A 57671-nucleotide genomic window follows, 5' to 3' on the forward strand; every position below is an offset into this window, starting at 1 on the left:
CCGGCACCGCCTTTGCCTTGTCCGCCATGCCGACCATATCCAGCAGATCCATGGCCCGCTTTTCGGCATCGGCACGTGTCGCACCCTGGGTGAGCATCGGCGCGAGCGTGACATTGTCGAGGACGCATTTGTGCGGAAACAGATTGAAGTGCTGGAAGACCATGCCGATCTTCTTGCGCATGCGGTGCAGATGGCGCTCGTCTGCAGCAACCAGATCGGCGCCCTTTTTCATGTGATAAAGCTGCTCGCCGTCGACCTCGATATGGCCGCCGCTGATCGATTCCAGCGTCATCAGAATACGCAGGATCGTCGTCTTGCCCGAGCCGGAAGGGCCGATCAGCGCCAGCTTCTCGCCCGGCATCACATTCATCGACAAACCATCGAGAACGGTCAGTGGGCCGTATCTCTTGACGATGCTGTCGATGCGGATGATGGGCGATGGCATTCATGTCTCTCCCTGTTGAGACAAGCAATGCGTCAACGATGACCGCCTCACGAAATCATGTCAATTCGGAAAATAATATCATGACAATATTTCTCCGCCTGCACAAACGGCAGGCGCTTGCATCAAATCGCAAGCAGCAGCTCTTCGGGGTTTCCCTGCGCCAGCGAGGCGACGATTGCGAGCCCGGTGCGCAACTCGCTTTCCGTTGTCGACCCCAGCGAGATGCGCAGGGCCGGCGTCCATCCCTGATCCGTCGTATGGAACGACTTGCCCGGTGCAATGCCTACGCCGCGTAGCCGCGCCTGCGCCACGAAGGCATCTTCGGTGTGACTGCCGGAAAGCGGCAGCCAAACGTGCAGGCTCTGTGGATGCGCTCGGTAGGACAGACCCGCCAGCGTCTCGGCGGCGATGGCATGACGACTGACGAGGGCGCGACGCTGCCAGTTGACGAGTTCCATGGCGGTGCCGTCGCTGACCCAGCGGGTGGCGATCTCGGCCATTGCGGGCGTTGCCATCCAGTTGGAGACCAGATGCCGGTTGGCAACCGCCGCGACATATCGGTCGGGCGCGACGAGATAACCGATCCGCAGGCCAGGAACGGTGATTTTCGTGAAGCTCGTCACGTAGAGCGTCCGTTCCGGAGCGAAGGCAGCCATCGGCGGCGCACGGCCCTCCACCATAGGCCCGAGGACGTCGTTTTCGATGATCGCTATGTCATGCTTGGCGGCCACGGCTGCAAGTGCCTCGCGGCGACCGGCGCTCATCAGAGCCGCCATGGGATTGATGACGGATGGCTGCAGGAAGATCGCCCGGATCGGACCTTTGCGGCAGGCCTCGTCGAGCGCCTCGGGGATCATGCCCTCCTCATCGATCGCCAGCCCTTCCAGATGCAGGCCGAGATAGGTGGAAAGCGGAACGAGGGTATGATGGCTGACCACTTCCGTGGCGACGGTCGAGCCGGGCGGTGCGACGCTCATCAGGGCCACCGTCATTCCCGATGTTGCGCCGTTGGTCACGCTGACATTCAGCGGTGAGACATCCAGACCGCAGCGTGCAAGCCATTCGGTCGCGATCGCCCGATGGCGGGGGAACACCATATTCGGCCGGAACGACAGGGCCGAACTCGCCGGCAGGTTTTCAGAAAGCCAGGCGAAGGCCTGCCGGAATTTATCAACATGGATCTGCTCGCAGACCGGCTTCAGGATCGAAAGGTCGATGACCTCACCCAGCCGTTCAGGCAGGTAAGGCGGTTCGGGCTCCCGCGCCTGCGTCTGCACGAAGCTGCCTCGCCCGATTTCGCCGGAAATCAGCCCCCGGCGGATAAGATCGTCATAGGCGCGACTGACCGTCTGGACCGACAGGCCGAGATCATCCGCCATGCGGCGGTGGGTCGGCAGCTTGGTCCCGTTGACGAGCTTTCCTTCCTGGACGGCGCGGGCGATCTGCTCGGCGAGCGAAAGATAGGCCGGTCGGCGGAGCTGAGAGGGATCGGGGCGCCAATTTGTCATGATTTTACTGTGCTTAAAATCAGTTCAATTGACAATGGCAAAACGAATTTTCATTGTCTTCCTCAACAACCGCACGACAGGAAACCATATGAAACTCGACGCCATCGATCTGCGCATTCTCGAGGCGGTCCAGGGTGATGGCCGGATCACCAAGCTCGCGCTCGCCGAAAAGGTCGGCCTTTCGCCGACGCCCTGCTGGATGCGTCTTCGGAAGCTGGAAAAAGCAGGCATCATCGCCGGCTATCATGCCCGGCTTGTGCCAAGGAAGATCGCGCCGATCGCCAGCGTCATGGTGGAGATCACGCTCGCCAACCATCGCCAGGGCGACTTCGATCGTTTCGAACGCGCCGTCGCAGCTATCCCTGAGATCACCGCCTGCTGGTCGGTCGGCGGCGGCGTCGATTATATCGCCAAGATCGTGGCCCTCGATATCGACGCCTATCAACGCCTGATCGACGGCCTGCTCGATCGCGAACTCGGTATCGAACGTTATTTCACCTATATCGTCACCAAGACGGTGAAGGAGGAAACGGGCGTGCCCGTTACCGCCCTGTTCGAGGCGGATATCGACCAACGGTCGTAGACAATCTCTCCGCAAGACCCGGCCGGTTTAGACCATCTCTCTCTTTTCCCCCTCGCGAATGGACAATCTCTCGCATCGGCAAGGCGATACTGGCGCCACGACCGAACGAGGATCTGGCCATGACTGCAATTTTTGCACGCCCCGCCTATCACGAGGCCCTGACACGGCTCGCCGACCGCCACCTGCTGCGCGACCTTGCCTATGTGGATGGGCGCTGGGTTGCCGGCGCCGACGGCCAAAGCTTCCAGGTCACCGACCCCGCTTCCTCCGCAACACTCGCGTGGGTCGCGAGTCTTAGCGCCGAGGAAACCGATGCAGCGATCGATGCTGCCGCGACCGCCTTTCCCGTCTGGCGGGCGAAGTTACCGCAAGAGCGGGCCGCAATCCTGAAGGAATGGCATCGGCTGATGCTCGAAGCCAGGGAGGATCTGGCTCTCTTGATGACGCTGGAGCAGGGCAAGCCGCTTGCCGAGTCCCGGGGGGAGATCGACTACGCTGCCTCCTTTGTCGAGTGGTATGCCGAGGAAGGCAAACGGGTTAACGCCGAGAGCGTCACCAGCCATCTTGCGGGCGCCGAAATGATCGTCCGGCGGGAGGCGCTCGGCGTTGCCGGCATCGTCACGCCCTGGAACTTTCCCTCCGCCATGGTCACCCGCAAGGCGGCTGCGGCACTCGCCGCCGGCTGCACGGTCGTCGCGCACCCGTCTTCCGAAACACCGCTTTCGGCGCTGGCGCTGGCCGAGCTCGCCGAACGCGCCGGAATGCCGGCGGGCGTGTTCAACGTCGTGACCGGCGATGCCGCCACCATCGTCGGCCGGCTCTGCGACGATGCGCGGGTGCGGGCGATGAGCTTTACCGGCTCCACCGAGATCGGCCGCCTGATCGCCGCACAATGTGCGCCGACGATGAAGCGGCTGGTGATGGAACTCGGTGGCCATGCGCCGCTGATCGTGTTCGACGACGCCGACATCGATCGCGCCGCCGAGATCGCGGTCACCGCCAAATTCGCGACCTCCGGCCAGGACTGCCTCGCAGCCAACCGGATTTTTGTCCAGCGATCCATATTCGAGGCCTTCAACGCGGCTTTTGCCAAACGGATCGCCGCCCTGACGGTCGGCAACGGATTGGCTGATGGCGTCGACATCGGACCGCTGATGCACGAACGAGCCGTAATGAAGGTCGAGGCACAGGTGAAGGATGCGCTCGACAAGGGCGCCAGGCTGCTTGCCGGCGGCAAGCGCCACAGGGCCGGTTCGCTTTTCTTCGAGCCGACACTCATCACCAACGTACCGGCCGATGCGGTCATCATGCGCGAGGAGACCTTCGGGCCGGTTGCCGCCGTCGCCGTCTTCGACACGGAAGACGAGGTCGTCGCCCGCGCCAACGACACCGAATACGGGCTTGTCGCCTATGTGGTCACTGAAAACGGCGCCCGGCAGATGCGCCTCGGGCGGGCGCTCGAATATGGAATGGTGGCGATCAACCGCGTGAAGATCACCGGCGGGCCTGTTCCTTTCGGCGGCTGGAAACAATCCGGCCTCGGACGCGAGGGCTCCCGCCACGGCGTCGAGGCCTTCACGGAACTCAAATACCTCTGCATCGACACCGCCGGCTGACCGATCCCACAACCTTGAAGGAAAAGCCAATGCTCGAAAGAAACAACGAACTCACCGCCTGGGACCGCGATCATTTCTTCCATCCGTCGACCCATATGGGCATGCATGCGCGCGGCGAAACGCCGACGCGCGTAATCGGCAGCGGCGAAGGCGTCTACATCACCGACCGCGACGGACGCACCAGCCTCGATGCCTTCGCCGGTCTCTACTGCGTCAATGTCGGCTACGGCCGACAGAAAATCGCCGATGCAATCGCCGAACAGGCCCGAAACCTGGCCTATTACCATGCCTATGTCGGGCACGGCACGGAAGCGTCGATCACGCTTTCCAAGATGATCATTGACCGAGCGCCGGAGGGCATGTCCAGGGTCTATTTCGGTCTTTCCGGCTCCGATGCCAACGAGACCAACATCAAGCTGATCTGGTATTACAACAATGTCCTCGGGAGGCCGGAAAAGAAGAAGATCATCTCGCGCTGGCGCGGCTATCACGGCTCTGGCGTCATGACCGGCAGTCTCACCGGCCTCGAGCTCTTCCACAAGGCCTTCGACCTGCCGCGCGTGCCGATCCTGCATACCGAAGCGCCGTATTATTTCCGCCGCCCGGACCGCTCGATGAGCGAGGAACAGTTCTCGCAATATTGTGCCGACAAGCTGGAGGAGATGATCCTTTCGGAAGGCCCGGAGACGATCGCAGCCTTCATCGGCGAGCCCATCCTCGGCACCGGCGGCATCGTACCGCCGCCCAGGGGCTATTGGGAAAAGATCCAGGCAGTACTCCAGAAATACGACATCCTGCTCGTCGCCGACGAGGTGGTGACCGGCTTCGGCCGCCTCGGCACGATGTTCGGCTCCGACCATTACGGCATGAAGCCGGATCTCATCACCATCGCCAAAGGCCTGACCTCCGCCTATGCACCGCTGTCCGGCACGATCGTCTCCGACCGGTTCTGGCAGGTCCTGGTGCAGGGTTCGGACCAGCTCGGCGCGATCGGCCATGGTTGGACCTATTCCTCGCACCCGATCTGCGCGGCGGCCGGCGTCGCCAACCTCGAACTGATCGACGAGATGGGATTGGTGCAGAATGCTGCCGAGACCGGAGCCTATTTCCGCTCCGAACTGGCCAAGGCCGTTGCCGGCCACGAGCATGTCGGCGACGTCCGCGGCGATGGCCTTATGGCAGCTGTGGAATTCGTGGAGGACAGGGACGATCGCAAGTTCTTCGATCCTTCCCGGAAGATCGGCCCACAAATCGCAGCAGCGCTTCTGGAACGCGGCGTCATCGGCCGCGCCATGCCCCAGGGCGACATTCTCGGTTTTGCGCCGCCGCTTTGCCTCACCCGCGAGGAAGCGGATATCGTCGTCAAGGCGACGGCCGAGGCGATCGACGGTGTCTTCGCCAACCGCTGACGGGAGAAGACACATGGCCTCTATCCCCGAAACGATGGCAGCCGTCCTGCTGACAGGCCATGGCGGGCTCGACAAGCTCGTCTACAGCCGGAATGTCCCCGTGCCCAGACCTGCCGCCGGCGAGGTCCTCATCCGCGTGGCGGCCTGCGGCATGAACAACACCGATGTCTGGGTGCGCCAGGGCGCCTACGGTACAGAGGAGGATCCCGGCGCCGTTTCCACATGGCGACGGCAGGGCAATACGCTCGTCTTTCCGCGCATCCAGGGCGCCGATACCGTCGGTCACGTGGTTGCCGTCGGAGAGGGTGTCGATCCGACACGGATAGGCGAGCGGGTGATGGTCGATTTCTCCATCTACAACCGCGAGGACGATAGCCTTGCCGACATCGACTACATGGGCCACGGACGCGACGGCGGTTATGCCGAATACATGGCGCTGCCGGCAGAAAACGCCCATGTGATCAACACCACCATGACTGATATCGAGCTTGCGACTTTCTGCTGCGCCTATCTGACCGGCGAGCGAATGCTGGAAAGAGCCAGGCTTTCTGTCGGGGAACGGGTACTCGTCACCGGCGCCTCGGGCGGCGTCGGCTCGGCGATCATTCAGCTTGCGCGGGCGCGCGGCGCGATCCCGATCGCCGTCGCAGGCCCAGGCAAGGAAAGCGCCGTACTCGAGATCGGCGCCCAGGCCGTGGTGACGCGCGGGAAAGGCGACCTTGTCGAGGCGGTGACCGAAGCAACGGGCGGGGCACCGATCGACGTGGTCGCCGATCTGGTGGCCGGCCCGATGTTCAACGATCTTCTGAAAATCCTTCGCCCCGAGGGCCGCTACACGACCGCGGGGGCCATTGCAGGCCCGGTCGTCCAGCTTGATCTCAGGACGATGTATCTGAAGCAGCTGGAGCTGCACGGTTCCAGCCAGGGGAGCCGCGCCGATTTTCGCCGCCTCGTCGGTTATATCGAAAGCGGAAAGGTCCGACCGCTCGTCGGCGGCGTTTATCCGTTGTCGGAATTCCACCGCGCCCAAACCGACTTCATGGCCAAGAATTTCGTCGGCAAACTGGTCGTGGTTCCCGATTGACGATAATTCGGAACCCGTGTTGGCGATGTCCGATTGGCTGGGCGACCGGGAGCGCGCGTCGGCTTCGGGATCCGCCACAGCCATCGGTCGACCTGCGCAGGGTTCGCCGGACAGGGTCCGACTTTTCAATCCGGCGATAAGCTGCCGAGCCGCTGAAGCACGTTCGTCAGGCGAGCATTCTCGGTCCGAAGTTTGTCGGCCAGCAGCTTTTTGAGCTGCCTGTTCTCGGCGTCGAGCGCCGCCAGATCGTCATCCGAAACCACGTCCGGCAGATGGACACTCCGCCGCTGAGGATGGTCCTTTTCGGACGGCGTGACAATTTCGATGGTCTGAATGTTTACGTGCGGTTTCTTAGCGCTCGACAACGGTACGTGATTTCTCACGACCGCTACCATTTCGGGGATGGCTGAGCATCAATTGCCGCCGGCAATTCGATTTGAGGTGGCAAAGATGAACCGGCTTTGCCATCCAATGAAGGGATTGTTCCTGGATCGTCGGCGCGACGGCCGTTTTCAATGCTCGGCTCCAGCTTCACTCCCTCGGACGTGACCACGGCGTTATCGGAGGCTCGCGGGCGCTCCTCGATCGGCTGAATGCGATGTGGCAGTGACGTGTCGCTTTCCACCGCCCGGGCCAGGGCCCTCAGATCCGTATCCCTAGATCGAGTTTGCTTGGGTCTTCGGCTGCCGTCGATTGGTTTTATACTCGACGACAAAGTTGCGCCGTGTGGTCTTCATCTGTTTCTCAGCGTGAGCTATGTCGATTGCCGAGCCCCTGCACTATCGAGCAGGTCTCACAAGCCTTTGGTGTTATCGGTTTTACCCAGTGAATCTCGGCGTCAACTCGAGCACGTGATGCGAGATCCTAGTGTCGGGTTCACTTAAGACCGAGTCGTCTGCGCAGTTCTGCATTCTCGGTGCGCAACTTTTCCGCCAACAGCTTGCGAAGCCGTTGGTTCTCCTCTTCGAGCTGGATGAACTCAGCAAGATCGTCGGTAAAGGGAACCGGAACAGGCGCTTTCCGAATGGTGTCCTCGGATTTTACGGCCTTCTTCCATTGATAATATGTTTGGTCAGAAATGCCGACGATCTTGACTGCGTCCTTGAGCGTCACCCCGTTTGCAAGCTGTGCGTCGATCTGTCCGAGCTTTTCAAGCTTGTCTTCGTCGCTATGCCTCTTGGACCTGGTTGGCGAAGCCGCCTTCGATGTGGCGCGAACAGGCTCGACCGAGGCTTTTTTTCGTCGAGAGGCCGCCTTCTTGGCAACGGACGGCGCCGGCGCGGATTCAGCCGTCGCAGACACGGTAGAAAGCTCGATGTTTTCTTCGTCGGCCATGAATATTCCCTCTCTTTATCGCAGCCTTTGTCAGCCGAGTTGATCAATTAGTCAACAGGAGCTCCCTCAAGGAGCAATGACCCGCTGAAAAGACGAAAGCCCATCTATCATTCGATCGCCCGAATGCTTTTGGCATTCCCGCAATCGAGCGTTTATATGTTTGCGAAAGCGAAGTCGTGGATAGCGGAAGGTCAGAAGGCTGGCAGCCGGAAAAATCCGCAAGACGAAACAAAGTACATCAGGAAGACGCAATGAGTGGATGCTGTTCAGGATCAAGGCGGGAACCGGAACAGGGAATATCTGGCGTACCGGCAAACACGGTCTCTGCCGGCATCAGAGGGGAAGCGATTGCCGTCAAGGGGGGCGAGACATTCGTTGGAACCCATGACCCGGTAATCTCCGCCGATGGCGAGGGGCCGGAGCGCAGGATTTCGTTGCAGGATTTTCACCTCGAGGTCGAGACGGTCACCATCCGTCGGTTTGCCCAGTTCGTCGAGACGACCGGTCATGTGACGGAATCGGAGAGGTTCGGCTCGTCAGCCGTGTTCGCATCGCTGCTCGGCGACAGCAGCCTTGCGACGGGCGGTGTCATAGGAACCCCTTGGTGGACGCGCGTGGACGGGGCCACCTGGCGGCAACCGGAAGGCCGCGACAGTTCGATCGACGATCGGCTCGACCATCCGGTCACCCACGTCTCCTGGAACGACGCGCTCGCATTCGCGCGATGGGTCGGCGGCCGCCTGCCGACGGAAGCGGAATGGGAGCATGCTGCGCGTGGCGGCAACCGCCGGCGGCGATATCCCTGGGGCGAGGAAGAACCGACCGACGAGACGATCTTCTGCAATATCTGGCAGGGCCGCTTTCCCGACACCAACACGCTGCAGGACGGATATTTCGGCACCGCGCCGGCGCGCAGCTTCGCCCCCAACGAGGCTGGTTTCTACAATCTCGCCGGCAATGTCTGGGAATGGACCGCCGACCCTTTCAAGGTGCGCTCACTGTCGAAACAGGCAAAGGCGCGGAATGAGCATGCCAAGCGCTTTTCCGACAAGGTGCTGAAGGGCGGTTCGTTCCTCTGCCACAAAAGCTACTGCTATCGCTACCGGATCGCGGCGCGGATGGGCCTTTCCCCGGATAGCGCCTCGAGCAATACAGGCTTCCGGATCGCTTATGACGCCGTAGCTGGAAAGGACGATGGTCCTTGATCGCAGGTAGCGCTTCGGTCTGGTCGATCGGTGAGCCCCATATGTCCTTCATCCGGCGTGCATGCCGGAGGCCATCAGTACCGCGCGTCAGGCGCTCCGGCGAAGGGATCGACAGGACTGCTGCGGTTCCACGGCCTCCGCCCCATCAGCGCCTCCACCACAGCGGTCTGCATCGCCTCGTGGGTGGAATAGGCATTGATATAGGTCGGCACCCGGGGGGCATCGTAGAGATAATAGGGAAAGCCGAAGGAGATCATCACCGTCGGCAGGCTCGTCCACGGCCGTTTCATGGCGGCCCTGAAATCCCCGTGAAGTGCCCGCCAATCCAGAAAAATACGCCCGCGGGTCAGAAGCGTCTCTTCGCCGAACAGATAGAGGACGAGGTCGTGCCCCTCCGTATCAAGCGGGGTGCCATAGGGATTAAGGGTCACCTCGAAGCCCTCGGCAGCCAGCATTTCCGGCAGCTTGAAATCCAGCCTCGCATTCTGCATCGGCTCGACGATCCCGCCGGAAACGACAAGGATGCGGCGATGCTTTTCAGGGTCGAGCGGCAGCGTACCGTTCCTGTCCTTCACCAGTGTGGGCGCGCGAGCAAAAGCCTCGTTGGACAATTTTTGGGAGGACGCCTCACCTACATGGACCGGCATTTCGACGTTGCGATGCAGGCCGAGCGACGCCTTGAGGGCGAGGACGCGTGTGACCGCATCGTAAAAACGTTCTGCCGGAATGCGCCCGGAATGGGCGGCGTCACGCACGGCAGCGATTTCCGCCTCCGGTTTGGAGGAGAAAAGGACCATGTCGCAGCCACTCGCGATAATCTCGATCTTCGCGTCATGTGCCGGCATCACGCCCGAAAGGCCTGCCATCTCGCTGGCGTCGGAGACGATCAGGCCGTTGAAGCCGAGCTCGCCCCGCAGGAGTGCGGTATTGAGCGGCGCAGAGACTGAAGCCGGCAGATAGGCCTCTTCGCCTGCATCAGGATCGCGTTCCAAGACATAGGCCGGCAGCGCGATATGCGCCGACATGACCGACTTCACCCCCTGATCGATGGCGGCCTTGTAGAGCACACCGAAGGTGGCCCGCCATTCTTCCATCGATAGCGGATTGATGGTGGTGACCAGGTGCTGGTCGCGTTCGTCATAGCCTTCGCCCGGCCAATGTTTCACGGTCGCGGCAAGGCCGAGCCGCTGGAAGACGCGCATCTGCGCCAGTGCGTGACGTTCGATCAGCGCCGGATCCGAGCCATATCCGCGGGTTGCGACGATCGGGCTACGAAAGGCCGCGTTGATATCCAGCACCGGTGTGAAGGACCAGTTGATCCCGACGGAACGGGCTTCGCGCGCCATCAGGTCGGAGATCGCCTCGGTCAGTTCGACATCATCAACGGCGGCCAGGGCCAGTGGATTGGGAACGGCCGTGCCGAAGGAGAGGCTCATGCGTGAGCCTTCGAGATCGGCGGAAACGAGCAGAGGGACCTTGGCCCCAGCCTGAACCGCTGCCATATGCTCGCGTTCCCTCGTGCCATCCGCGCCAAAATAACGGGTGATGCCACCCGGCTGCAGCTCGCCGAGGCGGACGATCTCCGCCTCGCGGTCGTCACCGCGCGAATTGAGATTAAAAAGCTGGGCGGCGCGCCCGGTATCGTCCAGGGCCTGGAACGTCCGGGTCACCCAGTCGAGGGCTTCGCGATCGAGGTTGAAGGGCGATTTCGTCAGATGATCCAGTGTCGATGGCATCGATCCCTCCGTTCAAACCTGCTCGGTGAGCGCGCGTTCAAGCGCCTCGAGCTTTCCCAGGTCCAGTTCCGGCCAGACTGTTGCCGCCTGCACCAGCGTCTTTGCGGCGAGTGGGGCGGGCAGCGGCTTGGCCGCAAGACGAGGAACTTCCGCAATCAGGATGCGGCGCGTCGTTTCGTCGGCCATGAGCTTCGCGATCGGGATATTCGCTACCCGAGCCCCTTGTGGGAAATCGCTTGCCCGCGCCACGCTGCGCTGGCCGGAAACGACCTGCGCCCATTGTTTTTCGATGAGCAGGTGTTCGCCGCGCACCGGTCCCGTCTCGGGAAGGCCGAGCCGTTCAAACTGATCGGAGGGCGCATCGGAGGCACGCATCAACTCGACGAGCAGCTCGGCCATCCGCAATTCAATTCTATCATCTCTGAGCGGATTTTTCTGCTCGGGATCCGTCTCAAGATCGTAGAGCAAGGTCCCGAAAACCCAGGGGCCCCGGATCGTCCATCCCGGTATGCGCAGGACGGGAGCCCCTTTGGTGAAGGAGAAAGGCGGCGCGAGCTCCGCCTTCGACAGTTCGTCCGGGGAGAAGCGGGCGCGCATGTGGGTCGGCATCAGCGTATATTCATGGAGCGGCGAATTGTCCTCGGTGGCGCAGCATCGCATGTAGACGTAACGGCCCTCGGTGACACACACGTGCCCCCCGAAATTCCCGAATAGTCCCGCTTTGCGGACCGGAGCATCGTTTCTGACCGTCTCGAGAAGCGGTTTTCCCTGCATATCAGGCGTCGGCTGGAGGCCGAACAGGTCAAGGAGCGTCGGCGCAATGTCTATGGTCTGAACGAGCGCGGAGCGCCGTTCGCCGGCAACCCTGGCCCGCGGATCCCAGACGAAGAAAGGCGTGTGGATCGTCTCGTCGTACCACGGCATAACGGATTTACCCCACCAGCCCTTTTCGCCGAGCATATAACCATGGTCCGTGCAGACGATCAGCATCGTATCGTCCCACATGTTCTTCTCGTCCATCATGTCAAGCAGCCGGCCGAGATTGCGGTCGCACATCGAAAGCAGCGCCAGATAGCGATGCCGCGCCTGGAGGACCCGTTCTTCCGCCTCGGTGACGCGATCATAGGGCGGCCAGTCGAAATCCTCGCCGGTATCGGGGTAGAGCGCGTGATATTCGGCATAGCTGAAAAACGGCTCGTGCGGATCGAAGGTCTCGAGCTGCAGCATCCAATCATCCTGGCCGGCATTGGTTTCGATGAATTGCAGGCCGGCATCGAATGTTCGCGTTTGCGGGTGGTCAAGCTCGTCCCTGAGATAGGTCCGGTTGATTGGATCCTGCCGCTTCATCTGGTAGAGGAAGTCGACGAGACGCGTGCGATCCACACCTTCGACAATGCCTTTCCAGAGGTCGCCTTCCTGGCCGCGAAAGAACTCATGCGAAGAAAAGCGCGTATGATAGGTCGCGCCCCCATCCTCCCAATAATGCTGATGGTCGGTAACCAGGTGGGTGTAGATACCGGCGTTTCTCAACAACTCCGGCACGCTGTCGTCGAACGGCTCGATCGGTGACCACGACCGGTGGAGAAAATTGTACCGGCCGGTGTGCATTTCGCGCCGCGCCGGCATGCAGGGCATGGAACCGGCATAACAGCGGTCGAACGTGGCCGTCCTTTCCGCAAGCCGCCCGAAATTTGGCGCATGGGCTGTCCTGTCGCCATAGGGCGGCAGAAGGCGGCGGTTGAGGCTGTCGAACATCAGGACGATGGCGCGCATGGTTTAAGCCGTCATTGCGAGGGCGCGGAACGCGGCGCGCCGTTCCGCCTGCCTTGCGGGATCGGCGACGGGCGCGGCGAGAAGCAGACGCTTCGTGTAGTCATGAGCGGGGCGAGCCGTCACCTGGTCGCATTCTCCGAATTCAACGATCTCGCCGAAGCGCATTACCGCAACACGATGCGAGATGTGACGCACCGCCGCCAGATCGTGGGAAACGAAGAGATAGGCGACGCCCGTCCGATCCTGGATCTCGATGAACAGATCCATGACCCGCGATTGGGTGGAAAGATCGAGGGCGGAGACCGGCTCATCGCAAACGATGAGGCGCGGGGACAGCGCCAGCGCACGGGCAATGGCGATCCGCTGGCGCTGGCCGCCAGAAAACTCGCGGGCAAACCGTTCCGCCGCGTCGCTTGGCAGGGCGACCTGATCGAGCAGCTTGCGGACCTGCCGGGAGGCATCGGCACGCGAGGCGAGCCCGCGCGCAACTATCGGTTCCGTCAGGATGTCTTCGATCATCATCGACGGGTTGAGCGAGCTGTAGGGATCCTGGAATACCGCCTGGATGGCCGCCTGGCCTTGGCGTGCGCGTGGCGGCACTCCGGCGATATTCTCGCCGTCGAACACTATCTCGCCCGAGCTGACGGGGCCGATGCCGAGAATGGCGCGCCCGAGCGTCGTCTTGCCCGATCCGCTCTCGCCCACCAGCCCCACGGTTTCACCGGGGCGGATGGTGAGATTGACGTGTTTCAGGACATGGTGGGCGCCGAAATGGACGTTGACGTTGCGGCAATCGACGAGGATCTGATCGTTCATGCGCGCATCTCCTCCGTCATCGGTGGCCTATATGTCCGCGTCATGCCATCTTCGAGAACGGATCCGAGAAGCATGCGGGTGTAGTCGTGCGCCGGCGCGGCGAAGAGGTCTGCCACGGTGTTGATTTCAACGATCCTGCCGTCCTTCATGACGGCCACCCGGTCGCAGCTATCCGCCACGACACCGAAATTGTGGGTCACCAGCATGACCGCCATGTTGAACTCCTTTTGCAGGTCGCGCAGAAGATCGAGCACTTCGGCCTGCACGGTTACGTCGAGCGCAGTGGTTGGTTCGTCGGCGATCAGAAGGTCGGGACTGCAGGCGACAGCGCCGGCAATGAGGACGCGCTGGGCCATGCCGCCGGAGATCTCGTGCGGGTAGGCCCGAAACACCCGTTCCGGGTCCGGCAGCTTCACGCGGGCAAGCAGTTTCAGCGCCCGCCGCGTCGCTTCCGCCCGCGAGATTCCGAGCACCGCCATCATCGGCTCGACGAGCTGGAACCCGATCCGGAACGCCGGATCGAGATTGGCCATCGGCTCCTGGGGGACATAGGCGATGCGCTTGCCGCGAAGGGTACGCAGCTCATCTTCGGAAGATCTCCCCAGATCGATACCGTCGAACTGGATGGAGCCGGAAAGCACACGACCCCCAGGCGACAAAAGTCCGAGGATGGAAAAGGCCGTCTGGCTCTTGCCTGATCCGCTTTCGCCGACAAGTCCCAGAACTTCGCCGCGCCTGAGGCTGAGGCTCACGCCCTTGACGACTTCGCGCCAGCCGTCGTTCGCGGGATAGGCTACAACGAGATCCCTGACATCGAGCAGCACGTCGGGTGCGGCGCGTGGCAGCGATTCGCTCACCGTCCGGGGGAGGACCTTCGGCGCCCTGACTTGAACACTGCCCTGCTGCATGCGGTCGCGGATGGCGTTCGCAAGCAGCACCAGCGAAGCGACCGTTGCCGTGATTGCAAGCCCCGGCCAGAGAATAGCCTGCGGAGTGACATAGATGTTGGAGAAGGCATCCTGCAGCATTCCGCCCCAGGTCGGCGTGCTGGGATCGCCAAGCCCGAGGAACTCGAGACCTGACTGGACGACGATGGCGATCCCGGCGACGATGGAGGTCTGGATCACCACCGGCGCTCGTACCGAAAGCAGAATGTGCTTGGTGATGATCCTGAGATCGCTAAGGCCCGAGACGCGCGCGGCGTCGATATAGAGTTCGTTTTTGACCCCGTTGACGAGATTGCGCGTAAGCCGGAAAAAGCCCGGTGACAGCATCACTCCGAAAACCGCCATCGACAGGTAGATCGAGGCACCGAGCGCCTGATAGAAGGCGAGCAATACGATCAGCGCCGGCAGGGCCATGATTCCGTCGGAGATCCAGCGGGCCACGAGATCGAGTTTCCTGCCGTAAAAGCCGGCGAAGAGTCCCGCTGTCACCCCGATGGATGCGGCGATGACCACCGTGATCAGCGCACCGAGGAATGTGTTGCGACCGCCATGGAGGAGACGGCTCCATATGTCGCGTCCCGAACCGTCGCCCCCGAGGAGATAACCGTCGCCGGCGACGGCATTGACCTTGAATATCTGGACGGCGGACGGATCGTTGGGGGCAAGCAGAGGCGCGAAGATCGCCGATGCGATAACGACCAGAAGCGCCAGCGAGGCGGCAAGGCCGGTCGGGTTGGTGAGCACCGAACGGACGAAATGACGGCGCTGCGAAGCCGCGGGGATTGGCGGCTGGGCGGCGTTGATATCGCTCATGACATCCTCACCTTCGGATTTGCCCATGCGTTGAGGAAGTCGACCAGTATGTTCACCAGAACGACCACGATGATAAGGGTCACGACCACTCCCATGAGCACGGGAACATCGCCGATCAGCGCAGCCGAGACGGTCAACGAACCCATGCCGGGAATAGCGAATACGCGCTCGATGACGGCGGCACCGCCGAGAAGGGCGATGAACTGAACCGATAGAACGGTCAGCGCCGCCGGCATCGCATTGCGCAGCGCATGGCGGTAGAGCACCGAACGGGGGCTGACGCCGCGAGAGCGGAGTGTGCGCACGTAATCCTGCTTGAGCGCATCGATGACCGCGCCCCGGATCTGCTGGGAGGCCGAGGCTATCCCCGAAAGCACCAGCGCCGTTACAGGAAGCACCAGGGAAGCTGCCCAGGCGGACGGCGAAGCACTGAACGAAACATAACCCGTCGCCGGCAGCCAGCCGAACTTGACCGAGAAGGTGAGGACCAGCAGCAGGCCGAGCCAGAAATTCGGCATGGCGAAACCTGCGACGCTGACGATCTGGATCGCGCGGTCGGCCCAGCCGCCGCGGACGGCCGCGGCGATGCCGAGCATCGCCGAAAGGAGCGCCATCAGCGCCACGGCGATGGTCACCATTGACAGGGTGACGGGCAGCCGGCTCGCAAGTGCCGACGCCACGCTCTCGCTCATCGTCCATGAAGGGCCGAGGTCGCCGCGGACGGCATGGCTCACCCAATCGCCGAATTGTACGATCAGCGGTCGGTCGAGCCCCAGCCGGCTGTTCAGCGCCTTCAGCTGGTCGACCGTCGCGTTCTCACCGAGGATGTTGCGGGCGACGTTGCCCGTGGCGCCGAAAACCATCATGAAGGTTACGGTCGAGACCAGGCAAAGCAGCGCGATGCCGGAAGCGACCCGTCTCAGAAGATAACGTATCATCGACGTCAGAACTCACTTTGAGGGCGCATAATTGCGCGGCCATGGCACGATGTTCTGCGCCTGCATCTGGACCTTCACCTCAGCGTTGGAAATGTAGATGCTGTCGATGCGGAACCACGGCGCAAAGAAGGCATTCTCGACCATATATCGATTGGCAGCCTGCATCGCGGCATTCTGCTCCTTGCCTGGAGGCGTATACTGGGCTGTCTTCAGGAGCGCCTCCAGCTTTTCGTCCTTTGCCTTGGATGTGTTCCAGGGGGAGTTTGCGAAGGCGAATTTGTTGAAGTCGGCCCAGGGCGACTGGCTCCCCAGACGAAAGAGGAACATCGGGTATTTGCCCGACAGCAACTCGGCGATTGTAACATTCGGCGGAACTTTCACCCAGTTGACGGTGACGCCGATATCCTTGAGCTGTTGGGTGATGATCGGCGTGTAGGAAGCAAGCGTGCCGATATCCGGCATCGTGACGCTGAAGCCGTTTGGATAACCCGCTTCGGCAAGCAGGCCACGGGCCGCCTTCGGGTCATAGTGATAGGTCCCGTCGAGCGATGGATCAAATGCTTCGCTTGGCGGAACGAAAGGTTGATCCGTGACTTCGCCATAACCCCGGGCGACGAACTTCAGGATCGCTTTTTCATCGAATGCCATATTGAGAGCGCGCCGGACGCGCACGTCGGACAGCGCCTTCACCATTTTGCCGTCGCGGTCGGAGAGAAACAGACCCAGCCAGTCCACGGGCAATCTGGAGACCGTCAGCTTGCTCGCCTCGGCCTCGGGGACGACCTGTCCTTCGCCCGCGGCGGCATCCACCTGACCGGATTTCAGCGCATTCATCCGCGCGCTGAGATCGTTAATCGGCGTGATCGTCATGGTTTCGAACGGAAAGGCGCCGGCATTCCAATAATCCGGATTGCGCTTGTAGACGTATTGCCGTCCGGTCACCGAGCGCGCCGTGTCGTAGACGTAAGGTCCGGAACCGATCGGGAGCATCTTGGAATCAGCCTTGCCGAGCGTCGCGGGGCTCGCCATCGCGCCGCCGACGGTCGCCAGGTTGAAGAGCATGCCGGGATCTGGCTCCTTGAGGTGCAGCTTCAGCTCTGCCGGGCCTACGATCTCGACATTCTTGACAGCGCCAGCCATCCAGGTGTTCTGCCCGACGCCATCGCGCAGATATTCGAGGTTTGCCTTCACCGCCTCCGCGTTAAAGGGTGTTCCGTCGGTGAATTTGACGCCTTCTCGCAGCTTGAGCGTCAGCTCCGTGCCATCGCCGTTAAAGTGCCATTCGGTGGCCAGGTTTGGCATCGTCTTGCCATCCGGTGCCGTGTAGAGCAGCGTGTCGAAGACCGGCATCCAGTACTGGGCGCGATGGCCGATGGAAAGGCCGGCACGGTCGAAGGTGTCGTTATCCAGAATGCCCGCGATCGCAAGCGTCTCCGGGTTGTTCCCGACTTCTGCTTGGGCGACCGGCGGCATGGATAAAAAAGCCGCCGTCAAGGCGGACAAAATCAATCGGTTTCGCATGCTCTCCTCCCGAGAGCCTGACTTGCCCGCTCCCCGGCCAGACAGGCTGCATGTAGCGAATAAGATTCTGCCAAATACGCATTCTTGGCATTCCGAATGCCATAGCAGTTGAGGCAATGCACGAAAAATGCAATTAACGCCGTGACCGATAAACGAAGCTTATCACTGCCATGCTGGACCAGATCACCCACCTCTTCCGTCTCCAGGCGATCGTGGAGGAAGGCAGTCTCCGTCGCGCCGCCGAGCGGCTGAACCTCACGCAGCCCGCCTTGTCTCGATCTCTCGCCCAGTTGGAGGCCCATTTCGGGCGACCGCTTCTGGAGCGGCACGCGCGCGGTGTCCGTCCGACGCTGTTCGGCGAGAGGGTTTTGTCAGAATCGCTGCGGATGATGCGCCACTGGGAAGTGGCCGAGCAGGAGCTGATGTCCGACAAGGCAATAGGCAAAGCCTATCTGCGGATCGGCGCCGGACCGATGTGGCGCCCGGCAATCCTGCCGGAGCTGCTCGTCGACATGCAGCGACGGTTCCCCAAGATCGCGTTCGAGCTCAGGAACAGCCGTTATGCGACCTCGCTCACCGATCTGCTGGAGGGGCGCCTCGACATGCTGTTCACGGGGATGACGATCGATGATCCGCAAGACTTCCGCCTCGTTGCGCTTCCCCTGACGAAAGTAATCAACAATGTGATGGCGCGCGAGGATCATCCGATCTTCGCCGCGCGCGACCCCGCAGGCGCGGTTCCGCCGGAGCGCCTGCTCGACTATCCCTGGCTCGTCCATTCCGAGCTTCCGATCTATCAGGCCACCACGCAGCACGGTCTTTTCGAGCGGCTAGGGCGGGAGCCAGACATCCGGTTGAGCTGTGAGAGCTTGCATTCGACATTGTCCATCCTTCAGCGGAGCGATTGCCTCTGCCTGTTGCCCGATGCGGCTGTGCTTGCGACCTCCTGTCCACGCATCGTGCCGGTGCCGGTCAATCTCAATTACAGGCACACGCGGACCGGGGTTATCTATCGTGAAGAACTCAGCGACTGGGCTCCGGTACGCCAGATGATCGCCCTCTGCAGGGAGCTCTTTCATCTCGATAACCCACCGGCGGCCGAGCAAGGCGATCAGCAGTGATCAGTTTTCCGCATCGCTTGCTTCTGAAATTGCATTATTTGCGCATGGCCTGACGCTGTATCCTTGACCAAGGCGGCGACGGGTTCGATGGTTGCGATCATACGTCTTCCTGCCGCTCGAATGCGAGGGAGGAATACTTGCGACCGAATATCCTTTTCATCATGTCGGATGACCATGCCGCGCGGGCAATCTCGGCCTATGGCGCAGGTCTCAACCACACCCCAAATATCGATCGGCTGGCGAAGGAAGGCGTGAGACATGACGCGACCTATGTCACGAACTCGATCTGCACGCCGTCGAGGGCCGCGATCCTGACCGGCACGCATAACCACGTCAATGGCGTCACGACGCTCGTGACGCACATGAACAATCGTATCCCCAACGTGGCCAAGCTTTTGAAAGCGGCAGGCTATCGCACCGGCATCTTCGGCAAATGGCATCTCGGCGAAGGTCCTCTCCACGAGCCGAAGGGGTTCGATGACTGGGCCGTCGTTCCAGGGCAGGGCGATTATTGGGACCCGGCCTTCATCGATCGTGATGGCCGGCGCCGAATTCCGGGCTATGTCACCGATATCATTACCGACAAATCGATCGATTTCATCGAACAAGGCGACGGCCGGCCCTTCTTTCTGATGTGCCACCACAAGGCGCCTCATCGCAATTTCGTGCCTGACCACAAATACAATCATCTCTGGGCGGAAGAGGACCTTCCGCTGCCGTCGACGTTCAACGACGATTATTCCGGCCGTGCGGCAGCCGCCGCCGCTGCCCGCATGCGCGTCCGCTCCGACCTCAACTGGGAGGATCTCGGGCTCGTGCAGCCGGAAGGGCCGGCCACCGTCACGGGGGAACTGATGCTGGATCAGATCCCGGTGCGCCGCGTGCCGGAACTCAAAAATGGCGGAAGCATCACCGTGGTCTGCGCTTCGACCGGCCGGAACTATACCTTCACCGATCCACAGGCGTTCGCGGAATTCAAATACCAGCGCTACATGAAGCGCTACCTCCGGACGGTTCAATCGATCGACGACAATGTCGGGCGCCTGCTCGACTACCTCGACGAAAAAGGCCTGACCGAGAACACGCTGGTGATCTACACATCTGACCAGGGCTTCTTCCTTGGTGAGCACGGCTGGTTCGACAAGCGCTTCATGTATGAGGAAAGTCTGCAGATGCCGTTTTTGGCGCGTTACCCGGCAGCGATCCCGGCCGGCACGAGCAGTCGCGACCTCGCCTGCAACGTCGACTTTGCGCCCACCTTCCTGGACTATGGCGGGGTGCGGACGCCTTCCTTCATGCAAGGGCGGTCGATGCGACCCGTGCTGGAAGGGCGGACTCCGGACGACTGGCAGCAATTGGTGTACCATCGCTACTGGATGCATAACGATGCCATCCATGGCGCCTTCGCGCATTACGGGGTGCGCGACGCCCGCTACAAACTCATCTACTGGTACAATGACGATCTGGGACAGCCAGGCGCCAGACCGAATGGCGCCCCGCCGGAATGGGAATTATTCGACTGCGTGGAAGATCCGCACGAATTGAGAAACGTCGCGGACGATCCGGGCTATGCGGGAATTTTCCGCGAGATGCTCGACAAGCTCGACACTTATATAGCCGAGATCGGCGACATCGCCGAGCATCCCAGGGACCTGATTTAGACAACCAGTTTAAGGATTGTCCCTTCTGAAGATCCAGTCGTGGTCCGGGTGGTTCTTGAACCGCCATTTGCGGATCGGGCCGGCCATGACGTTCAGATAATACATCTCGTAACCATAGGGCGCGCCGCAGGGATGATGGCCTTTTGGCACCAGCACGAGATCGTGGTCCGAAACGGCCATGGTCTCGTCAAGCGAGCCGTCTTCGGTGAAGACCCGCTGGAAGCCGAAACCCTGCGCCGGGTTCAGCCGGTGGTAATAGGTCTCTTCCAGATAGGTCATGTCGGGGAAATTATCCTCGTCATGCCGGTGCGGCGGATAGGAGGACCAATTGCCGGCCGGCGTGAACACCTCGGTGACCAGAAGGCTGTCGGCGACGTCCCTTTCCTCCATGGCGATCGGAAAGATGTAACGGGTATTGGCATCCCTGCCGCGGGTATTGAGGGAAAGCCCTTCCGGCCCGATCACCGCCGCTTCGCGTCCGGGCTTCGCCGGCGCGGTGCAGACAGCGAGCGTGCATTCGGTGGTGGCTTTGGCGCTCCAGTCGGAACCAGCGGGCACATAAACGCAGTGCGGCGGCTTGCGCTCGAAGACGTTCATCCGGTCGCCGAGCTCGCCGAAAGCCTTGCCGCCTCCGGAGATATCCGCCCTGCCCTCGACCAGCACGAGGATGACTTCCGTCTCGCCGGTCTTTTCGGCAGCACTTTCGCCCGGCTTCAGGCGGTAGAGGCCAAAGCCGACATAACCCCAGCCGGCATCCTTCGGCGTGACGTCATGCACCTTGCCGGATGCGCCTTTCGGCTTGCGCAGCAGGTCTGTCATGTGTTGGCCCTCCCCTTGTCGAGGCCGGCTGCCTGCGCCATCGCCTTCAGCGACGAGAGGCCCATGCTCTGGTATTCGAAGGGATTGCGCACGTCCGGATCCTGCTCGGCCTCGATCACCAGCCAGCCCTCATAGCCGTGCTCGGCGGCGATCTTCAGTACCGGAGGAAAACTCACGCCGCCGTCCTTGTCACCCGGGACGGTGAAGACGCCACGGCGCACGCCTTCCAGGAAAGAGAGACCTTCGCTCCGCACCTGCGCGGCGATATCGGGGCGAACGTTCTTGGCGTGGATATGGCCGACGCGGGCCATGTGATTTTTTGCGGCGCGCTCCGGATTGCCGCCGCCGAACAGGCAATGGCCGGTATCGAGCAAGAGTTTTGCATGCGGGCCGGTATTTGCCATCAGCCTGTCGATCTCGTCTTCGCTCTCGACGATCGTGCCCATGTGGTGGTGGTAGACGAGGCTGATGCCCTGCCCTGCCGCAAATTCCGCCAGCGCCTCGACGCCGGCGCCGAAGGATTTCCACGCGCTGTCGGGGAGTTTCGGACGGTCGTTGACGGCCGTGCCGTCATCGCCGTGGATGGCATTCGACGTCTCGCAGACGATGATGACTTTCGAGCCCATCGACTTGAGGAGATCGAGCGCCGGCTGCATCGCTCGTTTCTCGTCCTCGACGGAGTTGACGAGCAGGTTCAGCGAATGCCAGCCGGAAACATAGCGCAGCCCGCGCGGCTCCAGTACGGCCTTGAGCGCAGCCGGCTCCTGCGGAAACTTGTGACCCTTCTCGATACCGTCGAAGCCGATCCTCGCGGTCTCGTCGAGGCACTGGTCGAGGCTGATATGGGCGCCAAGCGAGCGGTCGTCATCATTCGACCAGGCGATGGGATTGGTACCGTAGAAGATCATGTCAGCGTCTTTCCTTGAGTGCGGCTTCGTAGGCGGCGCGAGCTTGCGTAACTTCAGCGCGGGTCGAGACCTCCGGCACCGCGACGTCCCACCAGTACCCCCCGCCTTCGGGCGTCGGATAGGGATCGGTGTCGATGACGATCACGGTTGCGACCTTCGCTTCCCGCGCGCCGTTCAATGCCGCTTCCAGATCGGCGATCGAGGAGACCTTGCGGGCATCGGCGCCCATCGCGGCGGCATGGGCGGCGAAATCGATCTGCATCGGGTTCGCCTGGTTGGTGTGTGCATAGAGATTGTTGAACTGCTCGCCGCCGGTCGCCATCTGCAGCCGGTTGATGCAGCCGTAGCCGCGGTTGTCGGTGATCACGACGGTGATCTTGACGCCCATCGCAACGGCGGTCGCAAGCTCCGAGTTCATCATCATGTAGGAGCCGTCGCCGATCATGACGATCACGTCGCGATCCGGCTCCGCCATCTTGATGCCGAGCCCGCCGGCGATCTCGTAGCCCATGCAGGAGAAGCCGTATTCCATATGGTAGGAAAGCGGCCTTCCCGCCTTCCAGAGCTGGTGCAGCTCGCCCGGCATGGTGCCGGCGGCGCACATGACGACCGTATTGTCGCGCGAGGCGCGCTGCACGGCGCCGATCACCTGCATGTCGGTCGGCAGCAGATTGCCGTCCTTGGGGGCAGCGGTGACGGCATCCGCATTGGCGAACCAGTCCTCCTTGAGGCTGGCATCCACTCCCCGGAAACGATGATCGCCGAGCGCCGCACCCACCAGCTCCAGCCCGACCTTCGCGTCCGAGACGAGCGGGATCGCTTCGTGCTTGGCGCTGTCATAGGGCTGGACATTGAGCGACAGGATACGGCGCGCGGGATTCTTGAAGAGCGCCCAGGAGCCTGTGGTGAAATCCTGGAACCGGGTGCCGACGCCAATCACCAGATCGGCATTTTCGCAAACGGCATTGGCGCTCGAAGCGCCGGTCACGCCGACCGGGCCGAAATTGGAGGCATGGTCCCAGGGCAGCGCCGACTTGCCGGCCTGCGTCTCGACGACCGGGATATTGTGCCGGCTCGCAAACGCCGCGAGCGTCCCGGTCGCGCCGGAAAAATGCACGCCGCCGCCCGCAACGATGACCGGGTTCTTTGCGGCCCGGATCGCCGCGATGGCACGCTCAAACTCGTTTTCATCCGGCCGCGGCCGGCGCCAATGCCACGTCTTCGGCTCGAAGAAGCTTTCCGGATAATCATAGGCCTCGGCCTGGGTGTCCTGGCAGAAGGCTAATGTCACCGGTCCGCAATCGGCCGGATCCGTCAGGGTCCGCATGGCGCGCGGCAGTGCAGTCAGAAGGTGTTCCGGCCGGCTGATGCGGTCGAAATAACGGCTGACCGGCCGGAAGCAGTCGTTGACGCTCGCAAGGCCGTCGCCGAAATCCTCGATCTGCTGCAGAACCGGATCCGGGCCGCGATTGGCAAAGACGTCACCTGGGATGAAAAGCACCGGCAGGCGGTTTACATGCGCCAACGCCGCCGCCGTCACCATGTTGAGCGCACCCGGGCCTATCGAGGAGGTCACCGCCATCGCCCGGCTGCGGCGCAGCTGTTTCGAATAGGCGATCGCCGCATGGGCCATCGACTGCTCGTTCTGGCCGCGATAGGTGGGCAGGTCCGGCCGGATGCCGGCCAGCGCCTCGCCCATGCCGGCGACGTTGCCGTGGCCGAAGATCGCCCAGACACCGGCGATGAAGGGCACGCCCTCCTCCGTCATCTGGTTTGCGAGATAGCGCACCATCGCCTGCGCGGCGGTCAGTCTCACTGTTGTCATCGGCCGTTTCCTCCTCCGCTGCCGGCTCTTGCGCGCGCCGTGTCCCAGGCCGTGCAGAGTTCGCGGTATTTTCGCACCATGTCGGCCACCGCTTCGTCGTCGCCGATCGCGCCGGCAAACCAACGCCGCGCCGCGTCGCCAAAAATCGTCCGGCCGACGGCAAAACCCTTCACAAGGTCGAAGCCTGCCGCGGTGGCAAAACTTTCCTCCAGCTCTGCCATCGGCGCATCGAGCCCGAGCACGACAATGCCGCGCACATAGGGATCATGCTTCTCGATGGCGGCGCAGGCATTCGCCCAGGCGGCCTCGCTCTTCATCGGTTCGAGCTTCCACCAATCGGGATAGACACCGATCTCGTAAAAGCGCTCGATGATATCGGCAACGGTCCGATCGTTGACCGGTCCGACCTTGGACGGGATCACCTCCAGCAGCATTTCCAGCCGATTGCGGCGGGTGGCGGCAAACAGGCGCTGGATCACCTCTTCCTGTTTCTCCCGCATCTCGGCCGGGTCATCGGGATGGTAGAAGCAGAGAACCTTGGCGACATTCTCGACCGGCCATTCCGTGATGCCACCGAGATCGGGACCAAGCTCTGGCTCCAGGGTCAGCGGACGCGAGCCTGGCCATTCCACCGGCCGGCCGATCCACAACCCCGTGCCCGTCGCCTTGTAAAGGGTTTCGCGGCCGAGCCGCCCGTCGCAGAGAATGCCGTAGCCGTGCCTGCCGTCCGAGACGTCAAGCGCGGCCTTCAGGCAAAGCGCCTTGAACTCATCGATCCGCTCCGAACTCTGGCCCGCCTCATCGGCAATCGCTTCGAGCTGCATGCGGTGATCGAAAGCGAAGACCCGCAATTGCGGCCACTCGCCCGTCCGGTTGGTCGACCAGTGCACCTGCTCCAGCGCGCCGTCCTTGCGCAGCGCCTTGTCCCGGATGCCGGTGCGGAAGAAATACTGCAGCTCTTCCCAGCTCGGATAGGCCGGCGTGCAGCCGTGGCGCGAGACGGCGAAGGCGCCGCAGGCGTTGGCGTATTTCAGCGCGGTCGGCCAGTCCTCGCCGGTGAGCCAGCCCTTCAGCAGGCCTGCCATGAAGCCGTCGCCGGCGCCGAGCACGTTGAAGACCTCGATGGGAAAACCCTGCCCCGTCCGGCCTTTGTCGAGACTGTCGGGAATATCGCCTTCAAAGACGACGGCGCCCATCGGGCCGCGCTTGCAGACCAGGGTCGCCTTGGAAACGGCGCGAACCGCCCTCAGCGCCGCGAGCGTATCGGTCGAACCGCCGGCGATATGAAACTCCTCTTCCGTCCCGACCAGCAGGTCGAACAGATGCAGGCTCGATTGCAGTTTGGCGGTCACCTTGCCGGACTCGATAAAGCGGCTTTCGCCGGCCTCATGGCCCGCAAGGCCCCAGAGGTTGGGGCGATAGTCGATATCGAGGGCCGTGCGGGCGCCATTCTCGCGGGCGAGCCGCAAGGCCTTCAAGACGGCCGCCTCGGTGTTCGGGTGGGAAAGATGGGTGCCCGTGACGCAGACACAGCCGGCTTCTGCAATAAAGCCGGGATCGATGTCGTCTTCGCAAAGCGCCATATCAGCGCAGTTCTCGCGATAAAAGATCAGCGGGAACTGATGCTGGTCGCGGATACCGAGCAAAACGAGCGCCGTCAGCCGCTCCGGATCGGTCTTGACGCCGCGCACGTCGACCTTCTCGCGGATCAGCTGCTCACGAATGAACCGGCCCATATGCTCGGCGCCGACGCGGGTGATCAGCGCCGATTTCAGCCCGAGCCGGGCCGCACCCGCGGCGATGTTCGTCGGCGAGCCGCCGATATATTTGTTGAAGGAGGCCATATCCTCCAGACGTCCGCCGACCTGCACGCCGTAAAGATCAACGGACGAGCGGCCGATCGTGATGAGATCCAATGACGTCAAGATTTCCTCCCTTGCGGCGGCCGGGCTTTATGCTCCGTCGTTACCGCCCGAAACCGGCCGATCCTCCCCGGCCGCCTCCAATCAGAAATGGACTATAAATTCCATTTTCTTATTTTTCAACACAAACATTCACTCGGATCGTTTTGTGCCCACCGCCACCGACAGCACGATGGCTAAACAGAGCGTCGCCGACAGCGAGCGGAAAGCGCCGAAATCAACCTCCGAGACGGAAAGTGTGATCGCTTCGAACTTCCGCAAGGGGCTGACGATCGTATCGGTCAGGGCCACGACCGGGATGCCCCGCGCGCTCACTGCCTCGACCATATCGACCGTCTCTGCCGAATAGGGAGAAAAGGTGATCGCCAACAGCACGTCGCCGGTGCGGATGGCATTGTGGTTGTCGAGCCCGCCGACACCGGAATGCAGGATGGCCGGGACGTTCATCTTCTCGAACGCATAGGAGATATAGCTTGCGACCGGAAACGAGCGCCTGAGGCCGATGATGTGGATCATCTGCGCCTTCGCCAGCGCCTCGACTGCGTCGTCCAGGGTCTTCGCATCGATCGTCTTCAGGAGGCTTTCAAGCGAAGCACGGCCCGCATCGACGAATTCTGCCAGCAGAGCGGAAGCGCTGCCCTCGGCCTTTTCCCGTAGATGTTTCAGCCGCGTCGAATAATCCGGCCAGCTGCCCGCGTAGGACTCGCGAAACAGCCGCTGCATTTCGGAGAAGCCGGAAAAGCCGAGAATCCGGCAGAAACGCATGAAGGCCGAAGGCTGCACGCCCGCCCCTTCCGCCATCTCGGCCACCGTGGACACCGCAATCCGGTCCTTGTTGGCCGCGACATAGTCGGCGCATTGCCGCAGCCGCTTCGGCAGGCTCTCCGAAACGTCGATCAGCCGCTCTTCGAATTGCTTTATATTGGCCGGCGCCCTGTCCTCCATTCGGTCCTTCCGTTTTCCTTGACATGGGTGAAATCACAAACTAGCAAAATAGAACATATATTCCAAATTTCGATTTGGACAACCGGAAACGCAGCAGGGAAAATGGCCGTGTCGCCCGCGATGGCGGCACTAGCTGAAACAGCTGACAATGTCACGGGAGGACATCATGGTCACGAAACTGGCGCTTCTCGGCGCAGGCCGCATCGGCAAGGTACATGCGCGCGCCATCGCGCAGGACAAGCGAGCCAAGCTCGTCGCAGTCGTGGATGCCATGGCCGACGCAGCGCAAGCGATTGCCGACAGCACCGGCTGCAAGGTCAGCACGATCGATGCGGTCGAGGCCGATGGCGATATCGATGCCGTGATCATCTGCACGCCGACCAACACCCACGCGGACCTGATCGAACGCTTCGCCAAGGCCGGCAAGGCGATCTTCTGTGAAAAGCCGATCGACCTCGACGTAGACCGCGCCAAAGCCTGCGTCGAGACGGTTCGCAGGACCGGCGCCAAGGTAATGCTCGGTTTCAACCGCCGCTTCGATCCGCATTTCCGGGCGGTGCGACAGGCGATCGACGACGGCAGGATCGGCAAGGTGGAAATGGTGACGATCACCAGCCGCGATCCCGGCCCGCCGCCGGCCGAATACATCAAGGTTTCCGGCGGCATTTTCCGCGATATGACCATCCACGACTTCGACATGGCGCGTTTCCTGCTCGGCGAGGAAATCCACAGCGTCATGGCGTCCGGCGCCGTGCTGGTCGACCCGAAAATCGGCGAGCTCGGCGACTATGACAGCGCAAGCCTCATCCTGACGACGAAGAGCGGCAGGCAGGCCATCATCTCCAACTCCCGCCGGGCGAGCTACGGTTATGACCAGCGCATCGAGGTGCACGGATCGCTCGGCTCCGTCGCCGCCGAAAACCAGCGGCCGGTCTCCATCGAGATCGCCAACAAGGACGGCTATACCCGTCCGCCGCTGCATGATTTCTTCATGACCCGTTATACCGAGGCTTATGCAGCGGAGATCTCCGCCTTCATCGACAGCGTCGAAAGCGGCTCGGAGCCCTCGCCTTCGGCCGAAGACGGCGTGATCGCGCTGATGCTGGCCGACGCAGCCCTGCAGGCCGTCAAGGAAGGCAAGAACGTCGTAATCGGCGGATAGTTCCTTGAATCTCGGCCTCGGCATAACGCTCGAGGCCGATGAAATCATTTTCCGAATAGACGTCTCCGACGGGATGACGCCCTTAGGACAGCCGCGCCAGCCCTGACTTTGCGCCAAGTGCGCAAGCAACTATCCGCAATGACACGGGAAAGGCAATCTACAGCGTCCGTCGTTAGCCGCGCTGGCCCGCTTTCCCGTAGGCCGGCTGGACCGCCTCATGGATGGATAGACCATCGAAATATCGAGCGGTGCAATCGGGGCGAACTCGACAGTCCGGCCTACAGCCGGGTCAGCACCTTCCGCCAAGTGCCAGTGATCGATGACGACGGCATCATTGTTGCCGAGTCCGGCGCGGTGGTGCTCTACCTCGCCGAGAAAGGGAAAGCTGATTCCCGCTGACTTCACGGGCCGCATGGAAGTCGTGCAATGGTGCTTCGCCGCGGTGACGACCGTCGAACCGCCGCTGTCCGGGATCAACGGGATAGACGCCGGCATGGGCGGCGTGGGCGCCGCCGAGCGGCGGGGCTGCCGGTGGGTTTCATGTTGCCGCAGCCGGAGGAGGTGGTAAGCTTACAGACAGGGAGGACGTATCATCCGCGGCGAAATCGATCACGTGAACAGGGTTGCAAAGGTTATCGCGTCCGGATCGGACGCGGCGCGGAGTCCGCTTGCAGCTTCCTGGCGACGATCAATGGAACATCACCGGCTGGATCCGGCGGCGCGCCGACCGAACGATCGGGTCGAGGAGGCGGAACTCGACCACCGACGAGCTTGCCTGGATCGCTTCATGAGGGTTGCAACAGCAAGGCTTGATCATCTCTTTGGCCTGGTGGGTGCATCAGGGTGCGGTGTTCTTCTGACCGATTGCGATGGTGTGATCCTGGATCAGCGCTGCAAGGATTCCGATCTGACGGTCTTCCGGGAATGGGGCCTGTGGCCCGGCGCGGACTGGAGCGAGGCCAGCGAAGGCACCAACGGAATAGGCACCTGCCTGACCGAGAAAAGAAGCGTCACTATCCACCGCGACGAACACTTCTTCGCCCGCAATACTGGGATGAGTTGCATGGATGCTCCGGTCTTCGGTGCCGATGGCGGCATCATCGCCGCGCTCGATGTGTCTTCTGCCCGGGTCGACCAGACGGAAGGATTCAATCGGCTCATCTCGGCGATGGTGGCGCAGACCGCGCGGTCCATCGAGGCCGATTACTTCCGCGCTACATTTCCGAATTCTCGCATCGTGGTGGCACATACGGACGACAGCGAGATGTCGGTGCTTTTGGCTGTGGATGCCGACGATCTTGTCGTCGGGGCAACACGGGGTGCACGTCGGGTATTCAGATTGGAGCCCACGGGCTTGCTTAAACCCCGCCCTGCGTCGGACCTCTTCGGCGAGGGAGAGGAGTGCTTGGGGTTCGACGCTGCGGAACGAGCCGCCGTGATGCGTGCCCTTGCTCGTGCCGAGGGCAACGTGTCGGAGGCTGCTCGGCGGTTGGGGATCGGTCGAGCGACCCTTTACCGGCGCATGAGACGGCTGCATATCGGCGAATAGCGCGCCCACCTGTCTCAGATTTGGGACGCTTTAGGCCCCTGACCCTCTCTCCCCAGGCTGACCAGTCGACCTTTTTGGCGCATCTAGATGTGACCGGGTGGAGGACCCGATCACACGGAGGAGTATTCCCATGAACATCATGACCAAGCCGGCGAGCATCTATGTCTCGCCCTTCAAGGACCGCTATGACAATTTCATTGGCGGCAAGTTCGTTCCCCCAGTCCACGGCCGATATTTCGACAACATCACCCCGATCACTGGCGCAAAGGTCTGCGAAGTTGCTCGATCGGACGTGGCCGACGTTGAGCTGGCGCTGGATGCAGCCCACGATGCCAAGGAGGCCTGGGGCCGGACCTCAGCAAGCGAACGCGCCAACATCCTCTTGAAGATCGCCGATCGCTTGGAAGACAATCTCCAGCTTCTGGCGCAGGCTGAGACGTGGGACAACGGCAAGCCGATCCGCGAAACCACGGCGGCAGACATCCCGCTTTCAGTCGACCACTTCCGCTATTTCGCTTCTGTGTTGCGTGCCCAGGAAGGCACCATGTCCGAAATCGACGCCGACACGGTCGCCTATCACTATCACGAGCCGCTGGGCGTCGTCGGGCAGATCATTCCGTGGAACTTTTCAATCCTGATGGCCGCCTGGAAGCTGGCCCCCGCACTTGCCGCCGGCAACTGCATTGTACTGAAGCCTGCCGAACAGACACCAGCGGCCATCATGGTGCTGATGGAACTGATCGCCGACCTCCTGCCGGATGGCGTCCTGAACATCGTCAACGGGATGGGACCCGAGGTGGGAGGCCCACTGGCCAGATCCCCCCGCATTGCAAAGATCGCCTTCACCGGCTCCACCGAGACCGGGCGCATCATCATGCAGGCGGCAACCGAAAACCTGATCCCCGTGACCCTGGAATTAGGCGGCAAGTCCCCGAACATCTTCTTCTCCGACGTGATGGCAGAGGATGACGCGTTCCTTGACAAGGCCGTCGAAGGGTTCGTCCTATTTGCCTTCAACCAGGGCGAGGTCTGCACTTGTCCCAGTCGTGCGCTTATCCAGGAGGACATCTACGAGGCGTTCATCGCACGCTGCATCGAGCGGGTGCGCGCAATCAAACAGGGTGACCCTCGCGACATGCAGACGATGGTGGGGGCACAGGCGAGCCAGGAACAGCAGAACAAGATCCTGTCCTATCTGACGATCGGCGTGGAAGAAGGGGCAGAAGTACTGATCGGAGGGGATGCCGCGCGCCTTGACGGGGACTTTTCCAGTGGCTTTTACGTTCAACCAACGATCCTGAAGGGCCACAACAAGATGCGGGTCTTCCAGGAAGAGATCTTCGGCCCAGTGGTTTCTGTCACGACGTTCAAGAATGAGGCGGAGGCGCTGCAAATCGCTAATGACACCATATATGGCCTTGGGGCCGGCGTGTGGAGCCGCGACGCCAACCGTTGCTACCGCTTCGGTCGCTCAATCCAGGCTGGCCGCGTCTGGATCAACAATTATCACGCTTACCCGGCCCACGCCGCGTTCGGTGGATACAAGCAGTCGGGCTTTGGGCGCGAGACGCACAAGATGATGCTCGACCACTATCAGCAGACCAAGAACATGCTGGTCAGCTACAACCCAAACAAACTTGGGTTCTTCTGAGCCGAGGATTGCCAAGGGGTGGGTCTTTACGAGCCACCCCTAATGTTTCCATCCACTCTTTTCGCCGATGTGCCGTCTTCCAGCCATCGAGCCTCTTCGAAAGTCACGCTGATTGCCAACGCCGACAAACTGTCTTCCAGTTCCGCTACCGTCCACGGACCGATCAAGGGGACTGTTGGGAACGGCTTGCGATCACACAAGCCAGGGCAATGTGGGTGGGGCTGCAGTCGCGCACCTTTCACAAAGGGTCAGGACAAGATCAGTTCAAAATCCTGCGCTAGGAGCATGAACCTTTGCCTCACATGCCATGATTAGGTACCAAATTGGTCCATGAGTATTAAAATGGCGGTGGCCTCCCCACATGAAGAAATTCGAGTCAGGATTGACTTAACCCGCCGTGGCTGACTGAGCTAACTGGATGCGGTTCACATAAAGTGCACTGAATACGTGCCGATAAGAAGGGAGCCCATCGCTATGGTATTCCGTACGCCTCGCACGTCAACGGGACCAACAAAAGCCGCACGCGTTTCGTTGGGTTTGCCATAGGCAAAATCACCGAAAGGATCATTTGTCCGCCATCCCTGGGCATTCGGAGCCTGGTTTTGTAGCCAGTATGGAAGTCGAAAGCGAGTTCATGCCCGGTGAATTTAGCTCGCAATGTCCGATACCCGCGAAAGGAGCATCCATGCATGCCAGGGTCTGTAAACACAACACCGCTTGGAAAGCGTGCTTTGCGGTGGGACCTGTCAAAGACAATTTCGCATGTCGCAGAACTGAATTTTGCGAGCGGATCCCTGCCCTCAATTTTTAGCCCTTGTCGGGAACAATATTCCAAGTCCGTGGGAGATCGGGGAAATAGCCGCAATGTTGCCAGGGCTCTTCGGTTCGATCGCGGGACGGGAGATAAGTCCGAATCGAGGCGGGTCTGGCCATCCGAACCAGGTGTTGTCGATCAAGAGACGATCTTCGCCGTCCCTTGTTGCGAAGAAAGCTATATCCGCGTATCCGCCGATGCTTTCTGCTCTTGAGATCCCATCAGGGGTGAGTAGCGGCCTGCACCGTGGCAGAGTGAGGTCGCTAGAAAACTCTCTGGAGGCCAACCATGCCGATGACAGCAGATCAATCTCAAAAGCAAACCGCTACTCTCGTCGATCTTGGCGCAATTTTCGTCTCGTTGGAATTGAGCAAATCAACCTGGTTGGTGACGGCTCTGTCGCCGTGTAGCGAGAAGATGTCCCGCTATACCATCACTGGAGGTGACATCGCCGGCCTGTTCTCTTGTTTTGGCGAGCTTCGCCAGAAGGCCAAACGTCGAAAGAACATACTTTACCCGCTGGTAGTGATCCAGGAGGCCGGGTTGGATGGCTTCTGGTTAGGGCGAGTGCTCAGCAAGGAAGCTTGGATCGAGAGCCATATTGTAGAAGCAGCATCGATCGCCATGCCGCGCCGGCATCGCCGGGCGAAGACCGATCGTATCGACGGCGAAACGCTGATCCGGGCTTTGATGGCATGGAAACGCGGCGAGCCTCGCGCTTGTTCGATGGTCAAACTTCTCACTCCCGAGGAAGACGACAACCGACGGATTGGGCGGGAGCGGAAAACGCTGATTGCCGAGCGGGTCTTCCACGTCAATCGCATAAAGGGATTGCTCTTCACTCAAGGAATTCGGGACTACCAACCGGTCAATCGAGATCGACGGCAACGTCTGGACGAGCTTCGGACTGGCGATGGTCGGCCGCTCTCCAAACACCTGAAGGCCGAAATCTCCAGAGAACTCGATCGCCTGGAATTGTTGCTCACACAAATCAAGGCTGTAGAAGCAGAGCGAGACGCCTTGATCGTGCGCGAGACGTCAGAGACACCGAAGGAAGCGACCGCCCTTTTGGGCATCAAAGGAATAGGGCCAGAATTCGCTACTATACTCTACACCGAAGGCCTATTCCGACACTTCGACAACCGACGCCAAATCGCATCGTACGCAGGCCTTGCCCCCTCCCCTTGGCAAAGCGGTAACGTCAATCGCGAACAGGGTGTGTCCAAGGCGGGAAATCCGCGTTTACGAGCAACCATGGTCGAGCTCGCCTGGCTTTGGTTGCGACATCAACCAAAATCGACGCTAGCGATATGGTTCAAAGAGCGCATCGCTCAAAACGCCGGCCGCTTAAAGACGCCGATGGTCGTGGCGCTCGCGCGTAAGCTGCTCGTGGCTCTCTGGAAGTATGTGAGTTCCGGCGTCGTGATCGAAGGTGCGATCATGAAAACCGCCTGAAGCCGGACGTGCCTATAACGAAAATTCGAATCCTCAGGGCCTGATCAGTCCTGACGGATCCAGGTGAACGGACCGGGGATCCTTTTGGCCCTCAAATGCCGATCTTGAGTTTGGTCCCGTTCTCCTGAGCCCGTGCCCGTCGAATGCGGGATAATGGTGCAGCCGCTAAGAACGGCGACCGGATGTGAGGTTGTATAGGCCCGAGAATCGGGCCGGTAATTACTATGGGCTCAGACCGGGATCCGCTTACCAAGGAGAAATTCGATGCCACTCGGATGAACGATTGACAAAAAACCTGATGTGAAGGGATCACAACCCTCGACCTTGCCATTTCATCCGCAAAGGCGAGCATAGGAACGACCGGCAATGAGGACATACCAAGATTGCCGCTCATCGAGCGTGTTAGAAAAGTTATATCATTGTTGACTAAGACCGCTTGGGAAACGTTCACGATCAAGGCGGCTTGAAAAGCTCGCTACAAATGCTATGTTGGACGAAAATCATTTTTGTTGGACAACGGAACTTGATCTCATGACGAAAGCATCGACAGGAAAGGCTAAACCAGCCGCAGCACGCTTTCCCGTCAAGGTGGCACGCAAGGCTGAGACCGGCGAATTTGAGACCTCAAAAGCACGTGTCAGAGCCGTCATGCACGCAGCTGAACATTCTGGGTTACTGGGTGAGAAGAGCAAGCGCATTGGTGGCCGTATTAGCTCGGCCTTGCTGGAGCAGGCAAAGAAGCACACCGGCATAGAGACCGACACAGACTTGATCGAATTTGCTCTCGCGAGCGTTGCTCTCGACGACAAATTCGCCGAGACATTTCGCAAGACCCGTGCCACCGTCGATCCCACGCTGAAGCTTGGTTTCTAACTTGCCAGCGTTCGACATTGACGCCGCATTACGATGGGCGCGACTGGATCCGGGTAAGACGCTTGCCCGGCGTACGGACGAGCAGCTTCCTTTCCTCTCGGATATAGCAGAAGCTGGACGGGAGCTTCTTTTGGACACCTGTGTCTACATAGACGGAATGCAAGGACGGTCACCCGACATCGTCGCAGACCTCCTTGACGTACGTCAGGTCAACCACTCAACCATCGCGATCCAGGAGCTGATGCACACCGTCGGCGTCCTCGACCCCAGGCACTCGGGGACAAAGGTAGCGGTTGGAAAGACCAAAGAAACCATCGCTGCAATGCCTGGGCACCGCATCTTTACGCCGGACACCGATGTCCTAGGTCGCGGCGCAATGCTCTCGGGGATATTATGCCGAATTCAGGGTTATCGACAGGACGCACGCTTGAGAGCGCTTCACGATTGCGTCCTTTTCCTCCAGGCACAGAAGCTCGGTTTGACCGTTCTGACTGCGAATTCAAATGACTTTGACTACCTGCTACAATTGATGCCTAGTTCTAGGGTTTTGCTTTATCGGGTAAACGCGTAACAGCTGCGTCGCACGTCAAGGCGTGCGAACCGCAACCGCTTTCGGGCGGCATCTTCGCTTAGTCACGATTTTCACTAACGTTCGCCGTGATCGGATTTGAACTGACAACTCCGTGCATCCGATCTGCAGTCGCGCCTTAATACGCCTTTGACGTACATGCCAGAAAGCGCTTTGCAAGCCATCCAAAGAATTCTCGTTTAAAGCTATGCGAGATATGGAGACCTCCTTTGATCTCTTAGATAGGCATTGAGGACGAAGCGGATCAGTTCACTTATTGCGTTCAATTCGTCGTCATGCCGCAGTCGGAAGATGCGCCGTGCTCGCAGACAAAAGCCGCTTGGTATAGTCGTTTTGCGGATTATTATAGACGTCCGCCGTCTTGCCCTTTTCGACGATCCGGCCGCGATACATGACCACGACATCAGTTGCGAAATCGCGCACCAGCGCCAGGTCGTGGGCGATGAAGATGTAGGATAGGCCAAGTTCGCCGCGCAGTTGCTTGAGAAGGTCGATGACCTGGGCTTGGATCGACACGTCGAGAGCCGACACGGCCTCGTCGCAGACGATGACTTCCGGATTGAGCGCGAGCGAACGGGCGATGGCAACGCGCTGCCGCTGCCCGCCGGAAAACTGATGCGGATAGCGGTCGATGTGGTCGGCTTTCAACCCGACGCGCTCCAGCAATTCAATGACCCTGCCGCGCCAATCCTTGCGCGGCAGGACATCCGCATGGATGGCCCAAGGCTCGGCGATGATCTGGCTGATTGTCATGCGGGGGTTGAGGGACGCGGTCGGATCCTGGAACACGAACTGCATGCGCCGGCGAACCTTGAACGTTTCTGCGGCACTCATAGCGTTGAGATCCTGGCCGTCGAAGCGGATCTCGCCGATGGTCGGCTTGTCGAGGCCGAGCAGCATCCGGGCGAGGGTCGATTTTCCGGAACCGGATTCCCCGACGATCCCAAGCGTTTCTCCGCTTTTAAGGACGAAGCTTGCTTCGTTCACCGCCCGGATCGCGTTTGGGCCGGCCTCTGCCGCCTTGCCGGGCCGGATGCCGTAGATGCGCGATACGTTGTCGACTTCGAGGAGCGTGCGGCCATGAATCGCCGCCTCCTGCGCTGCATCGAAGCCGTGACGTCCCGGCATCGCGTCGAGCAGTTTTCGCGTATAGGGGTGCTGTGGCAATGTCATGATCTGTTGCGATGTTCCGGATTCAACGATCCGTCCATCCTGCATGACCACGACGCGGTCGGCGACCTTTTCCACGACGCTCAGGTCGTGGGTGATCAGCACCATGCCCATCCCGCTTTCGGACTGCAGCTTCTTCAACAAAGCCAGTACTTGCGCCTGCACCGTCACGTCGAGGGCGCTTGTCGGCTCGTCGGCGATCAATAGATCAGGCTCGAGCGCAATTGCCGAGGCGATCATGATGCGCTGGCGCTGGCCACCGGAAAACTGGTGGGGGTATTGTCTGGCGCGGCGTTCCGGTTCCTCGATACCGACGCGAGCGAGAAGATCGATGACGCGCGCATGGGCGGTCGCCTTGTCAACGCCATGAACGCGCAGGGTTTCAGCGATCTGCCAGCCCACCGGATAGACGGGATTGAGGGCCGCCAGCGGATCCTGAAAGATCATCGAGATCTTCTTGCCGTTGATGGCACGGCGCTCCTCCTTCGAGGCCCTCAGGAGATCCTGGCCACGGTAGAGAATTTGCCCGCCGGCAATCACTGCCGGAGGACTGTCCACGAGATCCAGCACCGCGGAAGCGCTGACGCTCTTGCCGGAGCCGCTTTCGCCGAGGATGGCAAGCGTCTCGCCGGGATTGATCGACCAACTGACATCGTTCACGGCATGTACGATGCCCGTGCGGTTCGGAAAGTCTATGCTGAGGTTCCTGATTTCGAGGAGGGCCTGCTGGCTCATTTTGCACCTGCGGATGTTTGGAAACGCCAGCGCTCGACCGGATCGGTAACGATGCGCAGCCAGTTGGAAAGGAGGTTCAATGCCATTGTTACCGCCATGATCGCCAAACCCGGCCAGAAGGACAGCCACCACGCCGAACCGAGATAGTTACGGCCATCTGCGACCATCAGCCCCCAGGTGACTTGGGGCGGCTGGATGCCGATACCGAGGAAGCTCAGCCCCGATTCTACCAGCATGACGAAAGCCATTTCGAGCGCCGCCAGATTGATTACCGTCGGCATGACCATCGGTGCGATATGGCGCAGCAGAATGCGATCCGTCTTCGCGCCCATCGCCAGGGCGGCCGTGACGAACATCCGCTCCTTGAGCTCGAGCACTTCGGCACGAACGGTGCGCAGGAAGATCGGAATGCGGGAGACGGCAAGCACGAGGATGACGTTGCTGACCCCGGGAGAGAAGACGAAGAGTACGATCACCGCCAGCAGCATCGAGGGAAAGCTCATAATCGCATCGGCAAGGCGCAGGAGCGTCGCGCTGACCCAGCCGCCTTTATAGCCCGCGACGAGCCCGAGAAGACCGCCGATGACGGTGGAGATGACCACGGCGCTGGCTGCGATCAGCATCGTGTTCTGGCTGGCGACGATGATGCGGGCTAGAAGGCTGCGCCCAAGCGCATCGGCGCCGAGGATGAACAGCCAGCCCTTATCAAGCGAGAAAGGTTTGGCGTTGCGCGCCAGAAGGTTCACGGCGCGCGCCTGATCCGTCAGCAGCCAGGGGCCGAGGATGGTGCAGAGCAGAACGAGCAGCAGCAGGATGGCGGAACCGAAGGCAAGCTTGTCCTGCCAGAGGAGCCAGACGACGTCGCGGGCGACGGATGTTCTGGTTGCCGGCTTTGCCGAGGCGACGACTGGGACGGTCATCTCAGTTGTACCGGATGCGCGGATCGACGATGGCATAGGTGATGTCCACGAGAATGTTGATGATGAAGACTGCAAGCGCAGTCACCAGAACGGCAGCCTGGATGACGGCGAAATCGCGCTGCATGACGGAATCGATCATAAGCTTGCCGATGCCCGGAAAACCGAACACGGTCTCGACGATCACTGCGCCGTTGACGATGCCGGCCGTCTGGTCGCTTGCGACGGTGATGACCGGAAGAAGCCCGTTTCTGAGTGCATGGACGAACACGATGGCGCGCGAGCCGACCCCCTTGGCGCGGGCCGTCTTGATGTAGGCCGACGACAACGCGGTCAACATGGAGGTGCGCACCACCTGCACGAGGACCCCGGCGGGCCGCAAGGCCAGCACAGCGACGGGCAATACCCAATGCAGGGGCGTTCCGGTGCCGGATGTCGGAAGCACGCGCAAGGTCACCGCAAATACGAGGACGCCGACGATCGCCACCCAGAAGTTGGGAGTGCTGGCGCCCAGCAGCGAGATGAAGCTGGCGAGCCGGTCGAATATGCCGCCGGGCTTGAATGCCGCGAGCGAACCGGTCACCACCGCAATCACGATAACCAGCGGCATGGTCACCGCCGCGAGCATCAGCGTCGTCGGAAATGCCTGCAGCACGATCTCGGTCGCCGGCCGCGAAAATTGCAGCGACTGCCCCATGTCGAGATGGACAAGCCCCCAGATGAAGCGACCGAACTGGATGTAGAGCGGGTCGTTGAAACCGAACTGCTCGTTGAACTGGTTGCGGATTTCCTGCGAGGCGCCCTGCGGCAGATAGAGATCAACCGGAGAGCCTGTAATACGCGCCAGGAAAAACACCAGCACGATAAGCCCGATGAGCGAAAGCAGGCTTTGCAGCGAACGCTTATAGATGAACGAACCCAAATCCCGCTCCTCCGTCAGATGGGAATGATTGAATCTTTTCGTCAAACGGAAAGAAGGGTAAGGGCCAGCCAGGCTGGCGCTTACCTTAGCAGCTATTTCAGCTTGAGGCTTGCCAGTTGCAGCTCGACTGCGTTGGCGATCGTCGGAGAGAAATCAATCCGCTTGCCGACCCGCATGAAGTTGACCATGTGGAACAGCGGCACATCGGCGACCTTGTCCTCGTAGATGCGACGGAAAACTTCCTGATAGTCAGCGACGCGCTTGTCACCCTGTTCCGTGCCTGCCTTGTCGATGAGAGCGTCGAGTTCCGGATCGTGCAGCTCGCTCTGACGGCCATTGGAATGATACTTGAAGAAGGCCGTGAACGCAGCGTCGCCACTATTGTTGTCGTGCATGGTCAGGAATATGTTCGGCTGACGATCCGCGGCAAATGGCTTGTTTGCCACCTGCAGCCACTGTGACATTTCAAGATTGTCGAGCTTGATGTTGAGGCCTATCTGCCGCAGCATTTCGGCAGCGGCTTCGACAAATTCGTTGGAATTAGCGAACATACCCGCCCGGCCGACCATCCGGATTTCCCGCGTCACGTCGACGCCATCCGCCTTTGCCTCTGCAAGAAGTTTCTTTGCCTGAGTCGGATCGTATGGCCAGGGCTTCAGTTTCGGATTGAAGCCAAGAACGCTTGGGCCGACCTGCTGCATTGCAAGCTGGGCTTCGGAACTGATCACACTGCCGAGGAAGGCATTGCGGTCGATCGCAAGGTTGATCGCTTTTCGGACGCGCGCGTCATTGAGCGGCGGCACGTCGACGGAAAGGCGAAACATGGACGTGTCGGAATTCGGGTAGACCTTGTCCGTCGCCTTGTTGGTCGCATCCTGAGGCGCGATCGAGAAAGCCAGGTCAGCTTCGCCCGTTTCGACCATTGCGGCCGCGACCGAGGATTCGCCGCGCCAGACGTAGGTCGCCTTTTCGATGGCGGGCTTGGCACCCCAATAACTGTCGTCACGCACAATGACGACGCTGGCACCCTGCGCCCAGCCTTCGAACCTATATGGGCCTGTGCCGACCGGTTTGTTGGTATATTCGCCTTTGGGCGTATTCGGCGAGGAAATCGCCAATTGCGCCAGCAGCGTCGGGAGGATCGGCACCGGGGTTTTCGTGGTGAACTTCACCGTGTTGTCATCGATGACCGAAGCGACGATGCTCGTGCCGTCGAGATATTTAGTGCGAGCAATGCAGGTAAGCTTCGGGTCGTTCGTGCGCTCGACCGAATAGACCACAGACTTCGCGTCGAAAGGTGCGCCATCATGGAATTTGACGCCCTTGCGGAGTTTGAACACCCACTCGTTCGGCGATGGCTGTTCCCAGCTTTCTGCCAGTCGCGGCAGAATCTTGCCATTGCCATAGTCGAGTTCCACCAGTGTCTCGACCACATTTTGCTTGATGATGCGGCCGATCACCGATCGTGGCGTTTCGCACGGATCGAGCCGATCCGGTCCGGCGGGCAGAACGATGGTAACGGAATTCTTGGTCTGCGCCCATGCAATGCCGGACGGAATAGTGAGCGCCGCAGACGCGGCCAGTATAAGTGTTTTCCAGAAATTCACAGACTTATCCTCCCTTTAAGCTGTCCAGGCCTTCCGCGCTTCAGCCCTGTAGCTGTAGTCGCGCCTCCTTGAACCTTGCGATCTTGACCCGTTCATTTTCCTCTTGGGCCCGAATGCCCGGGAGAAGTTGCGCAGCCACAGCGGGTGCGAGGGCTACGATCCCATCCTCATCGCCGACGATCAGATCACCCGGATTGATAACAAGACCTCCAATCGAGACCGAGACATTGAGGGCGCCGGGTCCGAACTTGTATGGGCCTTTGTGGGTTACGCCGCGGGCATAACAGGGCAGATCCGACGCGCGGATCGCCGCTAGGTCGCGGATCGCTCCATCGATGATGAAACCGGCCACGCCAAGGGATTCCGCATGTGTCAGGATGATTTCGCCGATCAGCGCCTGGCTGATATCTCCTCCGCCGTCAACGACGACGATATCGCCCGCCCGCGCGATCTTGAGCGCTGCGTGGATCGCCAGGTTGTCACCTGCCCGCGTTTTAACGGTCAACGCCGTACCGATCATATGGCCGCCCTTGTGGTAAGGCAGGATGCCGGTCGCGCCGGGCAACCGAGACAGGTTGTCGCTGATGATGGATGTCGCAACGCCCAGATATTCCGCGACAAGGGCCGAGGAGACCTGCTCCGCCGACGGGTGTTCTGCAATGATCATGAAGCCTCCTTCAAGGCCCTCCACGGCCTTGGTGTCACGGATTCATAATATTGCCCTGTCACGCAAAAAAGCGATAAATATCAATTTATATAAATCGAAATAATTCATGGGCTGGCGATGTTCACGCTAAAACAATTGGAAGCGCTGTATTGGGTGGCGACCTTAGGAAGCTTCGAGGCCGCCGCGTCCTACCTCAATCTCACGCAGTCGACGATCTCTAAGCGCATTGCGGAACTGGAGGCTGGGTTCGCCTCGCCGCTTTTTGACCGGACACTTCGGCAATCGGTGCTGACTCCACAGGGCAACGACGTCAGGGACATCGCAGAACAGATGCTGCGCCTGCACGATCGCCTGAAACTGACGGCGCGTTCTGTCTCGACGCCGCTGAAGTTTCGGCTGGGCGTCAGCGATCTTGTGGCGATCTCCTTGCTTCCGGAGCTTCTGGCGACGATCGTGGAGCGATATCCCGGCATTTCGCTGGAACCGGAGATCGACCTGACAAAGGGGCTGCTGGAACGCCTGAACGATCGTAAGATCGATTTCGTCATCTGTCCGCGCCTGTTGCAGCATCCTCAATTCATCAACAGGCGCCTGGGCGAAATCGAATTGGTCTGGATGTGCAGCCCCAAGATCAACAACAGCGACCGGGTTCTGACGAACGACGAGCTTCTGAAATATCCGCTGCTGATCCAGTCTGCCGGCTCGATCCTGCGCCCCATCCTTCACGACGTTATCGACAATCCAAAACTACCTTTCACCAAAACCATATCGTGTAACAATATGGCGGCTTTGGCCGAGCTTGCCACTTTCGGTCTCGGTATCACCATCCTGCCAAAAGCATTTTTCAGCAAATACATCGCGGATGGGCGGCTTCGCATTTTAGATACGGAGCTGAAGCTTCCCAATCTCGAATATTTCATCACCTATCGTAACGACTACCACAGCGTATTTTTCGAGGAGATCGCTCAGCTCAGCATGGAATTGGTCGTCAACACCGCATTGGGAGAAGATCACACCATATCAAATGAAGAGGGTATCGTTTGATGATACGACGACAGGTGCGCACATATTTTCCTCAATCTCTATCGGAAAAACTGGGTTGAAGTATTGCTCGTCCTCAGGCTCGTGAAGGGATACGAACCGCGTTCGCCTCTTCTAAAGCAACAACATATTGATTTATGCACAACGCACTGGTTGTACCGTAATTGATCGGCGCTGTATCGACGAGACTGATCGAGTGGCCGCACCAATCGAACGACCTGGTAACACCGAAGGTTGTACCAAACCGCCTGGTCGAGCCTGCTTCCATAACCGCCGATCCGTCCGGCGGAACCACATCTGGCCCACCCTGTTCCGTCCACACAATCTCGATGTCGTTATTTGTCACGGTAACGGAGACCTCCGAGGTTCCGGTATCGACGGATAGCGCGCCGTACTTCAACGAAATCGTTGCGAGTTCATGGATCACCAGAAAAAGGTGAGTGGCACGTTTTGCCCACTCCTGCACGTGGCACTGCCACGAAGCCAGTCTTGATCCTCCTGTAGTTTCCTGACGAACGCGCCTAACCACCCAGTTCCGAATGCGTCGGTCCGGGCGGAGAAACACGCTCGATCAGCAGCATCTTATAGCGGCTGAGGCTGCCTTCGAGATGGGCGCGCATAGCCTCCCTCGCTTCGGCAGCCTTGCCTGCAAAGATCGCATGGACGATCTTTGCATGTTCTTCCTGCAGATGCAGGTTGGGCGTCAGCGTGCCGGGTTGCCCCCGTCCTTGCTGCAGATCGCGGCTCATGATGATGCCGGGCTTGATGAGGCGCAGGAGTTCCGGAAACCTGCGGTTTTGTGTTGCCTCGGCGATTGCCATGTGAAGAGCGAAATCGGCATCGCGGGTCGAAAGGCCATTTTCCAGGTTCTCGCCCACCTTGCGATGCAGATTGAGGATGGTTTCCAGTTGGGCTGGCGAACGTCGCCCCGCCGCAAGCGCCGCGGCTTCCGTCTCGCAAGCGGCCCGCAGTTCCAGAAGCTCGATCACAGAGGAGATTCGCTCAAGTGACAGGCCACTGAACGGCACCCCTTGCTGTTCGGCATCCGTTACAAAGACGCCGACGCCCCGGCGCGCCTCAAGTATCCCTTCGGAGCGCAGTACCGCTACCGCCTCGCGTATCACCGCGCGGCTGACCGAATGAAGGCGCGTCAATTCGTTCTCGCTCGGCAGCTTGTCTCCCGGCTTGACCGTTCCGCGCTCGACGTCACGCCGCAAGCTTGTTGCGATCTGATCGACGAGCGATTGGCCGACAAGGACGGCCAGTTCGCTATCAACATCCTGTCCGATCAAATCTCTCATGCAATCTCCCACCCGCCGCCACAAGCCGTCAGACTGCAGCGCGCGCTTGTCTTATAGCCCACTAACCATCAAATGTCACCGGCCGAGCAAGGTTTTGGCGGGCCGAATTGGCACTTCTCCACAACAAGGCCCATCGGGCCGCGAAATCATCAGCACGCGTATTGACGTCACCTTCTAGCCTCGCTAACGTTGTCATACTGCAGTGACATGCTATCTGACAGGATACAAGGTGAAGGCCGACAGGAGATGCCGCCAGAGCGGATTGCCTAAGCTGGCCCACGCCCAGGGGAGGAAACATGAAGATCATCGACGCCAGCGTGCGGACATTCTGGTACACGACACACGAGGAGACCGACAGCGATGGCCATGCCCATCCCGGCCCGGCGCGCCGTGTCAAGAAGGCCCTGCTCACGCTGACCTGCGAAGACGGCACGAGCGGCCATGCATTCGGTAGCCCGGAACAGCTTCGCCCCCACCTGCTCGAACGGTTCATCCGTCCTGTTGTCCTGGACCAGGATGCGCTGGCGCGTGAAAGGCTATGGCAGGACCTGGCCCACTGGCAGCGCGGTAGCGGCGGTCAACTCAGCGACCGCACGCTAGCGATCGTCGACTGCGCCCTCTGGGACCTCGCCGGACATCTTCTCAAGGCCCCGGTCTACAAGATCATCGGTTCCTACCGGGACAAGGTGCCGGCCTATGGTTCGATCATGTGCGGCGACGAGCTTGAAGGCGGCCTCGCTACACCGGAAGATTATGGCGGGTTTGCAGAAAAGCTGGTCGCCCGCGGTTACCAGGCAATCAAGCTGCATACCTGGATGCCACCGGTCCGCTGGTCGCCGAACATCGAGATGGATCTGAAGGCCTGCTCCGCGGTACGCGAAGCCGTCGGCCCGAAATTTCCTCTGATGCTGGACGCCTATCACTGGTATTCGCGCGAGGAAGCTTACGAACTCGGCAAGGGCCTGGAGGCGTTGAACTTCACCTGGATCGAAGAGGTGATGGACGAACAGTCCATGTCCTCCTACGCCTGGCTCACGCAGGAACTGAAAATACCGGTCATCGGCCCGGAGTCGATGGGCGGCAAGTACAAGCACCGCGCCGAATGGATCAAGGCGGGCGCTTGCGATATTCTGCGGACAGGTGTCGAGGATGTCGGCGGCATCACGCCGGCGCTGAAGACCATGCACCTTGCAGAAAGTTTCGGCATGAACTGCGAAGTGCACGGCCACGGCGCTGAAAACCTCGCCATTTCGGCCGCAACCAAGAACTGCCGCTGGTACGAGCGCGGCCTGCTTCACCCGTTCCTCGACTACGACGCCTGCCCCGAATACCTGAACAGGATCCCGGACCCCATGGACGAAGAGGGATTTGTCTGGCTCTCGCAGGAACCCGGCCTCGGCGAGGACATCAACTTCGAATACATCGACGCCAACCTGGCGGAGTAAGTCACCACGCAATCGGATCGCCGGATGCCGTAGGGGGAGGCCCGCTGCGTCCGGCCAAAGGGAGGTAATATGAAACGACGCAGCTTTCTCACGACGGCCGCATGCGCAGCCATGGTACTCACGTTCGCCCAGCATCGGGCATTGGCCGACACGCCTGCCAATCAGCTGGTCATCGGCTTCTCGATGTCGAACGTGCTCACGCTCGATCCGGCCGGATCGTCGAGCAAGGAAAGGGTGCAGATCCTCGCCAATCTCTACGATGGCCTGGTGGGTATAGACCCAGTCCAGAGGGCCAAAATCGTCCCGGCTCTCGCCGAACGTTGGGAGATTGCTGGGGATCGCAAGTCGATCCGCTTTCATCTGAGACCGAACCTCCGCTTTGCCTCGGGCAATGCCGTGACCGCAAATGATGTCGTGTGGTCGCTGCAGCGCGTGCTGAAACTCAACCTGGCGCAGGCAACCAACCTGCGTCTGCGTGGCTATACCGTCGAAAACGCGGCCCAGAGCTTCAAGGCGGTCGACGGCAACACCGTGGAGATTTCGATTCTCCAGCCCATCGACCCACAGATCATTATGATGACCTTGGCCATGGCCGGTACGGGCAGCGTGCTTGACCAGAAGGAGGTGATGGGCCACGAGAAGGCTGGAGACTTGGGGGCGGGATGGCTGACCACCAACTCCGCCGGAACCGCTGCCTTCACGGTGCAATCGCTGCGGCCGAACGAAATGGTCGTACTCACCCGGAACGAAAACTACTGGGGTCCGGCGCCGGCCATGAGCCGCGTGCTGATGCGCCACATTCCCGAGCCTCAGAGCCAACGGCTGTTGGTCGAGAAGGGTGACCTCGATATCGCCTATTCGCTTGGCGCCGCCGACCTGAAATCTTTGGAAGGCAACAAGAACGTCAAGGTGACGACGGAAACCGGCAATGGCCTCTATTATCTCGCCATGTCGCTGAAGAACCAGAACCTCGCTAAGCCGAAACTGCGTGAGGCAATCCTCAAGCTCATAGATTATGACGGCCTCAACAAGACGGTCATGCCGTATTATGGTGTCAGGCATCTCAGCCCGATACAGGTCGGGCTTGCCCAGGAACCCTTCGAGCCGAAACTCAAGATGGATGTCGCCGGCGCCAAAGCCCTTCTAACGGAGGCGGGATATCCCGATGGCCTGGACCTGACGATCCGCACGCTTTCGGAGCCACCATTCGACAACCTGGCTGTCGCACTTCAAAGCATGCTGGCTCAGGGCGGCATTCGCGCCAAGATCCTCACTGGCAGTGGCGAGCAGGTCTATGGGCCGATGCGGGAGAGGAATTTCGAACTGATCGTCGGGAGAAGCGGCGGGCAGATTTCTCACCCAGATGGCGACATGCGCAGCCTCGCCTACAATCCCGACAACCGGGATGAAGCAAAGCTGACCGGGCTCGTCGGCTGGCGCGTTTCCTTCAAGGACGATAATCTGAACCAGAAGATCGATGCAGCGTTGCAGGAAACGGATCCGGAAAAGCAGGCAAAACTCTATAACGAGATAGAGAAGCTCTATGCCGAAGGCATTCCGGCGGTCCAACCGATCTCGCAAGTGATGGATTCGGTTGCCCAGCGCGCCGATATCGAAGGCTTCCAGATCAGCCCCGTATGGCAGACAAAGCTCGAAACCGTTCGTAAGCGGCGCTGACGAAAAACTGCATGCCTCCAAATGAAGTGGGAGGTCGAGTCCGCACGCGAAGCGGTTCGCGGCCTCTGCGATTTGGCATCCCGGGATGTTGAGGAAGCCCCATGAACAACGAGCGTCTCACCGCTTTCACGCGGCAGGCCGGTACCATATTGGCAACCCTTCTCGGGTTGCTGATCCTGACCTTCTGCATCGGACGGCTGATGCCGGTCGATCCGGTGCGCGCCATTGTCGGCGAAGAGGCCGACCAGGCCACATACAATACGGTCGCGGAACGGATCGGCGCCAACCTTCCTCTCTACCAGCAGTTCTTCCGCTATGTGAGCGATTTGGCTCACGGCGATTTCGGGATGTCGATCCGGACAGGGCAGCCGGTCATCAACGACATCCTGCATGTCATGCCGGCGACGATCGAGCTTGCGACCTTCGCGATCATCGTCGGGGCGGGGCTGGGCATTCCGCTCGGCATTCTGGCAGCCGTGCGCCGCAACCGGCCGATCGACCACATCATCCGCTTCCTCACCCTGATCGGCCATTCCATGCCGATCTTCTGGACCGGCATGATCGGCCTGATCATCTTTTATGCGGCACTGGATCTGGTCGGCGGCGGCGGCCGTCTGTCGGATTATTATATCGGCCTGGTGCCGGAAACGACCGGCTTCCTGCTGATCGACGCGATCATCGCCGGCGACTGGGAGGTCTTGCGGGATGCGGTCAACCATCTGCTGCTGCCGGCGAGCATCCTCGGTTATTCGTCGATGGCTTATATCACCCGCATGACCCGCAGTTTCATGCTGGACCAGCTGAACCAGGAATACGTGACCACGGCGCGGGTGAAGGGGCTGTCGAAGGGCCGCACCATCTGGCACCACGCGTTCGCGAATATCCGGGTGCAGCTGGTGACGATCGTGGCGCTCGCCTATGGCAGCCTGCTGGAGGGCGCCGTCCTCATCGAGACCGTGTTCTCCTGGCCGGGCTTCGGCCAATATATCACCAACAACATGCTGATCGGCGACATGAACGCGGTGATGACCTGCGTGCTGCTGGTCGGCATCATCTTCATTGCGCTCAACCTGCTTTCCGACGCGCTGTACAAGATCTTCGATCCGAGGACGCGGTGACATGGCAGCTCAATCTCTCGACATGCAGGACGTGGCCATGAACGGTACTCGCTCAAACCCAAATTCGGCCTTCCGCCGGCTGCTCGCCGTCATCCGCGAGCTTCTCGGCAACCCGTCTTCGGGCTTTGGCCTCGTCGTCATCACCATCCTGGTCCTGACGGCGATCGTCGCGCCGCTGATCGCGCCCTATGACCCGAATGTCATCGATCTCGGCAATACGCTGAAGCCGCCGAGCGCCGAGCACTGGTTCGGAACCGACGAGCTCGGCCGCGACATCATGAGCCGCATCATCTACGGCACGCGCATCAGCCTGACGATCATCACCATCGTGTCGGTGATCGTCGGCCCGATCGGGCTGCTGGTCGGCACGACGGCCGGTTATTTCGGGGGCTGGTACGACACGATCATGATGCGGATCACCGATATCTTCCTGTCCTTCCCGAGCCTCATCCTGTCGCTCGCCTTCGTGGCGGCCCTCGGTGCCGGCCTCGAAAATGCGATCATCGCCATCGGTCTCACCACCTGGCCGCCGATCGCCCGCCTGGCCCGCGCCGAAACGCTGACCTTCCGCGGCGCCGACTATATCTCGGCCTCGCGCATGCAGGGGGCATCGGCGCTGCGCATCATCATCAAGTCGATCATGCCGATGTGCCTGCCTTCGGTTCTGGTGCGCATCACGCTTTCGATGGCAACCGTCATCCTGACGGCGGCCGGCCTCGGTTTCCTGGGTCTCGGTGCCCAGCCGCCGCTGCCCGAATGGGGGGCGATGATCGCCACCGGCCGGCGCTACATGCTGGACAACTGGTGGCTGGTCGCCTTCCCGGGCGGCGCCATCCTGCTCGTCAGCCTTGCCTTCAACCTTCTCGGCGACGGCCTGCGCGACGCGCTGGATCCCAAGCAAAGATAGGCCCGAAACAGCGTTAGGATTCCGCCATGGATAACAGCCAAGCACTCTTGAAGGTCGAAAATCTCCGCGTCAGCTATCGCGCTGGCAAAGCCTACAACACCGTCGTCAAGGGCGTCTCCTTCGATCTCGGCCGCGAGCGGCTCGGCATCGTCGGCGAATCCGGCTCCGGCAAGTCGACGATCGGCCGCGCGCTGCTGAAGCTGCTGCCGACCGCCAAGATCGAGGCCGACCGCATGGATTTCGGCGGTATCGACCTTCTCTCGGCCAGCGAAAAGCAGATGCTGACGATCCGCGGCCGACGCATTTCGATGATCCTCCAGGATCCGAAGTTCTCGCTCAACCCGGTGCATCGCGTCGGAGACCAGATCGCCGAGGCCTATCGTGTTCATTACAAGGCCTCGGCGCAGGTCGCCCGGCAGAAGACGCTGGAAATGCTGGAAGCGGTGAAGATCCGCGATCCGGAACGGGTGTTCGGCCTTTATCCGCATGAAGTCTCGGGCGGCATGGGCCAGCGCATCATGATCGCCATGATGCTGATCCCCGAACCGCAGATCATCATCGCCGACGAGCCGACCTCGGCGCTCGACGTCACGGTGCGCATGCAGGTACTCAACATCCTGAACGAGCTGGTGATCAACAAGGGCATCGGCCTCATCATGATCAGCCACGACCTCAACCTGGTGCGCAATTTCTGCGACCGCGTTCTGGTCATGCGCCATGGCGAAGTGGTCGAGGAACGGGCGGCCCGGGACATGCGCAACTGCACGCATCCCTATACTCAAGGGTTGCTTGCCGCGCAGCCGCATATCGGCGGCAGCCGAAAGCCGCTTCCGGTCCTGAACCGCCAAACCATCTCCCCAGAGACCAAAGAGGTGCGCGCATGACCGCCATCGACGTCCGCAATCTCTCGATCGATCTCGGCTACGGTCTGGCAAAGAGGCGCATTCTCGGCGATGTCTGCTTTTCGGTGGAAGCTGGCGAATCCTTCGGTCTTGTCGGCGAATCCGGTTCCGGCAAATCGACCATCCTGCGCTGCATCGCCCGTCTCCTGAACGTCTGGGAGGGCGATATCCAGCTCGAGGGACGGTCGGTCAACGACATGCCCTTTGTCGAATATTGCCGTGCGGTCCAGATGGTGTTCCAGGATCCCTACGGTTCGCTGCATCCGCGCCAGTCGATCCGCACGGCGCTTCAGGAGCCGCTCCGCATCCATCGCATGGACCGCCAGGTCGAACGCATGGAGCGGGCTCTGATCGATGTCGGTCTCGATCCGGCCTTCCTGTCGCGTTATCCGCACGAACTTTCCGGCGGCCAGCGCCAGCGTGTGGCGATCGCACGGGCGCTCATTCTCGAACCGCGCATCCTGCTCCTCGACGAGCCGACCTCGGCGCTCGACGTCTCGGTGCAGGCGGAAGTGCTCAATCTGCTCGCCGATCTGCGTGCAAAACGCAACTTGACCTATCTGTTCGTTTCCCATGATCTTGCGGTGATCGATCATATGTGCGAGCGGCTGGCGGTCATGCAGCATGGTCGCGTGGTCGAGGTGATGAGCCGAGACGTGCTGGCGACAGGCCAGGCCAAGGATCCCTATGCCCGCGAATTGATCCAGGCCAGCCTCGAATACGACCACGCTGTCTGAGAGGGAGCGCATCCAGCTCAAGACAGGCTGCCTGATCGAGTAAGCCTCGAGCAATACATCTCACCCTTTCGGCCTTGCCTCCGACACCAGCAAATCATTTCAATCATCAGGACTCGGAGCAATCTCGACGGAGAACGGGTGCCGGCTAGCGGATCCGGTGGATCAAACACGAAGCGTTGGACGGACTAATCGTCTCGCTATGACTATTTTCAAGCGCGAATACGCAATGATGTTCCCGACGCCGTTGGTGCCTCCCATTCGCCGGCATCGGATTATGATGGAGTGCCGTATTCTGTCCTCGATCCGATCAGTGAAAGAGCCGCCCTATCGAGAAGGCGGCTCTTGAGGTGTTACCGGCGCTTATGCTTTCCAATGAGGGCTTCCATCATGAACTTGGCGACGATCGCCTGCCGCAGGCTTTCCGTGCCGGCCGCTGCGCCATAGCGCACACGCCCATTTCGGATTGCCTCCGCAGCAGCCTCCGCCACATGTGCGGGCGGCTCGAAATCCGGCTCGCCAAGCGACAGATCGATGATGTCACGACCTTCCGCGGCCAGTTTCTTTGCCGCCATCGCGATGACCATGCTCGGGGACGACTTGATGCCGGCCGCCCGCTTGTTCTCGAAAGTCATGTCCAAATTCCTGGGAAACTATGCTTGTGACCGGCGGATCGCACAACCGGTCACTGGCGGATTAGCTTTTCGGCGCGTAGTCGAAATCCTTGTCTCGCTGCGCTGCCGCCGGATCACGCTTATCGGGCGCGCCGTATCCGCCACCGCCTGGAAGCTGCAGGATCAATCTGCGGCCGGCCGGCACATGCTGGCGCCCCTTGGTGGCAAGAACCGTTCCGTCATCAAGCAAGACGGCACCCGCGGCGCCATCGGCCCCACCCTCACGTCCACGGGGTGGATGGTCGACGCGATCGAACATGGCGTTGAAATGCATCTCGTGACCTTCGGTCGGCGATATCTCCACCACCTGCCCGAGACCGCCGCGGAACTGTCCGGCGCCACCGGAACCGTCTCGCAACTCCTTGCGCCAAAAGATCACCGGGCCGACATGCTCGGTCGCCTCGATCGACATGGAATGCACGCCGCTCGGGAACGCCGTGGCGCTGAGGCCGTCGAGCGTGGAGCGAGCACCGGCGCCGCCGCTGTTAAACAACAGCACTTCTGCACGTTGCCCGCCCTCGGCCGGTGCCTTATCGCCCTGTAGCGGGCGCACGCTGACATGCAGGTTCCACAATGCCCCTGCCCCTTCTGCCGGCACTTTGCCGGGAAGCATCTTGTGCACGGCCCCGAGCACCGCATCAGGAACCAGATGGCCAAGCACGTGGCGAACGGAAACAGGCGCCGGGTGCTGGGCATTGAGGATGCAGTTCTTCGGGGCGGTTACACGGAACGGCAGCAGAGACGCGTGGTTGTTGGGGATCTCCGGCGCAATCGAGCACTTCATGCCATAGCAGGCATAGGCGGCCGAATAGATGATCGGGCAGTTGATACCCTTCGGGCTTGGCGGTGACGTCCCCGCGAAATCAGCAAGGATATGGTCCTCTGCCACGTCGAGACGCACAGCGATATCGATCGGCGAACCGTACCCATCGACGCGCATAGTGTTCGAATAAGTGCCCTTGGGCAGGGCCGCGATGCGTTCGATGGTGGCGTCATAACTGCGCTTGAAGATGAAATCGCCCAGCGTTTCCAGATCGGCGAGCTCGAACTCTTCCATCATGTCCATCAGCCGACGATGGCCGATCTCGTTGCAGGCGGCCAGCGAATAGACGTCACCGACCACCTGATGGCTTTCGCGGACATTGTTGTGCAGGATGTTGACGAGGTCCTTGTTGACCTTGCCGCGCTCGGCAAATTTCATGATCGGAACGAAGATGCCTTCTTCGTAGACCTCGTTGGCATCCGGCCCAAAACCGCGGCCGCCGACATCCACCACGTGCGCCGTGCAGGCGAAATAGCCGACGATCGCGCCGTTGCGGAAGCTCGGCGACACGACGGTGAAATCGTGCAGGTGACCGGTGCCCTTCCACGGATCGTTGGTGATGTAGACGTCGCCTTCGAAGATGTTTTCAGGCCCGATGTCGCGGATGAAGTGGCCGACGGCCTCGGCCATGGCGTTGACGTGGCCGGGTGTGCCGGTCACCGCCTGGGCGATCATCTTGCCGCCGCGGTTGAAGACGCCGGCGGAAAGATCGCCTGATTCACGCACACTGGTCGAAAAGGCGGTTCGGATGAGCGTGACGGCTTGTTCTTCCACAACGGAGATCAGCCTGTTCCACATGATCTGCATGTGGACGTCGGAAAGTGCGCTGGTTTTCATGTCAAATCCTCCGTTCAAGCGCTCTGCTTGACGCGTATGAGCAGGCAGCCATCCGACTGCATGATGACTTCGCGGCTCGTGGTGATAATCGTTGACGTCTCGCGTTCCGTGATGACAGCGGGACCGGAAACCCAGTCTCCCGGTTTCATGTCGGCGCGCGCGATGATCGAAGCGATCTGAAAGCTGCCTTCCTGGACGTCGAAGATTTCGCGGGTACCGCGGACCTTTGCTTCGCCAACCTTTGCGGTCTTGCCTATCCTCGCCGGCGGGGCAACCTTTGAGGTTGCGCGCAAGGACCAGCTGACGATCTCGACGTCGAGACCATCGATGACCCGACCGAAAAAGTGTTCGTACTGCTCGTCAAACAGCTTCCGGAACAGGTGCCCGTCCGCATCGGCGTAGTCGCGCACCTCGATCGTGACCGGCACTTCCCACCCCTGGCCGACGTAACGCATGTAAGCCGTACATTCGAGATCTGGATTTGCCTCGGGCGAACCGGAACGCACAAACGATATGGCCTCGGCGCTGAGGTCAGCGATCGTCTGATTGATCGCATCCGCATCGAACCGGCTAAGCCGGCTATAGGCGCTGCGCACGCTTTCGAAACCGAAGGGAGCGCGCAGGAAGCCGATCGCAGAACCGACGCCGGCACCGGGCGGGATCAGCAGGTCCGACATGCCGAGCTTTTCGCACAGACGGGCGGCGTGGATGGGAGCTGCGCCGCCGAAGGCGATCATGGTGAATTCGGAAAGCTCCTTGCCATTCTCCACGGCATGCATGCGCGCCGCGTTGCTCATGTTCTCATCGACCACCTCGCTGAGGCCGTAAGCGGCGGTCGCGATATCAGTATTGAGTTTGGAGGCGAGGTCGGCATCCATCGCCTTGTCGCAGGCCGGGCGGTCGAGCTTCATCGCGCCACCTGCGAACTCATCCGGATCGAGACGACCTAGGATCAGGTCGGCATCGGTGACGGTCGGGTTCGCGCCACCGCGACCATAGCAGGCCGGGCCTGGCTCGGAGCCGGCGCTGTGCGGGCCGACACGGATCTGGCGCATGCTGTCGATGGTGGCGATCGAGCCGCCGCCGGCACCGATCTCGACCATCTCGATGACGGGAATAGAGATCGGCATGCCGCTGCCTTTCTTGAAACGCCACGTTCGCGCCACCTCGAAGGTCTTGGAGGTCTTTGGCGTCTGCTTTTCGATCAGGCAGATTTTTGCGGTCGTGCCACCCATGTCATAGGAAAGGACCTGATCAAGACCATAGCTGCTGGCGATATGGGCGGCAAAAATCGCACCGCCGGCAGGACCAGATTCCAGCAGGCGCACCGGAAACTCGATCGCGCTTTCGACGCTGATGATGCCGCCACCCGAATGGATCATGAAGACCGGGCAGCGCGTGCCTTCCTCGGTCAGGCGTCCAACGAGGCGGTTGAGATAAGATGCCATCAACGGTTTGACGAAGGCGTTGGCGCAGACGGTGTTGAAGCGCTGGAACTCGCGCATTTGCGGCGAGACTTCCGACGAGATCGACACGGAAATATCGGATTTCTTGGCCAGCAGACGGTCGCGAACAACCCTCTCGTGCGCGCCGTTGAGATAGGAATGGATGAAGCCGATGGCGACACTGTCGTAACCGGCGGCGACGATGCTGTCGCACAGCGCGTCAACCTCGGCAAGATCGAGAGGTTTCAGCACCGAACCGTCGGCGCCGATCCTTTCGTCGATGACGAAACGTTCGTTGCGCGGCACGAGCGGCGCCGGCAGCACGATGTCGAGGTCATACTGTTCGAAGCGGCTTTCGGTGCGCATCTCGATGACGTCGCGGAAGCCCTTGGTGGTAATTAAGGCCGTACGGGCGCCGCGCCGTTCAATCAGGGCGTTGGTGGCAAGTGTCGTGCCATGAATGATCGTGTCGATCTGCGAAAGCTCGACACCGGCGACCTCGGCCACCTCTCGGACGCCCTTAACGATCGCATTTTCGGGATAGGAATAATCGGTCAGTACTTTGATCGAATGGAGCGCGATGCCCACCTCCATCGCGACGTCGGTAAAGGTACCACCGATATCCACACCCACCCTGATCTGCTTGCCATCTTTGGTCATTTTCTCGACTATGCTCCCTAAGCGAGCTGTTGTTGCGCTTGCCCGATAACCCGATTTTCGGCGTGCAGCGGCCTGTCCCCGCCCGCACAGACAGGCGGGGGTCAAAAGCTCTTGAATGTGTTGAGTTTCTCAAGCTCAGCGCGACAGCGCAGAGCTTTGGCGTTACTGTTTCCCGGTAAAGTCTACACCCGGCAATTCTGTTGGAAGTTTTGCACGGTCGACAGCGATCCACTTCTTGTAGAGGGCATCGAGTGACCCGTCCGCCGTGTGCTTGGTGACGAAGTCAGTCAGGAAGGCGAGAAGTTCCTTATCGCCCTTGCGGACCGCCATACCCTGGAAGTTGTCGGCAACCTTATATTTGCGCTCGAACTGCTTGTCATAACCGGTCTCCTTGATGACGAGACCATAGGTGACGCTGCCCAGGATCGCATCGACCTGACCGGACAAAAGCGATTGAACAGTCGTGGCGTCGTCATCGAAACGCTTGATCTGCGTGCCCTTCGGCGCAACTTTGACCAGCAGCGGTTCGAAGGCACTGCCACGGTTGACTCCAATGACGTATTTCGAAAGGTCCTCGTTGCCTTTTATGGCAGCGTCGGTCTTGCCCCATACGGTGATGTCATTCGACGAATAAGGAATGACATACTGGATGACCTTGGCGCGTTCTTCCGTGATTGTCATCGACGGCACCAGGAAGTCGACGTTGCCGTTGACGAGCAACGGAATGCGGTTCTGGCCTGTGATACGCTCGAATTTCACCTCGACGCCCAGCTCCTTGGCGATCATCTTGGCGATTTCGATATCGAAACCGTCATTGCCGCCCTTGGAGTCGATAAAACCCCACGGAAACTGGTCCATCTGCACGCCGATGGTTGCCGTGCCCTTGGCCTTGATCTCCTCGGGTGTGACAGCCATTGCCGTCGTTGCGAATGAAGTCGCGGCGAAGAGAATAGCGGCAAGGCCGCTCAGGGCTTTCGAACGCGAAGGGGTCGAGACTGCGTTGGTCATGTGATCACCTCTGGTTGGTTTCTTGGCATGTGTTTTGTCTTACCGCGCGGCGTTGAGGCGCCGCTCGATCCGGGCACTGCAGTAGGTCAGTGGTACGCAAAGAAAGAAGTAGATGAGTGCGACCGCCCCGTAGACCTGCAGCGGCTGAAACGTGATGTTCGACATCAACTGACCGGAGCGGGTCAGCTCTGTGAGACCGAGCAGCGCGGCAAGTGCCGTGCCCTTGATCAGGTTGACGAGGAAGCTGATGGTGGCTGGCAGGCCGATGCGCAAGGCCTGGGGCAGCACGACATCGACCATGCGATGCCTGAAGCCGATGCCCAGTGCGCGTGCCGCCTCGCTCTGCCCATCGGGAACGGCCTGGATGCTGCCGCGCCAGATTTCGCCGAGGAACGCGCTGGTGTGAAGTGACAGGCCGATCGTCAGCGCCACCCAGACATCCACTTTGAAGCCCAAAAGTGGCAGGCCGAAATAGACGAAGAACAGCTGAATCAGCAATGGCGTGCCCTGAAATATCTGGATGTACGTCGCCATGACGATGCGCAACGGTTTCCGTTTGCTGGTGCGTCCAAGCGCAACAGCCAGACCCAGCGCTCCGCCGACGGCGAAGGCAAGAAGCGAAAGGACAACTGTCCAACGTGCGCCTTCAAGCAGAAAGAGGAATTCATTCCAGCCAAATTGACGGATCATCGGACTGCCTCACTTTGCCGGGTAGGAAAAATAGACCCGGCCGATCATGCCGAGGGTGACGGAAACGAACTGGGACAACAGGAGGTAGATGACGCCGAGCGCGAGATAGATCTCGAAGCTTCGGAATGTCTGGGCATCCAGCGTCTGTGCAAAATAGGTAAGCTCTTCCGCCGAGACCGACGAAACCAGACTTGAGTTCAGCATCATCAGGATGAACTGGCTGCATAGCGCCGGATAGACGGCCCGGATGGCCGGCCGGAAGACGATGAACCGATAGATATCAGCCGTATGCATCCCAAGCGCCCTGCCCGCCTCGATCTGTCCTGGACGGATGGACTGCACACCGCCGCGCACGATCTCAGCCGCGTAGGCGGCACAATTCAGCGTCATGGCCAGGATTGCCGCCTGTTCGCCGCTGAGCCGGATGCCAATTGCGGGCATGCCGAAAAAGACAAAGAACACCTGCACGAGGATAGGCGTGTTGCGGATCAGCTCGATGTAGCCAATCGCAATAGTGCGCAGCGTTGGCAGCTTGCTCAAGCGCATCATCATGAAGAAAATGCCGAGCGACAATCCGAACACCATTGAGAGAGACGACATTCTCAACGTACCGATCATGCCTTCCAGCAGCGTCGGCCATGCAGCAAAAACGGGTGCGAAGTCGAAAGTGTAATTCATCAGCCCCTCCTCAATGGTTGAGGATCTGGCTGAGGAACGTTCTGGTTCGCTCGTGAGCCGGATTGCTGAAGAATACGTCGGGTTTGGCGCTCTCTATGATTTCGCCGCGGTCCATAAAGATGACGCGGTGGGCGACCGCTCGTGCAAACCCCATCTCGTGGGTTACGCAGATCATCGTGATGCCGTCGTCAGCAAGCGAGATCATCGTGTCGAGCACTTCCTTGACCATCTCAGGGTCGAGCGCCGAAGTCGGCTCGTCGAACAGCATGATCTTGGGGTCCATGCAGAGCGCCCGCGCGATTGCCACGCGCTGCTGCTGACCACCGGAAAGCTGAGCCGGATATTTCTGTGCCTGTTCAGCAATGTGGACGCGCTCGAGATGACGCATCGCCTTTTCCTTTGCGTCAGTCACCGAAGCCTTGCGCACCCGGCGCTGCGCCAGCATGCAGTTTTCCAGGACGGTTAGATGCGGAAACAGGTTGAACTGCTGGAACACCATGCCGACATCGCGGCGAATATGGTCGGCATTGCTGCCCTTCTGGCTCAGCTCCGTGCCATTGACGGCAATGCTTCCCTCCTGGATTTCCTCCAGGTGATTGATACAGCGGATAAGGGTCGATTTGCCGGAACCCGAAGGTCCACACAGAACGATATGCTCGCCGCGACCAACTTCAAGGTTGATCCCCTTCA

48 protein-coding genes and 1 pseudogene (2 of these 49 running past the window's edge) are annotated in these 57671 nt (G+C 60.5%); 19 read left to right on the top strand and 30 right to left on the bottom strand.

The genetic code is table 11. The annotated features are described in order from the left end of the window. On the bottom strand, window positions 1–445 hold the 5' portion of the coding sequence (gene ehuA / locus RG540_RS29580) for an ectoine/hydroxyectoine ABC transporter ATP-binding protein EhuA (protein ID WP_040125472.1). Its footprint begins 341 nt before the window's first position; the window shows 445 of its 786 coding nt (coding positions 1–445); the start codon lies at window positions 443–445; its stop codon lies beyond the left edge, outside the window. A gap of 122 nt (window positions 446–567) precedes the next feature. Further along, window positions 568–1953 carry a MocR-like ectoine utilization transcription factor EhuR gene (gene ehuR, locus RG540_RS29585; protein ID WP_041365860.1) on the bottom strand — a complete coding sequence of 462 codons (1386 nt, stop codon included), beginning with the start codon at window positions 1951–1953 and terminating at the stop codon, window positions 568–570. Window positions 1954–2041: 88 nt separating this feature from the next. On the opposite strand from ehuR, the gene RG540_RS29590 reads away from it, so the two are divergent. The 4 genes from RG540_RS29590 to RG540_RS29605 all read left to right on the top strand — a co-directional run bounded on the left by RG540_RS29590 (window position 2042) and on the right by RG540_RS29605 (window position 6645). Beyond that, window positions 2042–2536 (top strand): Lrp/AsnC family transcriptional regulator, encoded by a 495-nt coding sequence (locus RG540_RS29590; protein WP_041365862.1) that lies wholly within the window; start codon window positions 2042–2044, stop codon window positions 2534–2536. A 119-nt stretch (window positions 2537–2655) separates the two neighbouring features. Further along, on the top strand, window positions 2656–4152 hold the full coding sequence (locus RG540_RS29595; protein ID WP_041365864.1) for an NAD-dependent succinate-semialdehyde dehydrogenase: 1497 nt from the start codon (window positions 2656–2658) through the stop codon (window positions 4150–4152). Between the two features lie 29 nt (window positions 4153–4181). Next, window positions 4182–5561, top strand: coding sequence for an aspartate aminotransferase family protein (locus tag RG540_RS29600; RefSeq protein ID WP_041365866.1), 1380 nt, complete (start codon window positions 4182–4184; stop codon window positions 5559–5561). A 13-nt stretch (window positions 5562–5574) separates the two neighbouring features. Continuing rightward, window positions 5575–6645: an alcohol dehydrogenase family protein gene (locus RG540_RS29605; protein ID WP_041365868.1), complete on the top strand. Its 1071-nt coding sequence runs from the start codon at window positions 5575–5577 to the stop codon at window positions 6643–6645. 125 nt (window positions 6646–6770) lie between these two features. On the opposite strand, the gene RG540_RS29610 is transcribed toward RG540_RS29605, so the two are convergent. Together RG540_RS29610 and RG540_RS29615 are read right to left on the bottom strand one after the other, a co-directional pair. After that, window positions 6771–7028 (bottom strand): hypothetical protein, encoded by a 258-nt coding sequence (locus tag RG540_RS29610; protein WP_157884713.1) that lies wholly within the window; start codon window positions 7026–7028, stop codon window positions 6771–6773. A 493-nt stretch (window positions 7029–7521) separates the two neighbouring features. After that, entirely contained in the window at window positions 7522–7980 is a 459-nt protein-coding gene (locus RG540_RS29615; protein ID WP_041365871.1) for a transposase, read from the bottom strand. 251 nt (window positions 7981–8231) lie between these two features. Here RG540_RS29615 and RG540_RS29620 point away from each other — a divergent pair, with 251 nt between their 5' ends. After that, window positions 8232–9185 carry a formylglycine-generating enzyme family protein gene (locus RG540_RS29620; RefSeq protein WP_041365873.1) on the top strand — a complete coding sequence of 318 codons (954 nt, stop codon included), beginning with the start codon at window positions 8232–8234 and terminating at the stop codon, window positions 9183–9185. Window positions 9186–9259: 74 nt separating this feature from the next. Here RG540_RS29620 and RG540_RS29625 read toward each other — a convergent pair whose 3' ends face one another. The 6 genes from RG540_RS29625 to RG540_RS29650 are packed head-to-tail and all read right to left on the bottom strand — an operon-like array spanning window position 9260 to window position 17729. Then, the gene (locus tag RG540_RS29625) at window positions 9260–10921 is read right to left on the bottom strand and encodes a glycoside hydrolase family 3 protein (RefSeq protein WP_041365875.1); all 1662 of its coding nucleotides are present in this window, start codon (window positions 10919–10921) and stop codon (window positions 9260–9262) included. Window positions 10922–10933: 12 nt separating this feature from the next. Further along, on the bottom strand, window positions 10934–12694 hold the full coding sequence (locus RG540_RS29630; protein ID WP_041365877.1) for a sulfatase-like hydrolase/transferase: 1761 nt from the start codon (window positions 12692–12694) through the stop codon (window positions 10934–10936). A 3-nt stretch (window positions 12695–12697) separates the two neighbouring features. Next, a complete protein-coding gene (locus tag RG540_RS29635) occupies window positions 12698–13510 on the bottom strand; it encodes an ATP-binding cassette domain-containing protein (RefSeq protein WP_041365879.1) in 813 nt (270 codons plus the stop codon). Next, window positions 13507–15270 carry a dipeptide/oligopeptide/nickel ABC transporter permease/ATP-binding protein gene (locus RG540_RS29640; protein WP_041365881.1) on the bottom strand — a complete coding sequence of 588 codons (1764 nt, stop codon included), beginning with the start codon at window positions 15268–15270 and terminating at the stop codon, window positions 13507–13509. The genes RG540_RS29635 and RG540_RS29640 overlap by 4 nt, the downstream gene beginning before the upstream one ends. Then, entirely contained in the window at window positions 15267–16208 is a 942-nt protein-coding gene (locus RG540_RS29645) for an ABC transporter permease (RefSeq protein WP_041365883.1), read from the bottom strand. The genes RG540_RS29640 and RG540_RS29645 overlap by 4 nt, the downstream gene beginning before the upstream one ends. A 12-nt stretch (window positions 16209–16220) precedes the next feature. Next, window positions 16221–17729 carry an ABC transporter substrate-binding protein gene (locus RG540_RS29650; RefSeq protein WP_041365885.1) on the bottom strand — a complete coding sequence of 503 codons (1509 nt, stop codon included), beginning with the start codon at window positions 17727–17729 and terminating at the stop codon, window positions 16221–16223. A gap of 170 nt (window positions 17730–17899) precedes the next feature. On the opposite strand from RG540_RS29650, the gene RG540_RS29655 reads away from it, so the two are divergent. Next, window positions 17900–18850 carry a LysR family transcriptional regulator gene (locus tag RG540_RS29655; RefSeq protein WP_041365887.1) on the top strand — a complete coding sequence of 317 codons (951 nt, stop codon included), beginning with the start codon at window positions 17900–17902 and terminating at the stop codon, window positions 18848–18850. A 161-nt stretch (window positions 18851–19011) separates the two neighbouring features. Continuing rightward, window positions 19012–20511, top strand: a complete 1500-nt coding sequence (locus tag RG540_RS29660; RefSeq protein ID WP_041366596.1) for a sulfatase family protein — start codon at window positions 19012–19014, stop codon at window positions 20509–20511. A 9-nt stretch (window positions 20512–20520) separates the two neighbouring features. Here RG540_RS29660 and iolB read toward each other — a convergent pair whose 3' ends face one another. The 5 genes from iolB to RG540_RS29685 all read right to left on the bottom strand — a co-directional run bounded on the left by iolB (window position 20521) and on the right by RG540_RS29685 (window position 26930). After that, window positions 20521–21330, bottom strand: coding sequence for a 5-deoxy-glucuronate isomerase (iolB, locus tag RG540_RS29665; protein ID WP_041365889.1), 810 nt, complete (start codon window positions 21328–21330; stop codon window positions 20521–20523). Next, complete coding sequence (gene iolE, locus RG540_RS29670) at window positions 21327–22238, bottom strand: myo-inosose-2 dehydratase (RefSeq protein WP_041365891.1); 912 nt, start codon at window positions 22236–22238, stop codon at window positions 21327–21329. Before iolE ends, iolB begins: the two co-directional genes overlap by 4 nt. A 1-nt stretch (window position 22239) precedes the next feature. Continuing rightward, window positions 22240–24063: a 3D-(3,5/4)-trihydroxycyclohexane-1,2-dione acylhydrolase (decyclizing) gene (gene iolD / locus RG540_RS29675; RefSeq protein ID WP_041365893.1), complete on the bottom strand. Its 1824-nt coding sequence runs from the start codon at window positions 24061–24063 to the stop codon at window positions 22240–22242. After that, on the bottom strand, window positions 24060–25988 hold the full coding sequence (locus RG540_RS29680; RefSeq protein ID WP_041365895.1) for a bifunctional 5-dehydro-2-deoxygluconokinase/5-dehydro-2-deoxyphosphogluconate aldolase: 1929 nt from the start codon (window positions 25986–25988) through the stop codon (window positions 24060–24062). The genes iolD and RG540_RS29680 overlap by 4 nt, the downstream gene beginning before the upstream one ends. 129 nt (window positions 25989–26117) lie before the next feature. Continuing rightward, on the bottom strand, window positions 26118–26930 hold the full coding sequence (locus RG540_RS29685) for a MurR/RpiR family transcriptional regulator (RefSeq protein WP_041365897.1): 813 nt from the start codon (window positions 26928–26930) through the stop codon (window positions 26118–26120). Between the two features lie 166 nt (window positions 26931–27096). On the opposite strand from RG540_RS29685, the gene iolG reads away from it, so the two are divergent. The 3 genes from iolG to adh all read left to right on the top strand — a co-directional run bounded on the left by iolG (window position 27097) and on the right by adh (window position 31292). Next, on the top strand, window positions 27097–28092 hold the full coding sequence (gene iolG, locus RG540_RS29690) for an inositol 2-dehydrogenase (RefSeq protein ID WP_041365899.1): 996 nt from the start codon (window positions 27097–27099) through the stop codon (window positions 28090–28092). 691 nt (window positions 28093–28783) lie between these two features. Beyond that, window positions 28784–29641, top strand: coding sequence for a helix-turn-helix domain-containing protein (locus tag RG540_RS29695; protein ID WP_041365901.1), 858 nt, complete (start codon window positions 28784–28786; stop codon window positions 29639–29641). 130 nt (window positions 29642–29771) lie between these two features. Continuing rightward, window positions 29772–31292 (top strand): aldehyde dehydrogenase, encoded by a 1521-nt coding sequence (adh, locus tag RG540_RS29700; protein WP_041365903.1) that lies wholly within the window; start codon window positions 29772–29774, stop codon window positions 31290–31292. A gap of 26 nt (window positions 31293–31318) precedes the next feature. Here the strand turns inward: adh and RG540_RS32785 are convergent. Further along, window positions 31319–31515, bottom strand: a pseudogene (locus RG540_RS32785) (hypothetical protein); the annotation flags it as partial. A gap of 879 nt (window positions 31516–32394) precedes the next feature. Here RG540_RS32785 and RG540_RS29705 point away from each other — a divergent pair. Then, on the top strand, window positions 32395–33561 hold the full coding sequence (locus tag RG540_RS29705) for an IS110 family RNA-guided transposase (protein ID WP_041364822.1): 1167 nt from the start codon (window positions 32395–32397) through the stop codon (window positions 33559–33561). Between the two features lie 531 nt (window positions 33562–34092). Then, window positions 34093–34434, top strand: coding sequence for a hypothetical protein (locus RG540_RS29710; protein ID WP_244446732.1), 342 nt, complete (start codon window positions 34093–34095; stop codon window positions 34432–34434). Window positions 34435–35296: 862 nt separating this feature from the next. Here the strand turns inward: RG540_RS29710 and RG540_RS29720 are convergent. From RG540_RS29720 to RG540_RS29740, 5 genes are all read right to left on the bottom strand, one after another. Further along, window positions 35297–36928 (bottom strand): ABC transporter ATP-binding protein, encoded by a 1632-nt coding sequence (locus RG540_RS29720; protein WP_041365906.1) that lies wholly within the window; start codon window positions 36926–36928, stop codon window positions 35297–35299. Then, entirely contained in the window at window positions 36925–37848 is a 924-nt protein-coding gene (locus RG540_RS29725) for an ABC transporter permease (protein ID WP_041365908.1), read from the bottom strand. The genes RG540_RS29720 and RG540_RS29725 overlap by 4 nt, the downstream gene beginning before the upstream one ends. Before the next feature lies 1 nt (window position 37849). After that, window positions 37850–38767, bottom strand: coding sequence for an ABC transporter permease (locus RG540_RS29730; RefSeq protein ID WP_041365910.1), 918 nt, complete (start codon window positions 38765–38767; stop codon window positions 37850–37852). Between the two features lie 92 nt (window positions 38768–38859). Further along, window positions 38860–40374, bottom strand: coding sequence for an ABC transporter substrate-binding protein (locus RG540_RS29735; RefSeq protein ID WP_244446733.1), 1515 nt, complete (start codon window positions 40372–40374; stop codon window positions 38860–38862). A 40-nt stretch (window positions 40375–40414) separates the two neighbouring features. Next, window positions 40415–41041, bottom strand: coding sequence for an RraA family protein (locus tag RG540_RS29740; RefSeq protein WP_041365912.1), 627 nt, complete (start codon window positions 41039–41041; stop codon window positions 40415–40417). A gap of 117 nt (window positions 41042–41158) precedes the next feature. Between RG540_RS29740 and RG540_RS29745 the strand changes: the two genes are divergently transcribed. Continuing rightward, window positions 41159–42085 carry a LysR family transcriptional regulator gene (locus RG540_RS29745; protein ID WP_041365914.1) on the top strand — a complete coding sequence of 309 codons (927 nt, stop codon included), beginning with the start codon at window positions 41159–41161 and terminating at the stop codon, window positions 42083–42085. 73 nt (window positions 42086–42158) lie between these two features. On the opposite strand, the gene RG540_RS33000 is transcribed toward RG540_RS29745, so the two are convergent. Next, window positions 42159–42548 carry a sensor histidine kinase gene (locus tag RG540_RS33000; protein ID WP_041365916.1) on the bottom strand — a complete coding sequence of 130 codons (390 nt, stop codon included), beginning with the start codon at window positions 42546–42548 and terminating at the stop codon, window positions 42159–42161. Window positions 42549–42603: 55 nt separating this feature from the next. Continuing rightward, window positions 42604–43383, bottom strand: coding sequence for a FadR/GntR family transcriptional regulator (locus tag RG540_RS29755; RefSeq protein WP_041365918.1), 780 nt, complete (start codon window positions 43381–43383; stop codon window positions 42604–42606). A gap of 296 nt (window positions 43384–43679) precedes the next feature. On the opposite strand from RG540_RS29755, the gene RG540_RS29760 reads away from it, so the two are divergent. The 6 genes from RG540_RS29760 (at window position 43680) to RG540_RS29785 (ending at window position 50169) form a co-directional block, all read left to right on the top strand. Beyond that, window positions 43680–44828, top strand: a complete 1149-nt coding sequence (locus RG540_RS29760; protein WP_041365920.1) for a mandelate racemase family protein — start codon at window positions 43680–43682, stop codon at window positions 44826–44828. 69 nt (window positions 44829–44897) lie between these two features. Next, entirely contained in the window at window positions 44898–46505 is a 1608-nt protein-coding gene (locus tag RG540_RS29765; protein WP_041365922.1) for an ABC transporter substrate-binding protein, read from the top strand. Window positions 46506–46606: 101 nt separating this feature from the next. Then, window positions 46607–47623, top strand: a complete 1017-nt coding sequence (locus RG540_RS29770; protein WP_041365925.1) for an ABC transporter permease — start codon at window positions 46607–46609, stop codon at window positions 47621–47623. Window positions 47624–47660: 37 nt separating this feature from the next. Continuing rightward, entirely contained in the window at window positions 47661–48530 is an 870-nt protein-coding gene (locus tag RG540_RS29775; RefSeq protein WP_038594143.1) for an ABC transporter permease, read from the top strand. A 26-nt stretch (window positions 48531–48556) separates the two neighbouring features. Further along, window positions 48557–49414 (top strand): ABC transporter ATP-binding protein, encoded by an 858-nt coding sequence (locus RG540_RS29780; RefSeq protein WP_041365927.1) that lies wholly within the window; start codon window positions 48557–48559, stop codon window positions 49412–49414. Beyond that, window positions 49411–50169, top strand: a complete 759-nt coding sequence (locus RG540_RS29785; protein WP_041365929.1) for an ABC transporter ATP-binding protein — start codon at window positions 49411–49413, stop codon at window positions 50167–50169. The genes RG540_RS29780 and RG540_RS29785 overlap by 4 nt, the downstream gene beginning before the upstream one ends. Before the next feature lie 350 nt (window positions 50170–50519). Here the strand turns inward: RG540_RS29785 and RG540_RS29790 are convergent, their stop codons facing one another. From RG540_RS29790 to RG540_RS29820, 7 genes are all read right to left on the bottom strand, one after another. Then, window positions 50520–50801: an aminotransferase class I/II-fold pyridoxal phosphate-dependent enzyme gene (locus RG540_RS29790; protein WP_041365931.1), complete on the bottom strand. Its 282-nt coding sequence runs from the start codon at window positions 50799–50801 to the stop codon at window positions 50520–50522. 61 nt (window positions 50802–50862) lie between these two features. Further along, entirely contained in the window at window positions 50863–52500 is a 1638-nt protein-coding gene (locus tag RG540_RS29795; protein ID WP_041365933.1) for a hydantoinase B/oxoprolinase family protein, read from the bottom strand. 14 nt (window positions 52501–52514) lie between these two features. Continuing rightward, window positions 52515–54605 (bottom strand): hydantoinase/oxoprolinase family protein, encoded by a 2091-nt coding sequence (locus RG540_RS29800; RefSeq protein ID WP_041365935.1) that lies wholly within the window; start codon window positions 54603–54605, stop codon window positions 52515–52517. A gap of 162 nt (window positions 54606–54767) precedes the next feature. After that, the gene (locus RG540_RS29805; protein WP_041365937.1) at window positions 54768–55613 is read right to left on the bottom strand and encodes a transporter substrate-binding domain-containing protein; all 846 of its coding nucleotides are present in this window, start codon (window positions 55611–55613) and stop codon (window positions 54768–54770) included. Window positions 55614–55652: 39 nt separating this feature from the next. Further along, window positions 55653–56303, bottom strand: coding sequence for an amino acid ABC transporter permease (locus tag RG540_RS29810; RefSeq protein WP_041365939.1), 651 nt, complete (start codon window positions 56301–56303; stop codon window positions 55653–55655). A 9-nt stretch (window positions 56304–56312) separates the two neighbouring features. Next, window positions 56313–56981 (bottom strand): amino acid ABC transporter permease, encoded by a 669-nt coding sequence (locus RG540_RS29815; RefSeq protein WP_041365941.1) that lies wholly within the window; start codon window positions 56979–56981, stop codon window positions 56313–56315. A gap of 10 nt (window positions 56982–56991) precedes the next feature. Next, window positions 56992–57671, bottom strand: the 3' portion of a protein-coding gene (locus RG540_RS29820; protein WP_040125767.1) for an amino acid ABC transporter ATP-binding protein. It continues 61 nt past the right edge of the window; the window shows 680 of its 741 coding nt (coding positions 62–741); its start codon lies off the right edge, out of view; the stop codon is at window positions 56992–56994.

Source organism: Neorhizobium galegae bv. orientalis str. HAMBI 540, from assembly GCF_000731315.1.
GTDB classification, from domain to species: domain Bacteria; phylum Pseudomonadota; class Alphaproteobacteria; order Rhizobiales; family Rhizobiaceae; genus Neorhizobium; species Neorhizobium galegae.

Excerpts from the sequence above, each read along its gene's own strand:
- ehuR (WP_041365860.1), bottom strand. The coding sequence starts at position 1,953 with ATGACAAATTGGCGCCCCGATCCCTCTCAGCTCCGCCGACCGGCCTAT.
- RG540_RS29590 (WP_041365862.1), top strand. The coding sequence starts at position 2,042 with ATGAAACTCGACGCCATCGATCTGCGCATTCTCGAGGCGGTCCAGGGT.
- RG540_RS29595 (WP_041365864.1), top strand. The coding sequence starts at position 2,656 with ATGACTGCAATTTTTGCACGCCCCGCCTATCACGAGGCCCTGACACGG.
- RG540_RS29600 (WP_041365866.1), top strand. The coding sequence starts at position 4,182 with ATGCTCGAAAGAAACAACGAACTCACCGCCTGGGACCGCGATCATTTC.
- RG540_RS29605 (WP_041365868.1), top strand. The coding sequence starts at position 5,575 with ATGGCCTCTATCCCCGAAACGATGGCAGCCGTCCTGCTGACAGGCCAT.
- RG540_RS29615 (WP_041365871.1), bottom strand. The coding sequence starts at position 7,980 with ATGGCCGACGAAGAAAACATCGAGCTTTCTACCGTGTCTGCGACGGCT.
- RG540_RS29620 (WP_041365873.1), top strand. The coding sequence starts at position 8,232 with ATGAGTGGATGCTGTTCAGGATCAAGGCGGGAACCGGAACAGGGAATA.
- RG540_RS29625 (WP_041365875.1), bottom strand. The coding sequence starts at position 10,921 with ATGCCATCGACACTGGATCATCTGACGAAATCGCCCTTCAACCTCGAT.
- RG540_RS29630 (WP_041365877.1), bottom strand. The coding sequence starts at position 12,694 with ATGCGCGCCATCGTCCTGATGTTCGACAGCCTCAACCGCCGCCTTCTG.
- RG540_RS29635 (WP_041365879.1), bottom strand. The coding sequence starts at position 13,510 with ATGAACGATCAGATCCTCGTCGATTGCCGCAACGTCAACGTCCATTTC.
- RG540_RS29640 (WP_041365881.1), bottom strand. The coding sequence starts at position 15,270 with ATGAGCGATATCAACGCCGCCCAGCCGCCAATCCCCGCGGCTTCGCAG.
- RG540_RS29645 (WP_041365883.1), bottom strand. The coding sequence starts at position 16,208 with ATGATACGTTATCTTCTGAGACGGGTCGCTTCCGGCATCGCGCTGCTT.
- RG540_RS29650 (WP_041365885.1), bottom strand. The coding sequence starts at position 17,729 with ATGCGAAACCGATTGATTTTGTCCGCCTTGACGGCGGCTTTTTTATCC.
- RG540_RS29655 (WP_041365887.1), top strand. The coding sequence starts at position 17,900 with ATGCTGGACCAGATCACCCACCTCTTCCGTCTCCAGGCGATCGTGGAG.
- RG540_RS29660 (WP_041366596.1), top strand. The coding sequence starts at position 19,012 with ATGTCGGATGACCATGCCGCGCGGGCAATCTCGGCCTATGGCGCAGGT.
- iolB (WP_041365889.1), bottom strand. The coding sequence starts at position 21,330 with ATGACAGACCTGCTGCGCAAGCCGAAAGGCGCATCCGGCAAGGTGCAT.
- iolE (WP_041365891.1), bottom strand. The coding sequence starts at position 22,238 with ATGATCTTCTACGGTACCAATCCCATCGCCTGGTCGAATGATGACGAC.
- iolD (WP_041365893.1), bottom strand. The coding sequence starts at position 24,063 with ATGACAACAGTGAGACTGACCGCCGCGCAGGCGATGGTGCGCTATCTC.
- RG540_RS29685 (WP_041365897.1), bottom strand. The coding sequence starts at position 26,930 with ATGGAGGACAGGGCGCCGGCCAATATAAAGCAATTCGAAGAGCGGCTG.
- iolG (WP_041365899.1), top strand. The coding sequence starts at position 27,097 with ATGGTCACGAAACTGGCGCTTCTCGGCGCAGGCCGCATCGGCAAGGTA.
- RG540_RS29695 (WP_041365901.1), top strand. The coding sequence starts at position 28,784 with ATGGAACATCACCGGCTGGATCCGGCGGCGCGCCGACCGAACGATCGG.
- adh (WP_041365903.1), top strand. The coding sequence starts at position 29,772 with ATGAACATCATGACCAAGCCGGCGAGCATCTATGTCTCGCCCTTCAAG.
- RG540_RS29705 (WP_041364822.1), top strand. The coding sequence starts at position 32,395 with ATGCCGATGACAGCAGATCAATCTCAAAAGCAAACCGCTACTCTCGTC.
- RG540_RS29710 (WP_244446732.1), top strand. The coding sequence starts at position 34,093 with ATGACGAAAGCATCGACAGGAAAGGCTAAACCAGCCGCAGCACGCTTT.
- RG540_RS29720 (WP_041365906.1), bottom strand. The coding sequence starts at position 36,928 with ATGAGCCAGCAGGCCCTCCTCGAAATCAGGAACCTCAGCATAGACTTT.
- RG540_RS29725 (WP_041365908.1), bottom strand. The coding sequence starts at position 37,848 with ATGACCGTCCCAGTCGTCGCCTCGGCAAAGCCGGCAACCAGAACATCC.
- RG540_RS29740 (WP_041365912.1), bottom strand. The coding sequence starts at position 41,041 with ATGATCATTGCAGAACACCCGTCGGCGGAGCAGGTCTCCTCGGCCCTT.
- RG540_RS29745 (WP_041365914.1), top strand. The coding sequence starts at position 41,159 with ATGTTCACGCTAAAACAATTGGAAGCGCTGTATTGGGTGGCGACCTTA.
- RG540_RS29755 (WP_041365918.1), bottom strand. The coding sequence starts at position 43,383 with ATGAGAGATTTGATCGGACAGGATGTTGATAGCGAACTGGCCGTCCTT.
- RG540_RS29760 (WP_041365920.1), top strand. The coding sequence starts at position 43,680 with ATGAAGATCATCGACGCCAGCGTGCGGACATTCTGGTACACGACACAC.
- RG540_RS29765 (WP_041365922.1), top strand. The coding sequence starts at position 44,898 with ATGAAACGACGCAGCTTTCTCACGACGGCCGCATGCGCAGCCATGGTA.
- RG540_RS29770 (WP_041365925.1), top strand. The coding sequence starts at position 46,607 with ATGAACAACGAGCGTCTCACCGCTTTCACGCGGCAGGCCGGTACCATA.
- RG540_RS29775 (WP_038594143.1), top strand. The coding sequence starts at position 47,661 with ATGAACGGTACTCGCTCAAACCCAAATTCGGCCTTCCGCCGGCTGCTC.
- RG540_RS29780 (WP_041365927.1), top strand. The coding sequence starts at position 48,557 with ATGGATAACAGCCAAGCACTCTTGAAGGTCGAAAATCTCCGCGTCAGC.
- RG540_RS29785 (WP_041365929.1), top strand. The coding sequence starts at position 49,411 with ATGACCGCCATCGACGTCCGCAATCTCTCGATCGATCTCGGCTACGGT.
- RG540_RS29790 (WP_041365931.1), bottom strand. The coding sequence starts at position 50,801 with ATGACTTTCGAGAACAAGCGGGCGGCCGGCATCAAGTCGTCCCCGAGC.
- RG540_RS29795 (WP_041365933.1), bottom strand. The coding sequence starts at position 52,500 with ATGAAAACCAGCGCACTTTCCGACGTCCACATGCAGATCATGTGGAAC.
- RG540_RS29800 (WP_041365935.1), bottom strand. The coding sequence starts at position 54,605 with ATGACCAAAGATGGCAAGCAGATCAGGGTGGGTGTGGATATCGGTGGT.
- RG540_RS29805 (WP_041365937.1), bottom strand. The coding sequence starts at position 55,613 with ATGACCAACGCAGTCTCGACCCCTTCGCGTTCGAAAGCCCTGAGCGGC.
- RG540_RS29810 (WP_041365939.1), bottom strand. The coding sequence starts at position 56,303 with ATGATCCGTCAATTTGGCTGGAATGAATTCCTCTTTCTGCTTGAAGGC.
- RG540_RS29815 (WP_041365941.1), bottom strand. The coding sequence starts at position 56,981 with ATGAATTACACTTTCGACTTCGCACCCGTTTTTGCTGCATGGCCGACG.